This is a genomic window from Streptomyces sp. NPDC001922 (assembly GCF_042891165.1).
Classification (GTDB): domain Bacteria; phylum Actinomycetota; class Actinomycetes; order Streptomycetales; family Streptomycetaceae; genus Streptomyces.
In genome coordinates this window covers 119,793-177,463 of sequence record NZ_JBIASV010000017.1, presented here as the reverse complement: position 1 = coordinate 177,463, position 57,671 = coordinate 119,793, and the positions used below count along the sequence as shown (strand labels likewise).

Genomic DNA, 57,671 nt, shown 5'->3' with positions numbered 1-57,671 from the left:
GCTCCCAGCCCGGCTCCCAGCCCGGCCCCAGCCCGGCTCCAGCCCGGCTCCCAGCCCGGCCCCAGCCCGGCTCCCGGTGCCGGTCAGCCCCCGTCCCGGGGCGGCAGTTCCGGCCGACGCAGGTCCGGTACGCCGGAGTGGTCCGGCGGGATCACCGGCGGATGCTGTTCCAGCAGGTCGAGCGCGACGGCCACGGCGTCGTCCAGCTGCCGGTGCCGGCCCTCGGCCCAGTCCAGCGGGGTGCGTTCCACCTCGATGTCCGGCTCGACGCCGTGGTTCTCCACGCCCCAGCCGTAGCCCTCGAACCAGGCGGCGTTCATCGGCACCGTGATGACCGTGCCGTCGCCGAGCCGGTGCCGGCCCGTCATGCCGACGACGCCGCCCCAGGTGCGCAGGCCCACCACCGGCCCCAGGCCCAGGAGTTTGAAGGCGGCGGTGATCATGTCGCCGTCGGAGGAGGTCATTTCGTCGGCGAGGCCGACGACCGGGCCGCGCGGGGCGTCCGACGGGTACGACACCGGCTGGGCGTCACGCGTCAGGTCCCAGCCCACGATGGTCCGGGTCAGCTTCTCGACCACCAGGTCGCTGATGTTGCCGCCCGCGTTGCCCCGGACGTCCACGATCAGCGCGTCCCGCGCCATCTCCATCCGCAGGTCCCGGTTGAACTGGGCCCAGCCGGAGCCGCCCATGTCGGGGATGTGCAGATAGCCGCACCGGCCGCCGCCGGCCTCCCGGACCACCGCGCGCCGTTTGGCCACCCAGTCCTGGTAGCGCAGCGGCCGTTCGTCGATGAGCGGCACGATCGCCACGCGGCGCGGCGGGCCGGTGCCCCCGGGCGGTTCGAAGGTCAGCTCCACGGTGGTGCCGCCGGCGCCCGCCAGCAGCGGGAACGGGCCGGTCACCGGGTCGACCGGGCGGCCGTCGACATGGGTGAGGACGGCGCCCTCGCGGATGCCGGACCCGGCCAGCGGGGAACGGGCCCGGGAGTCCGACGACTCGCCCGGCAGGATGCGGGACACGGCCCAGCGGCCGTCCCGGGTGTGCGCGAAGTTGGCGCCCAGCAGCCCGATCGGGCGCTGGTAGTGCGGCGGGCCCTCGTTGCGCCGGGCCGGGGCCACGTACGCGTGGGAGGTGCCCAGTTCGCCCAGCACCTCGCGCAGCAGGTCGGCGAACTCGTCGGGCGAGGCGACCCGTTCGACCAGCGGCCGGTACTGGTCCAGCACCCCGTCCCAGTCGACGCCGCACATGTGGCGCTCCCAGTAGTAGGCCCGGACGATCCGGCCCGCCTCGGCGTACGCCTGCCGCCACTCGGCCTCCGGATCGACCTCGTGCATGATGCGCCGCAGGTCGAGATGGACGGTGGAATCGCTGTCGCCGGTCTCGGTCGCCGGGACCGCGCTCAGGTCCCCGTCGTCGTTGACGACCAGCCGGGTGCCGTCGCCGCTGACCGCGAACCAGTCGAGACCGGAGGCCAGTTCGGTGCGCTTGGCCCGGACGACGTCGAAGTGCTCCAGCGTCGGCCGGCCCGTGGTGTCCGCCGGGTGCGCGAAGGTCTCGCCGAGCGCGCCGGAGATCGGCCAGCGCAGCCACACCAGCCCGCCGCCGGCGACCGGGCGCAGCGCCGAGTACTTGGAGGCGGCGACCGGGAACGGGGTGACCCGGCTGGCCAGCCCCTCGGCCTCCACCAGCACCGACCCGTCGCCCCGGGTGTCCACCGGGTCCAGACCGCCCGCCGCGGTCCGGCCCTCCGCCGACAGCGCGAACGGCGAGGGCGTCGCCGACGACAGCGGGACCAGGTAGGGGCGGCAGCCGAGCGGGAAGGAGAGGTCGCCGGTGTGCACGTCGTACACCGGGTCGAAGCCGCGCCAGGAGAGGAACGCCAGATAGCGGCCGTCGCCGGTGAACACCGGTTCCTCGTCCTCGAACCGCCCGTTGGTGACGTCGATGATGTGCCGGTCGGTCAGCCGGGCCAGTTTGATCTGGCGGAGCGAACGGCCGATGCCCGGGTGGGACCAGGTGAGCCAGGCCGAGTCGGGGGAGAAGGCGAGGTCCTTCACCGGTCCGTTGGCCGAGCGGATCACCTCGGTGACCTCGGCCTCCTGCTGCTCGGCGCGGGGGTCGGCGGGCCCGTCGGCGGGTGCGGCCGTCCCGCCTTCGCCGTCCGGTCCGTCGCCGCCTGCCGTCGCCGCGGGCTCGGCGGGCACCCGGAGGACCAGCAGCCGTCCGTCGTGCGTGGCCACCGCCAGCCGCTGCCCGTCGGGGGACGCGACCAGTCCGTGCACCCGGCCGAGCGCTCCGGCGGCCATCCGCTGCGGGGCCCCGGTGGTGCCCGCCCGGGGCAGCGGCGCGATCTCCACCGCGTCCTCGCCCTCGGCGTCGGTGATGTAGGCGACGCGCCCCGTCGCGCCGAGGATCTCCGGCAGCCGGATCCGTACGCCCGGCACGTCGGTGATGGTGCGGGCCGGTCCGTCGCGGTGGGTCAGCCAGTAGAGGCTGCCGCGCACACAGATCGCGCTGGCCCGGCCGGTGTCGTCCACGGAGAGCGAGTCGACGTGGGAGGAGGCCGGGATCTGGTAGCGGCGGCGCCCGGCCCGCGGGCCGCCGAGCCGGACCTCCAGCTTCCGCGGTGCCCCGGCGGGGGAGAAGTCCTCGGCCAGCCAGAGGTCGCCGGCGCACTGGTAGACGACCCGGGAGCCGTCGGTGGACGCGTGGCGGGCGTAGAACCGGTCGTGGTCGGTGTGCCGCCGCAGGTCGGAGCCGTCCGGGAGGCAGGAGTAGAGGTTGCCGATGCCCTCGTGGTCGGAGAGGAAGGCGATCCGGCCGGCCACGAACATCGGGCAGTCCAGATGGCCGTTCAGCTCCGGCAGCAGGCGGCGGCCGTGCAGGAACAGCCGCCCCTTCGCGCCGCCCCGGTACCGCTTCCAGGAAGCGGGCTCGTGCGGGGGCTTGCCGGTGAGCAGCAGGGTGCGGTGCTCGGTGCCCTCCGCCGGAGCGCCCGGGGGCTCGCCGGGGCCGCCCGCCGCGACGTCCGCGACCGCGATGTCGGAGATCGGGCCCCACGGCAGCCGCCCGCCGGGGCCGCCGTCCGTGGACACCTTGTAGCCCCAGGAGTAGTAGGAGAACGGCTGCCCGTGGGAGGCCACCGCGAGGATGTGCCCGTCCGGGGTCCAGCCGCAGACCCGGGTGTCGGTGCTGCCCCAGTAGGTGAGGCGGCGGGCGGGCCCGCCCGCGACCGGGGCGAGATGGATCTCCGGGTCGAGGCTGCGCCAGGTCGTGAAGGCGATCAGGGTGCCGTCGGGGGAGAAGCGGGGATGGCCGACGCGGGTCCGGTCGACGGTGATCCGGTGCGCCCGGCCTGGCGTCGCTCCCGCAGCGGGGAGGGGCGCCACCCACAGGTCGTCCTCGGCCGCGAAGCACAGCAGGCCGTCGTGGAGGTGCGGGAACCGGAGGTACGCGCCGTCGCTCACTGCAGTCCTCTGTTCGCTGCTCCGTCGCTTCCTCCCATGGTTTCGGCGGCACCGGAGCCCGGCAACTCGTGGTCGCCGTCCGGCTCCGGGGCCGGGTCCTGTGGTCTCCGGCGCCGGTTCCGAGTAACGGTGCCCGGCCCCGGCTCCGGCTCCGGCTCCGGCTCCGGCTCCGGGGAATGGTCTCCGGCCCCGGAGCCGGGTACCGCGGACTCCCCATCGAAACGGTTGCGTTTCGATGGGGAGCGGCCTACCCTCCTGGTGTACGAAACAGTTTCGTTCGATGTTCCTTTCTTCGATGGGAGGTCCTGGTGACTTCGGCTTCCGGCGCACCGGCCCGGCGCACCCGGCTCACCCCCGAGCGGGAGAGCGAGCTCTACGCGGCCGTGCTCGACCTGCTCCGGGAGCACGGCTACGACGCCCTGACGATGGACGCCATCGCCGCCCGGACCCGTTCGAGCAAGGCCACGCTCTACCGCCAGTGGAAGGGCAAGCCGGAGCTGGTCGCCACCGCCCTGCGGCACGGCGGGCCGGTCCCGCTGGCGGGCATCGACACCGGGAGCCTCCGGGGTGACCTGGCGGAGATGGTGAACTGCTCCAGCGACACCCAGATCGAGAAGGACACCGCCCTGCTCCGGGGGCTGGCCCACGCCGTCTACCGCAGCCCCGACCTGCACCGGGCCCTGCGCGAGCTGGTCATCGAGCCCGAACTCACCGGGCTGGAGCAGATGCTGGGGCGGGCGGTCGACCGCGGGGAGATCCGGGCCGGCCATCCCGCGCTGGAGTTCGTCCCCCACATGCTCATCGGCGCCTTCGTGGCGCGGCCCCTGATCGACGACCTGCCGATGGACGTCTCCTGTCTGGAGCAGTTCATCGAAGCCGTCGTGCTGCCCGCCCTCGAATCCTGACGCCCTCCGACGCTCCGTCCCGTCCCCCCGGAGCCCTGTCCCGTCCCTGCGACCCGCCGGCCCCTGTCCGTTCGACCGCACTCCGCCTTGCCCGGATCCGACATTCCTGACGCGCCGCTCTCGTCGTCGGGCCGTCCCAGCACGCCCTGTTCGACCCCTCGATCCCACGGGAGCAGTTCCGCCATGGCCACCTTCCTCTACCGACTGGGCCGGTTCTCCTACCGGCGCCGGTGGTTCGTCGCCCTCATATGGGTGGTGCTGCTGACCGCGGTCGGGTTCGGCGCCTCGTCCGCCGGCTCGCCGCCCGCCAACTCCTTCTCCATCCCCGGCACCGAGGCGCAGAAGGCCTTCGACCTGCTCGACGAGCGCTTCCCGGGCATGCACGCCGACGGCGGCACCGCGCGCGTCGTCCTCCGCGCCCCGGACGGCGAGCGGATGACGGACCCGGAGCACAAGGCGGCGGCCGAGAAGGTCGTCCGCGAACTGCGGTCCGGATCGCAGGTGGCCGCGGTCGTGGACCCGTACCGGGCCAAGGCCGTCAGCAAGGACGGGCGGACCGTCTACGCCCAGGTCTCGTACCGGGTCTCCGGCTTCGAGCTGGAGGAGTCCTCGCGGGACGAGCTGAAGGAGGCGGGGCAGCACGGCCGGGACGCGGGCCTGACCGTCGAGATCGGCGGTGACGCCCTCCAGGTGATGCCGGAGAGCGGGGCGTCCGAGGTCATCGGGATCGCGGTGTCCGCCGTGGTCCTGGTCATCACCTTCGGCTCGCTGCTCGCCGCCGGAATGCCGCTGCTCACCGCCCTGATCGGGGTCGGCATCGGGGTGTCCGCGATCACCGCGCTCGGCAGCGCGCTCGATCTGTCGAGCACCACCGCCACGCTGGCCACGATGATCGGCCTCGCGGTCGGCATCGACTACGCGCTCTTCATCGTCTCCCGCCACCGGACCGAACTCGCCGAGGGCCGCGAGCCGGAGGACGCGGTGGGGCGGGCCGTCGGCACCGCGGGCTCCGCCGTCGTCTTCGCGGGCCTCACCGTGGTCATCGCCCTCGCCGGCCTCGCGGTCGTCGACATCCCGCTGCTGACCAAGATGGGCTTCGCCGCCGCGGGCACCGTCCTGATCGCCGTCCTCATCGCGCTCACCATGATCCCGGCGCTGCTGGGCTTCGCGGGCCGCCGCGTGCTGGGCCGCAAGGCCCGCCGGAGCGACGCCCCGCAGCCGGCGGACAAGCCCAACGGCGGGACCCGCTGGGCGCGTTTCGTGCTGCGCCGCCCGGTGACCGTGCTGCTGGCCGGGGTGATCGGCCTGGGCGTGGTCGCCGTCCCCGCGGCCTCCCTGGAGCTGGGGCTGCCCGACGACGGCGCGCAGCCGACGAGCACCACCCAGCGCAGGGCGTACGACCTGCTGGCGGACTCCTTCGGCCCGGGGCTCAACGGCCCGCTGCTGCTGATGGTGGACGCGAAGGACAGCGACGACCCGCAGGCCGCCGTCCGCGCGGTGGCGAAGGACGTCTCCCGGCTCGACGACGTCGCGGCGGTCACCCCGCCCCAGTTCAACAAGCCGGGTGACACGGCGACGCTGACCGTCGTGCCCGACTCCGAGCCGAGCAGCCTCACCACCGAGGACCTGGTCAAGGAGATCCGCGGGAAGACCCGCGACGCCGCCGCCGACGACGGCGCGGACCTCATGGTCACCGGCACCACGGCCATGAACATCGATGTCTCGCAGAAGCTCAACGACGCTCTCGTCCCCTACCTGGGGCTCGTCGTCGGCCTGGCCTTCCTGCTGCTGATCCTGGTCTTCCGGTCCATCCTCGTCCCGCTCAAGGCCGCACTGGGCTTCCTGCTCTCGGTGGTCGCCGCCCTCGGCGCGGTCGTGGCGGTCTTCCAGTGGGGCTGGCTGGGCGACCTGTTCGGGGTCGAGCAGACCGGACCGATCATGAGCATGATGCCGATCTTCATGGTCGGGGTGGTCTTCGGTCTGGCCATGGACTACGAGGTCTTCCTGGTCACCCGGATGCGGGAGGCGTTCGTGCACGGGGAGCGGGCCGGCCAGGCGGTCGTCACCGGCTTCCGGCACGGGGCCCGGGTGGTCACCGCCGCCGCCGTCATCATGATCAGCGTCTTCGCCGGCTTCATCGGCAGCGACGAGTCGATGGTCAAGATGATCGGCTTCGGCCTCGCGGTCGCCGTCGCCTTCGACGCCTTCGTGGTGCGGATGACGATCGTGCCCGCGGTGCTCGCCCTGCTGGGCGGGAAGGCCTGGTGGCTGCCGCGATGGCTGGACCGGGCGCTGCCGCAGGTCGACGTGGAGGGCGAGGGGCTGCGGAAGCACCTCGGGGACGGGCCGGCGGGCACCGCGGACGACGGGGCGGGTGCTCCGGACGATGCGGCTTCGGACGGCGCTGCGGGGGCCTCGGAGGACGTGGCGGGCGCCACGGGTGTCCCGGCGGGCCGTGCGGATGTGCCGGCCCGGGCCGGTGCTCCGGACGGTGCCTCCACCTCGCACGATGTCCCCGCCCCGCACGGTGCCTCCGCCCCGCACGGTGCCTCCGTCCCCGCTCCGCGCGGTGACGAGGAGAGCGATCCGGAGTACAGCCGGACCTGAAAGCTCCGGGGGACGCGACAAAGAGCGGCTCCGTCCCCCGGACCGCGCCGTGTCCCGTGGGGACGGGGAACGGCGCACTTCGGGCCCGGCCGGTGGACTCCCCGAGGAGCCACCGGCCGGGCTCCGTTGCGTTCCGTTCCGCTACGAGACCCCGCGGCCCCAGACCCAAGATCCCCAGACCCCAAGACCCCAAGATCCCGAGACCCCGCGGCCCCGAGACCCCGAGATCCCGAGATCCTGCGGCCCCGAGACCCTGGGCCGGCGGCACCCGCCCACCGGTCCGGCCGCGGTGCCCCGCGGCCGGGCCCGCCCCCAGTACTCCCGCCGCATCCCCGGTCGGCCCGCTCCCAGCCCCGCACTCCCCCTCAGACCGGCGTCCGGACGTACTGTGCCTCCGCCTCCTCCAGGAGTTCCGCCGCCAGGTGGTCCAGCGCCCGGTCCAGCCGGGCCCGGTCCGCCGCGTCGGTGACGTCCCAGTCCTCCAGCCGCTGGTCCAGCCAGTGCCGCCAGGCGGCGGTCAGCCGGTCGATCTCGGCCCGGCCGGCGGTCGTCAGCCGGAGCCCGTCGCCGTCCCGCAGCGCGTAGCCCGCCTCCGCGACCCGCTGGAACACCGGATCCAGCACCTCCGTCGGCATCCGGTGCGCCCCGGCGATCTCGGTCAGCGACGCCCCGCCGCGCACCCGGGCCCGCCAGTGGATCTGGCCGATCGCCCAGGCCTGGTCGGGGGAGAGCGGACTGCCGCAGTCGGCCAGCAGCTCCCGGGTGACCGGCCCGCCGGTCCGGCGCATCACACCGGCCACGGCCCGCGCGAGCTGCTGGTCCGTGTCCGGGCTGTCGGGCGCGGCGAAGCCCTCGCCCAGGTCGGAGGCCTCCGCGCGGGCGCTGTCGCGCAGCGGCACCTCCTTCAGGAACAGCGCCACCGCGAAGCCGACCAGCGACACCGGGACGACCCAGAGGAAGACGTCGTTCACGGTGTCGGCGTACGCGTCGATGAACGGGGCGGCCCGCGCGTCCGGCAGCAGATGGAGCCCCTTCGGGCTGCGTACCAGCCCGTCCGGGACGCCGGGGGAGGCGGCGTGCGCCTCGGCGAGGTTCGGCTCCAGCCGGCTGCTGTAGAGGCTCCCGAAGACGGCGGTGCCGAAGGCGCTGCCCAGGGTGCGGAAGTACGTCACCCCGGAGGTCGCGGCCCCCAGGTCGTGGTACGGCACGGTGTTCTGGACGGCGATCGTGAGCACCTGCATGGTCAGGCCGATCCCCAGCCCGAGCACGAACATGTAGAGCAGCTCCAGCCAGACGCCGGTGCTGCTGCCCATGGTGGACATCAGGAACAGCCCGAGTGCGGTGAGCGCCGAGCCCAGGATCGGGAAGATCTTGTATCTGCCGGTGCGGCTGACCACCTCCCCCGCGAGCAGGGCGGTGGTCAGCAGGCCGATGACCATGGGCAGGGTGCGCACCCCGGAGGCGGTGGCCGTGATGCCGTCGACGAACTGCAGATACGTCGGCAGGTAGGTCAGGGCGCCGAGCATCGCGAAGCCGACGATGAAGCTGAGGATCGAGCAGACCGTGAAGACCGGATTCCGGAAGAGCTCCATCGGGAGCATCGGCTCCCGGGCCCGCAGCTCGACGAAGACGAACCCGGTGAGCAGCAGCACCGAGCCGAAGAGCAGGCCGAGGACCGTCGCGGAGGTCCAGGGGTAGGTGCTCCCGCCCCACTCCAGGCCCAGCACGAGGGCGGACGTGCCGAGCGCCGCCAGCACGATGCCCGCGTAGTCGATCACCGGGCGGGCGGCCGCGCGGATCACCGGGATCGTCCGGGCGGCCATGACGACCATGACGGCGGCGATCGGGATGTTGATGTAGAAGCACCAGCGCCAGGTGGCCTGGTCGGTGAAGACCCCGCCGAGGGTGGGGCCGACCACGGTGGTGATGCCGAAGACGGCGCCGAGCGCGCCCTGGTACTTGCCGCGCTGCCGCAGCGGGATGACGTCGGCGATCAGCGCCATCGCGGTGACCATCAGACCGCCGCCGCCGACGCCCTGGATCGCCCGGCCCCCGATCAGCATCGCCATGCTCTGCGCCGAGCCGGCCAGCAGGGAGCCCACCACGAAGATGCCCGCGCTCACCTGGAAGACGACCTTCCGGCCGAACATGTCGCCGAACTTGCCGACCAGTACGGTCGCGACGGTCTCGGTGAGCAGATAGGCCGTGATCACCCACGCCATGTGCCCGGCGCCGCCCAGCTCCGCCACGATCGTGGGCAGCGCGGTCGAGATGATGAGCTGGTCGAGGGCGGCGAGCATCAGGCCCAGAACGACCGTCGCGAACACCGCGTTGGTGCGGCGCCGGCTCAGCCGGGGCGGGGCGACGGAAGGTCCGGCAGCCGTCAGCATGGCGTCGACCTCCCTCGCGGATCGCCTGCCCCGCGCGCCCCGGATGACTCCTGCGCGGCGTCCTCTCCAGGATTTGGTCAGAACTCCGGCCCCGCCACCTCGGGCGCTTCGTGCGTCCCGGAGGCCCGCGGAGTGCCCCGCCCCGGCCGCACGAGAACCGCTCCAGGGCCGCCGCTAGAACCGCTCCGGACCGCCGCGAGAACCGCTCCAGGGCCGCTGGGGGAACCGTTCCGGAGCCCGCCGGGCCCCGCGGAGCTCCGCCGCGCGGAGCGCCGTCGTCCCGGACCCCCGTGTTCCGCGGTGACTGCGCTCTTGCATATGGTTCGCAGTCGGCGCCTATCATTGAATGTTCACCACAACGCCGGAGCGGAGCCCCGCCCATGCATGTCCCCGACGGATTCATCGACGCACCCGTGTCCGTGGCCACCGGCGTCGTCGCCGCTGCCGCGGTCGCCGTCAGCCTGCGCGGTGCCCGCCGTGAGCTGGACGAGCGCACCGCGCCGCTGGCCGGTCTCGTCGCGGCCTTCATCTTCGCCGTGCAGATGCTGAACTTCCCGGTCGGCGTGGCCACCAGCGGGCACCTGCTCGGCGGCGCGCTCGCCGCGATCCTCGTCGGCCCGTGCACCGGCATCCTCTGTGTCTCCGTGGTGCTGCTGATGCAGGCGGTGCTCTTCGCGGACGGCGGGCTGACCGCGCTCGGCGTCAATATCACCGACATGGCCGTGGTGACCGTGCTGGTCGCCTATTCGCTGTTCCGGCTGCTGGTGAAGGTGCTGCCGCAGAACCGCGGCTCGGTCACCGCGGCCGCGTTCGTGGCGGCCCTGGTCTCCGTACCGGCCGCGGCCGTCGCCTTCACCGGGCTCTACGCCCTCGGCGGCACGAAGGACGTGCCGCTGGGCACGGTGTTCGCCGCCATGGTCGGCGTGCACGCCCTCATCGGCCTCGGCGAGGCGGCGATCACCGCACTGACGGTCGGCGCCGTGCTCGCGGTCCGCCCCGACCTCGTCCACGGCGCCCGCGGTCTGCGGCCCTCGCTGGCCCTGCACACCTCGCCCGTCGCCGCCCCCGCCACTCCGTCCGGCGCCACCGCCATCGGACGCAAGCCCGCGGAGGACGGCCCGGCGCGCTCCGGGGAGGCGAGCGCCTGATGGCACGCACCGCGGATCACGACGAGAACGCCGCAGCACCGCAGGCCACCGCACCGCAGGCCACGCAGGCCACGGCTGAGAAGGCCACCGCACAGCAGGCCGCCGCACCGCAGGAGGACGCCGCCATGGCCACCGGGACCCCGTCCGCACCGGAATCCGGCACGCCCGCGCCGGGGAAGCGCGCCCGGCTCAGCACCCGGCGGCTGTGGATCATCGGTGTCCTGGCCGCGCTGCTGCTCGCGGGCGGTCTCAGCTACTACGCCTCCGCCAGCCCGGACGGCCTGGAGAAGGTCGCCGCCGACCACAAGATGGACACCAAGGTCGAGGTCCACACCTTCGCGAACTCGCCGCTCGCCGACTACCAGACCAAGGACGTCGAGAGCCCCCGGCTCTCCGGCGGCCTGGCCGGGGTGATCGGTGTCGGCGCGACCCTGCTGGTGGGCACCGGCTTCTTCTACGTCATCCGCCGCCGCAGCCCCGACACCGGTCCGGGCGACTCCTCCGCGTCGAGCTGACATGGGAGCGGGGCACGCCCACCGGCTGTACCGGCCCGGCGCATCGCCGGTGCACCGGCTCCCGGCGCAGTGCAAGATCGCGGCGGTGCTCTGCTTCGTGCTCGTCGTGGTCGCCACCCCGCGAGCGGCCGTCTGGGCCTTCGGCTGCTACGCGCTGCTGCTGGCCGCCGTGGCGGCCGCGGCCCGCATCCCGGCCGGAGTGCTGCTGAAACGGCTGCTCATCGAGGTGCCGTTCGTGCTCTTCGCCTTCTTCCTGCCGTTCGTGGCGAGCGGCCCCCGGACCGAGGTGCTCGGCCTCCAGCTCAGCGTCTCCGGCCTCTGGGGCGCCTGGAACATCCTGGCCAAGGGCACCCTCGGCGTCGCCGCCTCCGTGCTGCTCGCCTCCACCACCGAGCTGCGCTCGCTGCTGCTCGGCCTCCAGCGGCTGCGGCTGCCCCCGCTCCTCGTCCAGATCGCCTCGTTCATGATCCGCTACGGGGACGTGATCACCGACGAGATGCGCCGGATGCGGATCGCCCGGGTCTCGCGCGGCTTCGAGGCGACGGGCCCGCGCCACTGGAAGGTGCTCGCCACCTCGGCCGGCGCGCTGTTCATCCGCTCCTACGAGCGGGGTGAGCGGGTGCACCTGGCGATGGTCAGCCGCGGCTACGGGGGCAGCATGCCGGTGATCGACGAGGTGACGGCGTCCCGCGCCCAGTGGGCGTACGCCGCGGCCCTCCCCGCGGCGGCTCTCGTCGTCTGCCTGATGGGATGGACCCTTGTCTGACGACCTGGACCGCTTGTCCGACGACTCGTACCGCCCGACGACTCGGACTGCCCGATGGGATGGACCGCCTGATGGGATGGACCCCGTGACCGCCGCCCCCGCCCCGGACCCCGCTCTCGCCGGCGCCCCCGCGTCGCTCGAGGTCAGCCGCCTCGCCTACGCCTACCCCGACGGCCACCAGGCGCTCTTCGGCGTCGATCTGACCGTGGCCCGCGGCGAGCGGGTCGCGCTGCTGGGCCCCAACGGCGCCGGGAAGACCACCCTGGTGCTGCACCTCAACGGCATCCTCAGCGGCGGCGCGGGCAGCGTGAGCGTCGCCGGGCTGCCGGTGGCGCAGCCGAACCTCGCGGAGATCCGCCGCCGGGTCGGGATCGTCTTCCAGGACCCGGACGACCAGCTGTTCATGCCGACCGTCCGGGAGGACGTCGCGTTCGGACCGGCCGCGGCCGGGCTGCGCGGCCCCGAGTTGGAGGACCGGGTCGTCCGGGCGCTGGAGCGGGTCGGCATGGCGGAGTACGCCGCCCGGCCGCCGCACCACCTCTCGTTCGGGCAGCGGCGCCGGGTCGCGGTCGCCACGGTGCTCGCCATGGAGCCGGAGATCCTGGTCCTCGACGAGCCCTCGTCCAACCTCGACCCCGCCTCCCGCCGGGAGCTCGCCGACATCCTGCGGTCGCTGGACGTCACCGTGCTCATGGTCACCCACGACCTGCCGTACGCCCTGGAGCTCTGCCCGCGCTCGGTGGTGCTCAGCGGAGGTGTGATCGCCGCCGACGGCCGCACCCAGAACCTGCTGTGCGACGCGGAGCTGATGCGCGCCCACCGGCTGGAGCTGCCGTTCGGCTTCGATCCGCGCTCGGTGACGGTGCCCGCCGGCTGACCGTACCCACGGTAGCTACCCCCTAGTAACTTGATGCTCCGCCAGCCCGGTACGTTGAACCCGATGATGTTGAACGCACCTGTTCACCTGGGAGAGCGCAGCATGCTCCAGGACCTCGCGACCGCTGCTCCGGCCCGGTCGGCGACCTCCTCTCCGATCCGGCCGACGGAGATCGTCTACCTGGCGGAGGCCACCGCGCACGGCGGCCGTGACGGCTTTCTCCGCACCCCCGACGGGCAGCTCGACGTCCGGGTCGGCATCCCCCGCGAGCTGGGCGGCGACGGCGTCGGCACCAACCCCGAGCAGCTCTTCGCCGCGGGCTGGAGCGCCTGCTTCCACAGCGCGCTGGCCCTCGTCGGCGAGCGCGCCGGACACGACCTCACCACCGCCTCGGTCAGCGCCAAGGTGGGCCTCGGGCCCACGGAGGCCGACGCGTTCGGCTTCGACGTGGCGCTCCGGGTCTCCCTCCCGCTCCTCGACCAGGCACTGGCCGAGCGCTTCGTGGCCGAGGCCCGCCAGGTCTGCCCGTTCTCCAACGCCACCCGCGGCAACATCGACGTCTCGATCATGTTCTCCTGACGCTCCGCCCCCGGCCCGCTCCGCCGCCCCGGGCCGCCGGACGGGCCCCGCCGTCGGGCCGCCGCGGCGGCCCAGGCACCATGGGGAGGTTGTCGGGTTACGAGTCGTGGCAGGAGTACGCACCAGTGGTGGACGTCCAGGGCATGGTGGTGGACGGCTTCGAGCCGGTCCGGGACGCCTTCGTCCGTAACTTCGGCCTGCGCGGGGAGCGCGGCGCGGCGGTCGCCGTCCACACCCGCGACGGGCAGGCGGTCGACCTGTGGGCGGGCACCGCCGACGCCGACGGACCGGAACCCTGGCAGGAGAACACCGCGCAGATCGTCCGGTCCGCGACGAAGGGCGTCGCCGCCGCCGTACCGCTGATGCTGCATCAGCGCGGCCAGCTCGACCTGGACGCCCCGGTGGGCACCTACTGGCCCGAGTTCAAGGCGAACGGCAAGGAGCGGGTGCTCGTCCGGCATCTGCTCTCGCACCGCGCCGGGCTGCCCGTGCTCGACACCCCGCTCACGCCCGAGCAGGCCACCGACGGCGTCAGCGGGCCCCGGGCGATGGCCGCCCAGGCGCCCGCCTGGGAGCCCGGCACCGCGCACGGCTACCACGCCCAGACCTACAGCTGGCTGCTCGGCGAGCTGGTGCGGCGGATCACCGGACGCACCATCGGACGCTGGATCGCCGACGAGATCGCCGGGCCGCTCGGCCTGGACCTGTGGCTCGGACTGCCCCCGGAGGAGGCCCACCGGGTCGGCCGGATCGCCGACGTCGCGGCCCCCGAGCCGCCCGCCTCGCAGGGGCTGAAGGTCCGCCCCAAGAGCTCGGTCTCCGACGCCTACCGCGACCCCGACTCCCTCACCCGGCGCGCCTTCACCGCCATCGACCCGCTGCCGGACGAGAACGCCCCCGGTTACCGCGCGGCCGAACTCCCCGCCTCGGCCGGGATCGCCACCGCCCGCTCCCTGGCCCGGTTCTACGCCGCGCTGATCGGCCCGGTGCCGAACGGCCGCTGCCTGCTGGCGCCCGCGACGCTCACCCTCGCGCGGACGGAGGAGTCCACCGGACCGGACCGGGTCCTCGTCGTCAACACCCGCTTCGGCCTGGGCTACATGCTGCACGGCCCGGCGTCCCCGCTCCTCGCGCCCGGCTCCTTCGGCCACCCCGGGCGCGGCGGTTCGCTGGCGTTCGCCGACCCGGAGTCCGGCGTCTCCTTCGGCTACGTCACCAACGGCATGCAGCAGAACGTCACCGCGGATCCGCGGGCACAGGCCCTGGTCCGCGCGGTCCGGGACTGCCTGGCGGCACGGCGGGGTTGAGCCGGCCCGCGGCGCCGGGGCAGGTCCGGGGCCGCCGGCGTGCAGCGGTTCCCGGTTCCGGTGTCTGGGCCCGGCGGCGGTGCCTGGGCCGGTGCCGTGCCGTGCGGCGGTGCCGGGTGGCGGAACTCGGCAGCGCACGGCCCGGGATGCCCCGGGCGTGCGGAGCGACGGCCGGGCAGGAGGCGCGACGGCCGGGATGCACCGCGCCGGATCCCGTTGGACGATGGAGGAACACCGTCCATGCCGTCGGTCGTGCGCCGGGTCGGGCAGCCGGCCTCCGTTGCGTACGGGCCGGGCATGGACGCCCGACGCCGAGCCCTGCGGACGACCTGCCGGAGCACGGCCGATCGCGTCGCTGAGCCGTCGATCGTGCGGTTGTCGATCGTGCGGCTGAGGTCGACCGTGCGGCTGAGCCGGGGCGTTCGTGAGCCTGCTTCTCGCCGGTCCGGGCCGCCCGGACCCGTCGCCCGGCAGGGCCCCGCGTCGTACGCGCCGACGGAGGAGGCCACCATGTCCAGCCAGGCCCAGGAACGGCCGGGGCGGGCCGTAGCGGATCTGCCGTTCGAGACCGGCACGCTCGAAATGCTCCCGGACAAGGGCATTTCCTTTCCCGAGCTCCAGGAACTGGAGCTGGAGCCGCGGATCAGCCATATGCTCGGCCTCGGCCAGGACGTCATGCACACGGTGCGGGCGCTGTCGAAGACCATGACGTTCCAGGGGAAGCTGTTCACGGCGGCGCACGCCCCGATCGCCACCCTGGAGAACGTCACGGTGACCGCGACCCAGGCGTCCGACCCGCACACCGGCGTCCCGTTCGTCCACGTCACACTCGACTACTTCGCCACGTCGCACGGCTTCCGCACCGGCCGCGGCGCCCCGGGCGAACCGCTGGGCGCCCCGCAGGGCCTGTCCTTCCGGAACCAGGCCGGCGGCACCGTGTACTCCTGGGGATTCCCGTACGACGACTTCCGCCTGGAGTGCGGATGGGAGCGGCGGCACTGCTTCCACCACTTCTACGACAAGACCTTCGTCGGCTGGTTCGACGTGTGGGAGGGCATCCTCCACGAGGTGCGGGGCGTCTTCTTCCGCTGCTGAGAGGCCCTTTGCGCCGGTCGCCCGCCGACGTCGTGCCGCAATCGGCGCCGAAGCACACCGAAGCACACCGAAGCCCGTCGAACCGCGCCGAACCGGGCCGGGAATCCCGCCCGGGCGGGACCCCTCCGAAACGGCCCGGCCCCGCTTCTCCGTGTCTGCGCGGGGCCGGGCACCGGGGCGCGTCCGCCGGAAGAGCCCGCCGTTCGGATCGTCCCCGCCCTCAACTCGTATGCAGCATCAGCCCGATGCCCACCACCATCAGCGCCGCCGCCGCGATCCGGGGAGTGCCGAAGCGTTCCTTGAAGAACACCGTGCCGATGGCCGCCCCGACGATGATCGACGATTCGCGCAGCGCGGCGATCGGGGCGAGGGCGGCCCGGGTCTGGGCCCACAGGACCAGGCCGTACGCGGCGACCGAGAGCACGCCGCCGCACAGGCCCCGCACCGCGTACGGGCGGAGCTGGGCGGGCAGGGCGCCGCGCCGGGTGGCCAGGGCGACGGCGGGGATGGCCACGCCCTCCAGGATCATCAGCCAGGCGATGTAGCCCACCGGGGTGCCGGACGCCCGGACCCCCATGCCGTCGACGACGGTGTATCCGGCGATGGCCAGGCCGGTGCCGAGGGCGGCCAGGATCGCCGGCCAGTGCGGGCGGGTGCCCGAACCGCGGATGCCCCACAGCGCGAGGCCCACCAGCCCCGCCGACGCGACCACGACGCCCGCCGAGGCCCAGCCGTCCGGCACCTCGCCGACGAAGACCGCCGCGAGGACGGTCACCACCAGAGGAGCCGTGCCCCGGGCGATCGGATACATCTGTCCGAAGTCGCCCAGCCGGAACGACCGCATCAGCAGCGACATATAGGCGACGTGGAGCACGGCCGAGAGGAGCAGATACGGCCAGGCGTCCCGGGCGGGCAGCGGCGCCAAGCACGCCAGCACGGCGCCGCACACCGCGCCGCCGCCGCTCACCAGGGTGAACGCGACCAACTGGTCCTTCATGTGGTGGGCGATGGCGTTCCAGCCGGCGTGGGTGACGGCGGCGAGGAGCACCGCCGCCGCGACGAGAGGCGTCACGCCTCCCGCTCCCGCACGTCGGCGAGCGCGGCGCCCGCGTGGCCGATCAGGGTCTCCGGGTCGAGCGCGAACACCGTGTGCGGGGTGCCGGCCGCGGCCCACACCAGGTCGTGGCGGAGCAGCCCGCGGTCCGCGACGACCCGGGTGCGGGTGCGGTGTCCGAACGGCGGCACCCCGCCGATCGCATAGCCGGTGGTCTCGCGCACGAGCGCCGCGTCCGCCCGCCGGACCTCCGCCGCACCGAGTTCGGCCCGCACGCGCTCCAGGTCCACGCGGGAAGCGCCGTCCATGAGTACCAGCACCGGAACGCCGTCGGCCGCGAACACCAGGGACTTGACGATCTGGTCCAGCGAGCAGCCGACGGCGGCCGCGGCCTCGGCGGCCGTGCGGGTCGCGTCGGGGAAGCGGCGCACCTCGACATCGAGGCCGAGTGCGCGCAGGGCCTCCGCGAAGCGGGGATGGGCTGTGGGCTGGTCCGGAGTGTTGTCGGGTGATGCCATGGCCCCGACGCTAGCGGTAGGTGCATGGGCCACGCGATGGTGATTCCGCGCACGCCGGGGGCCGGTTGCCCCCGGCCCGCCGAACTCCCCGCGCGTTTCCGGGCCGGCCGGATCCGGTTGCCCGGGACCGGGTACGCGGCCCGTCGGCTGCGGCGAGGGTCACATCGGGAGCGACCCGGCGCGGACTCGGTACGGATCGTCGCGGAGACGGGCGGAACGGAGGGCCACGGTCGGGGCACGGGGCGGCCGGCGCGGCGCCCCCGTGGTCCGGGGACTCCGCGCCGGCCGCCTCACCGGTCCGTCACGACCAGCGCTGGAGCTTGCCGCCGGTGTCGATGCCCACGTAGAGGCCGTGCGAGCTGTTCGTCCCCAGGGTGCGCTTGGTGGCCTTGCTGGTGAGGCGCCAGCCGTTGGAGAGCTTCTTCTCGTACCACCTCTGGTTGCTGCTTCCGTTGCAGCCGGCCAGACGGACCCCGCCGTGGGACTGCTCCAGGCACTTGTCGCCGTCGTTCAGGGTGTAGGTGCCGTCGGACTGCTTCTTCTCGTACCAGGTCTGGTAGCCGAAGTCGCACTGGCCCATCGCGACGGAACCGGAGATGTGGTCCAGACACCGGTTGGTGCCCTTGTTCTTCCAGGTGACGGGCACACCGCTCGCCGCCTGTGCCGAGCCCGCGCAGAGCAGCGCGGGAGCGGCGACCGCCGCGGCCGCGATGATGCCGAACAAACGCTTCTTCATAGGATCCCCCTGGTGAATGGCCGCAGGCCGGGGAGGCTTTCGCAAGTCGGCTTCCCTCGGTCCGGCCGGTGACGGGCCTGCGCCGTGCGTGCTGTGTCGGGCGTTCCGCCCCTTCTTTAACGCACCGATGAGGGCGTTAAAGAAGATGATCACGGTAGCGAGCAGGGGTCTTCCACGGCAAACCGGCGCGCGGAAGCCGAAAAACGGCCGTGGGCCGCCCCCTTCCGCGTTCGGCGGAGGAGAGCGGCACACGGCCGCGTCGCACACAGGGATCCGGGTCCGGTTCCGGCGCGGATCGCGCGGGCGGGTCAGCCCCCCGCGCGCAGCAGCTGGGCCACCACCGGTCCGGCCGACGAGCCGCCGTGGCCGCCCTCGGGGACTACCGCCGCCGCGGCCAGGTCGCCCCGGTAAGCGGTGAACCAGCCGTTCGGCTTCTTCTGGCCGTCGACCTCCGCCGAACCCGTCTTGGCGCCGATGTCGCCGCCGAGCCCGGCCATCGCCTCGGCCGCCGTGCCCTGGGTGGCGGTCAGCCGCATCAACTTGCGCAGCTGCTGCGCGGTGTCCGCGGACAGCGGGCGGGCCGCCTCGGCGAGCTTCCGCTTGTCGAGGGACGGGGCGACCAGGTACGGCTGGTGGAACGAGCCGGTGCGCACGGTGGCGGCGACCGACGCCATGGTGAGCGGGTTCATCCGGACCCCGCCCTGGCCGATCAGCGAGGCCGCCTTGGGGGCCGCGGACTGCACCGGGACGGCGCCGTCGAAGGACGGCACGCCGGTCTGCCAGTTCAGGCCGATGCCGAAGACGTCCCGCGCCTCCTTGGTGAGTTCGGAGTCGCTCAGCTTCTCCGCCTGCGTGATGAAGGCGGTGTTGCAGGAGCGGGCGAAGCTCTGCTCGAACGTGCCGTTCTTGATCTCGAACTTCTTGTCGTTCTGGAACTTCCAGCCGCCGTACGGTGCGTACTTCGGGCAGGGGTGCTGCTTGCCCCAGCCGGCCAGCCCCTTGTCGATGAGCATCGCCGAGGAGATGACCTTCATCGTGGAGCCCGGGGCCAGCGAGCCCTGGAGTGCGGTGTTGTAGCCCTGGGCGGGAGAGTTGGCGACGGCCAGGATCTCGCCGGTGCGGGCCTTGCTCAGCACCACGGCCGCCTTGCCGTGCTTGCTGATGGCCTTCTCTGCCCGGGTCTGCAGCGCGGCGTCGAGGGTGGTGCGGAGCGTGCCGGGGGTGCCCTTGGAGAGCACCTTCAGCGTCTTGTCCGGCTGTTCGGCCTTCTTGCCGGCCGCGGAGGTGTCGGGGGAGGTGCCCGCGGTGTCGTCCGCGTCACCCGCCCGCTCGATCCACAGCTCCACCCCGGCCGTGCCGCCGGCCTTGTCGCCGTACCGCTCGCGCAGGCTGGCCAGCACACCGGAGAGCGCCGGGTGGGTCTTCTCGGTCAGCGCGGTGCCGTTGCGGTCGACCGCCTTGATCGGCGGTGCCTCGGCCTCGCCCGTCTTCAGCGAGTCCCCGGCGTGCAGCTCGGGGTGGACCACGGAGGGCTGCCAGTTCACCACGGCCCGCCCGGTCCGCCGCTCGCGCACCACGTCGAGCTCGGAGGAGTACGTCCAGGTGGCCGTCCGGTCACCGTAGGAGATCTGAGCCTCCACGTCGAACGGCACCGTGCTGCCGCGGCGGGCACCCGGGTCCAGCCGGACGTCGGAGATGTGCGCCTCCGTGCGGTAGGCGCGCAGCGCCGTCGCCGCGGCCTCGCGGTCGTCGGTGTACTTCGCCGCCTGCCGCGGGTCGCCGGAGCCCCACGCGGCGAGGAAGCCCCGCGTGGCCTTCCTGACCTCGGACGCGTCCGGCGGGCCGGTCTTCACCGACGGCTTGCCGTCCGCGGCCGTTCCGTCGGCCGGGCCGTCCAGCAGCGCGTACGCGCCGTATCCGGCAGCTCCCAGCACCGCGGCCGTGATGCCGCCGATGACAGCGGCCTTACCGCCACTCCGCATTGGAGAAACCCCCAGAGTGTCTCTCTGTCCTCTTAATCAATCGATTAAGAGCGCGATCGCGGCGCACTCTACGCGATTACACCCACGTGTCCAGCCACATGCGGTTCCGCCAGGCCTCCACCGGCAACGGCTGCCCGGTATAAATCGGGAAGAAGTAGATGAAGTTCCAGACGATCAGCAGGACCAGGACGCCCGCGCCGACCGCCCCCAGCGTCCGCCGCCGCTCGCTCGCCCCCCGCGGCCCCAGCAGCGCCCCGATCATCATCGTCACGGCGAGGCACAGGAACGGCACGAAGACGACCGCGTAGAAGAGGAAGATGGTCCGCTCCTGGTACAGGAACCAGGGCAGCCAGCCCGCGGCGATCCCGCACAGGACCGCGCCGGCCCGCCAGTCCCGCCGGAACGCCCAGCGGTAGAGGACGTAGAGCACCGCGAAGCAGCCGGCCCACCACAGCACCGGGGTGCCGAGCGCCAGCACCTCCCGGGCGCACTTGTCGGCGGCGTCCACCGGGCAGCCCGCCTTGCCGGGCCCGGGGGACTCGTAGAAGTACGAGACCGGGCGGCCGAGGACGAGCCAGCTCCACGGGTTGGACTCGTAGGTGTGCGGCGAGGTCAGCCCGACATGGAAGTTGTAGACCTCGGACTGGTAGTGCCACAGGCTGCGCAGGCTGTCCGGCAGCCAGCTCCACGCCCCGCCCCGGTGCGGGTCGGTCGACGCCCAGTCGCGGAAGTAGCCGCCGCGGGTGGCGAACCAGCCCGCCCAGGACGCGATGTAGGTGACGATCGCCACCGGCACCAGCGAGCAGAACGCGGGCAGCAGGTCGCGCCGGCCCGTCGAGCGGTACGCCCGGCGGGCGCCGGCGGTGCGCCGGGCCGCCACGTCCCACGCCACCGTGAGCAGGCCGAACGCGGCCAGCACATAGAGGCCGTTCCACTTCGTGGCGCAGGCCAGCCCCAGACACAGCCCGGCCGCCAGCCGCCACGGCCGCCACCCGAGCCGCAGCCGGTCTCCCACCTCGTCGGACGGGTGCACCGTCCCGTCCGGGTCCGCCGGGAGCGCCGCCGCCAGCCGGGCCCGGGTGCGGTCCCGGTCCACGAGCAGAGCGCCGAACGCCGCCAGGATCCAGAACATCAGCACCAGGTCCAGCAGCGCCGTGCGGCTCATCACGAAGTGCAGACCGTCCACCGCGAGCAGGCCGCCCGCCAGGCAGCCGAGCGCCGTGGAGCGGAACAGCCGCCGCCCGATGCGGCACAGCATCAGCACGGACAGGGTGCCGAGCAGCGCGACCATGAACCGCCAGCCGAACGGATTCAGCCCGAAGACCGACTCGCCCAGCGCGATCGTCCACTTGCCCACCGGCGGATGGACGACGTACGAGTGCTCGGGGCTGAGCGGGATGCGCTGCGGATCGCCCAGGATCAGGTCGTTGGCGTTCTTCGGCCAGGTGCCCTCGTAGCCGTACTGCAGCAGCGACCAGGCGTCCTTGGCGTAGTACGTCTCGTCGAATATCACCGCATTCGGGCTGCCCAGGTGCCAGAACCGCAGCAGCCCCGCGACCAGCGCGACCAGCAGCGGGCCGCCCCAGCCGGACCAGCGGGCGAGCCGCTCCGTCACGCGCGGGCCGAGGCCCAGCAGCGTCCACAGCACGGTGCCCGGCGGCGCGTACGGCGGCACCAGACGGTCCCGCAGCGGGGTCCGCGGCCGGTCCAGGTGGCCGAAGCGGCGCAGCCGCAGCTGCCAGGCGGTCGGCTTGGGGTGCGGGGCCGTGGCCCCCGGGGGCCGCTCGGCGCGCACCGGCGGCGCTCCTGTCGTACTGGTCACCGCGCCATCGTAGGGAACGCCGCTGTGCGATGACGCCCGCCCGCTCCGGGAGGGGGCGCACAGCCGGCGCGGCGCCGCCGGAGCACGGACACCGGGGCCGCCCGGACCCCTGCGAGGATGGGGGCGTGACTGGAACGCTGGTACTCGCAGGGACCCCCATCGGTGACATCGCGGACGCGCCGCCGCGGCTCGCCGCCGAGCTGGCCGCCGCCGATGTGGTGGCCGCCGAGGACACCCGGCGGCTGCGCCGGCTCACCCAGGCGCTCGGGGTGCAGCCCGCCGGCCGGATCGTGTCGTACTTCGAGGGCAACGAGAGCGCCCGCACCCCCGAGCTGGTCGACGCGCTCACCGGCGGGGCGCGGGTGCTGCTGGTGACCGACGCCGGGATGCCGTCCGTCTCCGACCCGGGCTACCGGCTCGTCGCGGCCGCGGTCGAGCAGGAGATCCCGGTCACCGCGGTCCCCGGGCCGTCGGCCGTGCTCACCGCGCTCGCCCTGTCCGGGCTGCCCGTCGACCGGTTCTGCTTCGAGGGGTTCCTGCCGCGCAAGGCGGGCGAACGCCTCGGCCGGCTCCGCGAGGTCGCCGACGAGCGCCGCACCCTCGTCTACTTCGAGGCCCCGCACCGCCTCGACGACACCCTCGCCGCGATGACCGAGGTGTTCGGCGCGGACCGGCGCGCGGCCGTGTGCCGGGAGCTGACCAAGACCTACGAGGAAGTGCGCCGCGGCCCGCTGAAGGACCTGGCCGCGTGGGCCGCCGAGGGAGTGCGCGGGGAGATCACCGTGGTCGTCGAGGGCGCCCCCGCGCCGGGCCGCCAGGAGCTCGGCCCGGAGGAGCTGGCCCGCCGCGTCGCGGTGCGCGAGGAGGCCGGGGAGCGCCGCAAGGAGGCCATCGCGGCCGTGGCGGTGGACGCGGGCGTACCCAAGAGGGAGGTCTTCGATGCCGTCGTGGCGGCAAAGAACGCGGAGCGAACGGGACCTTCGGAAGGTAAAGGACTAATCTGATAAGCAAAGGCCGCACGATGCGTGGGGCACTTTTCACAAACAAGCCCAAAATCTGAACCAACAGGTGGCAGGGCCTGCTGTGTTCCGGCCGGGCGGGGAGTCCACTGGAGGTGGGACGTCCCGGTCCCGGAGAGCTTGTCCGGTGGACAAGAGGAGCTGGCATGAGTGAGACCGCAGACACCTCGCGCAGTGTTCCCCCCGCACCCCGCAACGGCGGGTCGGAGCCGCCTGTGCACGAGGCCTACTCGTTCGCCTGTATGCGCTGCGGCCACGGCTGGGAGCAGGCGTACGAGATACGCCACCACACCGACGCCCAGGGCCGGTCCGTCGTCACCTACTACACGGACGGCCGCCGGGTGCCGTCCCCGCTGACCACGCCGGTCTGCGGGAACTGCGACGGCCATGTGGTGCGGATCATGCGCTCCGGCCAGATCCCGTCGGCTGCGGCGGCGCTGGGGGAGCAGGGCATCGCCGGCCCGCTGCTCTCGGCGGCCCCGATGCGGCCGCCGGTCGTGACCGAGGCGTCGGCGGAGCCGATCGTTCCGTCCCCGGCGGAGGCAGCCGTTCCGGCCCCGGCCGCCGCGGAGGACCGCGCCGCCGGCGCCGGTGGAACCCACCGCCGCCACTTCGCGGATCTGCTGCACGTCTTCCACCGCAAGTGACCGCGGTGCCACCCGGGGTGAGAAGCGGACGGCCGCCCGCTTCTCGCCCCGAGGGGTCCGCATAGGATCGCCGCCATGGCGGCAACAGCATCGGCATCCGGCGGGAACGGCACGAACGGCAAGCGGGACGACAAGGACGTACCGCCGCCGCTGCCCGAGCCGCTGCGGGTGCCCGTCGCCGACTCGCACACCCATCTCGACATGCAGTCCGGCACCGTCGAGGACGCGGTCGCCCGGGCCGCCTCGGTCGGCGTGACCACGCTGATCCAGGTCGGCTGCGACGTGAAGGGCTCCCGCTGGGCCGCCGAGACCGCCGCCGCCCACGACGGCGTCTGGGCGACCGTGGCGCTACACCCCAACGAGGCTCCCCGGATCGTCCACGGCGACCCCGACGGCTGGTCCCGGCAGGGCGCCCGGGAGGCCGGCGGGGAAGCGGCCCTCGACGCCGCGCTCGCCGAGATCGACGCCCTCGCCGCGCTGCCGCAGGTGCGCGGCGTCGGCGAGACGGGCCTGGACCGCTTCCGCACCGGCCCGGAGGGCATGGCCGCGCAGGAACTGTCGTTCCGCCGCCACATCGACATCGCCAAGCGGCACGGCAAGGCGCTCGTCATCCACGACCGGGAGGCGCACGAGGACGTGCTGCGGGTGCTGGCCGAGGAGGGCGCACCCGACACCGTCGTCTTCCACTGCTACTCCGGTGACGCCGCGATGGCCGAGATCTGCGCCGAGCGCGGCTATCTGATGTCGTTCGCCGGCAACGTCACCTTCAAGAACGCCCAGGACCTGCGGGACGCGCTGGCCGTCGCCCCGCTCGACCTCGTCCTGGTGGAGACCGACGCGCCCTTCCTCACCCCCGCGCCGTACCGCGGACGGCCCAACGCCCCGTACCTGATTCCGGTCACTCTGCGGGCCATGGCGGACGTCAAGGGCGTGGGCGAGGACACCCTGGCCGCGGCCGTGGCAGCCAATACCGCCCGCGCTTTCGGCTACTGACGGCGGCACCCGGACCGCCCCCGGTGCGCCCTCCCCGGCGACACCGCGTAGTCGGTTGACTTTGGAGCGTGACGAAACCTCCGCTACAGTCCCGGCCCGACACTGAAATCCGGGGACACCTCCCCGCGGCAGCCGGGGAGGGAGCCTCGTGAGGAATCCACCGGGCAGCCACCGGGCCGCGCGCGGCGGCCGGCGCGGCCGCACCTCGTCCCCGCAGGTCTACGGGCCGCGGGAAACCTCCGACGGTTCCGCCCCGCCGCCTAAGCCCCCGCCCGCTCCGCCGGTCCCCGGCCCCGCCGGCCCGTCGCCCCGCCGGCCCGTCCCGCATCCCCCGTCCGCCGGCCGCGGCGGGCCGGCCGAGGGGCCGCCGGAGCCGGGGGCCGGCCGGCCCCCGGGGCAGTACCCGCCGGTGAGCCGTCCGGCCGGTGCCGTCCCCGCCGGGGCCGTCGGAGGCCGGGCCGCCGCCCGGCTCGCCGCCCGCCGCAGACGCGCCGCCGAGCGCCCCGAGACGCTGCGGCGGCTGGTGCCGCAAGCCCTCGTCGTCGCTTTCCTCGCGGGCGGCACCGCCGTCTTCGTCGCCCACGACAAGACGGTCGAACTCACCGTCGAGGGCCGGCCCCGCACCCTGCACACCTTCGCGGGCGACGTGCGGGAACTGCTGGCCGACGAGGGGGTGCCGCACGGCCCCCACGACATCGTCGCGCCCGCGCCGGGGGAGGAGCTGACCGCCGGTGACCAGGTCGTCGTCCGCTACGGGCGGCCCGTCACCCTCACCCTCGACGGCCGCAGCCGCCGCGTCTGGACCACCGCCCGCACCGTCGACGGCGCGCTCCAGCAGCTCGGAGTGCGCGCCGAGGGCGCCTACCTCTCCGCCTCCCGTCACTCGGCCATCGCCCGCGAAGGGCTCGCCCTGCACGTCCGCACCGAGCGCACCGTCACCCTCCTCGCCGACGGCCGTGAGCAGACCGTCCGCACCAACGCGGCCACCGTCCGGGAGGCCGTCGCGCAGGCGGGCATCACCCTGCGCGGCGAGGACGTCACCTCCGCGCCGCCGGACAGCTTCCCCCGGGACGGGCAGACGGTCTCGGTGCTGCGCGTCACCCGCGGCACCGAGAAGCGCGAGCAGCCGATCCCCTACCGCCGGGTCGAACGCCCCGACCCGTCCCTCTTCACCGGCACCGAGGTCGTGGAACGGCAGGGCCGGCAGGGCGTCAAACGGGTTCACTACGAGGTGCGCACCGTCAACGGGGCCGACCAGAAGCCGAAGAAACTCCGGACCGAGGTGGTCCGCAGGCCGGTGGACGAAGTGGTGCGGGTCGGCACGGCCGCCCGGCCGGCGCGGGTCGCCGGCGCGGACGGGCTGAACTGGGCGGCCGTGGCGCGCTGCGAGTCGGGCGGGCGCCCCCGGGCGGTGGACCCGTCGGGGACGTACGGCGGGCTGTACCAGTTCGACCTCCGCACCTGGCAGGCGCTGGGCGGCCGGGGCCGCCCCCAGGACGCACCCGCCGAAGAGCAGACATACCGGGCGAAGAAGCTGTATGTGCAACGGGGGGCGAGTCCCTGGCCGCACTGCGGCCGTAAGCTTCACCAGTGAGCACGAGCCCCACCCCCGACGAGTCCGGCCCCCTCCTGGGCCCCGCCGACATCCGCGAACTGGCCGCCGCCCTCGGCGTGCGGCCCACCAAGCAGCGCGGACAGAACTTCGTCATCGACGCCAACACCGTCCGCCGCATCGTCCGCACCGCGGAGGTCCGGCCGGACGACGTGGTCGTCGAGGTCGGGCCGGGGCTCGGTTCCCTGACCCTGGCGCTGCTGGAGACCGCGGACCGGGTGACGGCGGTCGAGATCGACGACGTCCTGGCCGAGGCGCTCCCCGCCACCGTCGCGGCGCGCCTGCCGGAGCGGGCGGACCGCTTCGCCCTGGTGCACTCCGACGCGATGCACGTCGCCGAGCTGCCCGGCCCCCCGCCGACCGCGCTCGTCGCCAACCTGCCCTACAACGTCGCCGTGCCCGTGCTGCTGCACATGCTGGCGACCTTCCCCACCATCGAGCGGACGCTCGTCATGGTGCAGGCGGAGGTCGCCGACCGGCTCGCCGCCACCCCCGGCTCCAAGGTCTACGGGGTGCCCTCGGTCAAGGCCAACTGGTACGCGCACGTGAAGCGGGCCGGCGCCATCGGGCGCAATGTGTTCTGGCCCGCGCCGAACGTCGACTCCGGTCTCGTCTCCCTGGTGCGCCGCGCCGAGCCGCCGAACACCACGGCCACCCGGCAGGAGGTCTTCGCGGTCGTCGACGCGGCGTTCGCCCAGCGGCGCAAGACGCTGCGGGCCGCCCTCGCCGGCTGGGCCGGGTCCGCGGCGGCCGCCGAAGTGGCGCTGGTCGCGGCGGGCGTCTCGCCGCAGGCGCGCGGGGAGATGCTGACCGTCGAGGAGTTCGCCCGCATCGCGGAGTGCAAGGCGGAGATCAAGGGAGCCGGACTGTGAACCGTTCCGTGACCGTGCGGGTGCCCGCCAAGGTCAACGTCCAGCTGGCGGTGGGCGGGCTGCGCCCGGACGGGTTCCACGACCTGGCCAACGTCTTCCTCGCCGTCGGGCTGTACGACGAGGTCACCGCCACCCCGGCAGAGGAACTGCGGATCACCGTGTCCGGGCCGGACGCCGGGCAGGTGCCGCTGGACCGGACGAACCTGGCGGCGCGGGCGGCCGAGTTGCTCGCCGCGCGCCACGGCATCGCGCCGGACGTGCACCTCCACATCGCCAAGGACATCCCGGTCGCCGGAGGCATGGCGGGCGGCAGCGCCGACGGCGCGGGTGCGCTGGTGGCATGCGACGCCCTGTGGGGGACCGGCGCCTCCCGCGACGAACTCCTCGAGATCTGCGCCGAACTGGGCAGCGATGTGCCGTTCAGCCTGGTCGGCGGGGCGGCGCTGGGGCGCGGCCGGGGCGAACTGCTCACCCCGCTCGACGTCGGCGCGACGTTCCACTGGGTCTTCGCCGTCGCCGACGGCGGGCTCTCCACCCCGGCCGTCTACCGGGAGTGCGACCGGCTGCGCGCGACGGAGGGGCACGGCGCGGGCGTCGACCACGTACCGGCCCCGGAACCCTCCCCGGCCCTGCTGGACGCCCTGGCCGAGGGCGACCTCGCGACCCTGGCGTCCGCGCTGACGACCGGGGGCATGCCGACGGCGCCCGGGGGCGGCTCCAGCAACGGCCTCCAGGCCGCGGCGGTCTCGCTGCGGCCCTCCCTCGCCGACACCCTCGCCGCCGGGACGAAGGCCGGGGCGCTGGCCTCCCTCGTCTCCGGATCCGGTCCCACTTGCGCGTTCCTGGCCCGGGACGAGCAGGCGGCCCGGGCGGTCGCGGAGGGGCTGCTGGCGTCGGGCACCTGCCGCACGGCGCGGGTGGCCACGAGCCCCGCGGCGGGAGCGACGCTGTTGTAGGGCTCGGCGTCCGGGGCGGGGCCCGGCGCCGGTGCGGGTGCGTGGCCTGCCCGCGGACTCGCGCCCCGCTCGCGCTGTCGGCTGCACCGTCCGGAGGCGTCCTCTCCCCGAGCACGGGTCCGTTGGGGCCGACGGATCCGGAGGACCGTTTCTCCCCGAGCACGCATTGCCAAGAAGCCGTGCACGCAGTGCTCACGACTTCCCGCCGTGATCCGGGCATCCTGAACGACGTTCACCGCACGGCCGCCCCGCCATGCCCCGGCGGGGCGCGGGGCCGCCGGAGCGGACGGCGCCCGTGCACGGGCGCGGACCGGTGTCCGTCGGGCTACGGGGGGCTCGACGGGCACCGTCCCGGGGCGGGTCCGCCGATGGAACGGATCCGGCGTTCCGTACAGATCTCCGGCGCGCAGTACATTGAGCGGCATGTGCATCGAGCAGGCCTGGCACCGCGACCCCGGCACCGGAAGATGACCGAGCGACCCCCGCACGGTTCGGCCCGCCCCGGCGGGCGGACCGCCCGCACCCGCGCGGCCGTACTGGCCGCTGCCTTCGAGGAGCTCGACGACGGTGGGTTCGGCGCGCTCTCCCTCGACAAGCTCGCCCGGCGCTCCGGGGTCCACGTCTCGACCATCCGGCGGCGCTGGCGCTCCGTCGAGGGGGTCGTCGCCGACCTGCTCGCCCAGCACAGCACCACCATCGCCACCCCCGACACCGGGGACCTCCGCCAGGACCTGCACGAACTGGCCCAGGCGATCGCCGGGTTCCACGCGGCCCCGCGCAACCGCAACCTCATCGAAGCGATCGTCGCGGCCGCCGCCTACGACCCGAGCGTCGCGGAGGTCGTCCACGGCGCCTTCGCCGCCCGTACCGAGACGGTCACGCAGATCGTCAGCCAGGCGGTCGACCGCGGCGAACTCGCCCCGGACACCGACGCCACGGACGTCATCGCCGCGCTGAGCGCACCGTTCTACTACCGGCTGCTGATCAACCGGCGCCCGATCGACGACCGGCTCGCCCGCACCAGCGCCGAGGCCGCCTACACCGCCGCGCTCGCCGGGGTCTTCGGCCCCGGGCCCGGGCCGACGCCCTGACCCGAGCCGGTGTCCTCCCCCGGGCCGGCGCCCTGACCTGGACCGGCCCTGTCCGGCGCCCTGACCCGGACCGGCCCTGCCCGGCGCCCGTCCGTGCCGCCGCGCGCCCGGACCGTCTGGGTACGCGTACTCAGGCCGCCGGGCCCGGATTTGAGTACCACCGCCGTGCCGGCCGGCCGCACCGGACCGCGACGGTGGCTGCATGCACCCCAGCGTCAGCGACCTCGCCGCGGCCACGCCCGCCGCCCGGGACCGGTACATCGACCTGCTGCGGGCCGGATCGCTCGGCACCGTGGTCCTCGGCCACTGGCTGATGGCGGCGGTCTCCGTCGACCCGGACGGCCGCGCCGAGATCGGCAATCTGCTCGCCGTCGTGCCCGCCCTGCAGCCGCTCACCTGGCTGCTCCAGATCATGCCGGTGTTCTTCTTCGTCGGCGGCTTCTCGCACGCCCTCTCCCACCGCTCGCTGCAACGCCGCACCGAGCCCGGCCGGTCGGTGTACGCGGCCTTTCTGCGGGCCCGGCTCCAGCGGCTGCTGCGGCCCACCATGATCTTCGTCGCGGTCTGGGCCGCGGGGGCGCTCGCCGTCCAACTCCTCGGCGGGGACGGCCCGCTGTCCGACGTCGCCGCCCGGCTGGTCGCCCAGCCGCTCTGGTTCATCGGGATCTACCTCGCCATGGTGGCGTTCACGCCGCCGCTGCTGAGGCTCCACGACCGGTACGGCTGGGGCGCGGCGGCCGGCCTCGGCGCCGCCGCCGCGGCCGTCGACGTGGCGCGCTTCGCCTTCGGCGTGCCCTACGTGGAGTTCCTCAACTTCGCCTTCGTCTGGCTCGCCGTCCACCAACTGGGCTTTCTGCGGGCCGACGGCCGGCTCGCCGCGTCCGGGCTGCGGGTGCCCGCCGCCCTGGCCGCGGCCGGACTGACGGGGGCGGTGGCGCTCGTGGCCTTCGGGCCGTATCCGCTGTCCATGGTCGGCATGCCCGGCGAGAAGGTCAGCAACATGGCGCCGCCCACCCTCGCCCTCCTCTGCCACGGCCTGTGGCTCACCGGAGCGGTCGAGTTGCTGCGCGCTCCCGCCGCCCGGCTGCTGGCCCGTCCCCGCGTGTGGCGCGGGGTGATCGCGGCGAACGGTGTCGCGATGACCGCGTTCCTGTGGCACCTCACCGCCATGCTGGGCGTCTACGGGGCGCTGCTCGCCCTCGGCCTGCCGTTCCCCGCGCCCGCCACTTCCGGGTGGTGGGCGCAGGCGCCGCTCCGGCTCGCCGCGGCGGCCGGTGTGACGGCGCTGCTGGTCGCGGCCTTCCGCCGGTTCGAGCGCCCGGCGGCGGCGCGTCCCGATGGCCTGGCGTACGCCACCTCGCCGTCTCCGGACGCGGCGCCCGCGACCTCGCCGCACCCGGCCCCCGCGGCCCCGGCGTCGGCGGCCTCACCGCGGCCGTACCCGGCCCCCGCGCCCACCAGGAGGAACGCCGCCGCGGCTCCCCGCCGTGCCGCCGGCCCCGCCGCCGCCCTCGGCGTCACCCTCTGTCTCTTCGGGGTGCTGGGGCTGTCCATGGTGGGCTTCGGCGGCCTGCTGGAGGGCCGGACGGCGCTGCTGGTGGCCGTGCACGTCTCCGCTCCGGCGGCCGTGGTGATGTGTCTCGCCGGCTGGCTCCTCGTCGAGACCGCGGGCCGCGGCGCGGGCGAGGGACGGCGCGGCCCCGGCCACTGACCGTCCCGTCGGGGCCCCTGCCCCCACGCCCCGGGATCCAGGGGCCCCGCGAGGGGCGTCCCGGGAGCAGCGTCCCGGGGGGCCCGCACCAGGGCGCCCGGGGGCAGGGGCGGCACGGGCCGCCCGGCGCGGCGACTACTCTGGAAGGCCGATCAGCCGCAGCGTCGGCGCAGGCGCAAGATCAGGAGCGGAATGGCCACGAATCTCGTCAATCTGGAAGCCGTCGGCAAGGTGTACGGCACCCGTGCACTCCTCGACGGCATCTCCCTCGGCGTCAGCGAGGGCGACCGGATCGGCGTCGTCGGCCGCAACGGCGACGGCAAGACCACGCTCATCCGGGTGCTCGCCAAGCTGGAGTCCCCGGACACCGGCCGCGTCACCCACTCCGGCGGAACGCGGCTCGGCGTCCTCACCCAGCACGACTCCCTCGACCCGGCCGCCACCGTCCGGCACGAGGTCATCGGCGACATGGCCGACCACGAGTGGGCCGGCGACGCCCGGATCCGCGACATCCTCACCGGCCTCTTCGGCGGCCTGGACCTGCCGGCCTTCCCCGAGGGCCTGGACACCGTCATCGGCCCGCTCTCCGGCGGCGAGCGGCGCCGCATCGCCCTCGCCAAACTGCTCATCGAGGAACAGGACCTGATCGTCCTCGACGAGCCCACCAACCACCTCGACGTCGAGGGCATCTCCTGGCTCGCCCAGCACCTGCGGGCCCGGCGCTCCGCACTGGTGGTCGTCACCCACGACCGCTGGTTCCTGGACCAGGTCTGCACCCGGATGTGGGACGTGCAGCGCGGCGCCGTCCACGAGTACGAGGGCGGCTACTCCGACTACGTCTTCGCCCGCGCCGAACGGGAGCGCATCGCCGCGACCGAGGAGGCCAAGCGGCAGAACCTGATGCGCAAGGAGCTCGCCTGGCTGCGCCGTGGCGCCCCGGCCCGCACCAGCAAGCCGCGCTTCCGGATCGAGGCCGCCAACGAGCTGATCGCGGACGTGCCGCCGCCCCGGGACTCGGCGGAGCTGATGAAGTTCGCCAACTCCCGGCTCGGCAAGACCGTCTTCGACCTGGAGAACGTCACCGTCCAGGCGGGCCCCAAGCTGCTGCTGAAGCACCTCACCTGGCAGCTCGGCCCCGGCGACCGCATCGGGCTGGTCGGGGTGAACGGCGCGGGCAAGACCTCGCTGCTGCGCGCCATGACCGAGGCGGCCCGTACGGCCGGCGAGGCCCAGCCCGCGGCCGGCCGGGTCACCGTCGGCCGCACCGTCAAGCTGGCCCACCTCTCGCAGGAGGTCGCCGAACTCGACCCCACCTGGCGGGTCCTGGAGGCCGTCGAGGCGGTGCGCAGCCGCGTCGACCTCGGCAAGGGCCGGGAGATGTCGGCCTCGCAGCTGTGCGAGAAGTTCGGCTTCGCCAAGGAGAAGCAGTGGACCCCGGTCGGGGACCTGTCGGGCGGTGAGCGGCGGCGGCTGCAGATCCTCCGGCTGCTGATGGACGAGCCGAACGTCCTCTTCCTCGACGAGCCCACCAACGACCTCGACATCGAGACCCTGACCCAGCTGGAGGACCTCCTCGACGGCTGGCCGGGCTCGCTGATCGTCATCTCCCACGACCGCTACTTCATCGAGCGGACCACGGACCGGGTGTTCGCCCTGCTCGGCGACGCGACGCTGCGGATGCTGCCGCGCGGGCTCGACGAGTACCTGGAGCGCCGCCGGGAGGTGGCCGAGGCCGCGGCGCCGGCGCCCGCGGCACCCGCCGCCGAGAAGCCGAAGCCCGCGGGCGACACCCGCGCCGCGAAGAAGGAACTCCAGCGCATCGAGCGCCGTCTGGACCGCATCGGCGACCAGGAGGCCAAGCTCCACGCGCAGATCGCCGAGGACGCCACGGACTTCGAGCGGGTGGCGAAGCTCGACGCCGAGCTGCGGGAACTGGCGTCGGAGCGGGACGAGCTGGAGATGCGCTGGCTGGAAATGGCCGAAGACGTCTGATCTGTCGGGCTCGTTCGCTGTCGTTCCCCGGCTTCCCCTGACCGCCGCGCCGGTCCGGGGGCCGTGCAACGGCAGCGTCACGGGCGGGTCTCAGCTGTCCCATGGCTTCGGGACGCGACCGTGCCCTGTCGGAGCCGGGTGATACAAAGAAGCCCCGCTCGACTGCCGTTTGACCGGCGGGGATGCATGCCCGATTCGCTCCATCCTGGCACGGTCGAAAACCGGCCAGGATCGCGGGGGAGACCGGTCGGGTGGTGTACCCGCGCAAAAGAGGAAAGCTGATGTCACAGCCGCCCCAGCCGCCGAATCCGCCGCAGGGCGGCTTCGGTGCTCCCCAGGATCCCGCCTACGGGTACCCGCAGCAGCCCCCGAGCGGTGGGCCCGGGGACGGCTCCCCGCAGAGCCCCCCGCCGGTGAGCCCCCGGCTGGAGAAGACGCCGCAGAGCCCCGAGCAGCCGCCGGCCCAGCCGCCGCAGAGTGCGCCTCAGAGCCCGGCTCCCCAGACCCCGCCGCCTCCGCAGGGACCGCCCCCCGCGCCTCCGCAGGGACCGCCGCCCCCGGCTCCGCCGCAGGGCGGCGGCTTCGGCGCGCCCGGCCAGCCGGCGTACGGCTACCCGGCCCCACAGCAGAGCGACCAACCCGGTCAGCCCGGTCAGCCGGCCTACGGCTACCCGGCCCCCCAGTCGTACGGACAGCAGCCCCAACAGCCGTACGCGCAGCAGCCCTACGGCCAGCAGCCCTACGGTCAGCAGCCCAACCCCCAGCAGCCGTACGGCCAGCCGCCCCAGCAGCCCTACGGCCAGCAGGCGTACGGCATGTACCCGCCGCAGGCGCAGTTCCAGGGCGGCGGTGTGCCGCCGCAGTCCGGTGGTTCCCGCCGCACGCTGTTCCTCGTGGTCGGCGCGGTCGTCGCCGTGCTGCTGCTGGTCGTCGGTGGGGTGTTCGTGGCCGCCGGCGGTGACGACGACCCCAAGCACGAGGCCGGTACCTCCTCCGGCGGCAGCGGTGGCGACAGCGGCGGTTCGGGCGGCGGCAAGCCCGGACCCGCTGTCGAGGCCGAGCTGCTCGCCAAGCTCCCCCGGCCCGAGGTCGAGGAGCAGGTGACGACCGAGGGCCTCTGGGTCACCGACACGGTCTTCGCCAAGGGCGACGTCGACAAGATCGTCGGCTACGACGTCACCGGCGCCCACCGCAAGTGGCAGATCCCGCTGGCCGGTTCGATCTGCTGGGCGTCGCCGCACATCACCGCGGACGGCAAGGTGGCCGTCCTCTTCCAGGGGGCCAAGGTCACCAAGAAGACGGTGAACCAGGGCTGCACCGAGGTCGGGGTGTTCGACCTGAAGAAGGGCACGAGGGTCTGGCAGAAGTCGGTCAAGGTCGCTGACGAAAAGGTCCGGTTCGACGAGGTGACCATCGGCGGGGGCACGGTCGCCGCCGGCGGCACCGGCGGCGGCGCCGCCTGGAGCCTCGGCGGCAAGCGGCTCTGGCAGCCCAAGGCCGACTCCGACTGCGACGACGACGGCTACGGCGGCGGCACCAGGCTGGTCGCGGTGCGGCGCTGCGGCGACTACAGCAAGCCCAATATGGAGGTCCAGTCGCTCAACCCGGCCACCGGCGCGCCGACCTCGGTCTACAAGCTGCCCAGCGGCATCGAAGACGTCTATGTGGTCTCCACCGATCCGCTGGTCATCGGCGTCGACGCCGGTGACGACACCGGAAGCTCCGTCTCGGACTTCATGGCGATCGACGACAGCGGCAAGGCGGGCAAGCTGCGCAGCAAGATCGGGACGCGGAGCGGGGAGTACGCCCCCCGCTGCAGGAGCTCCGAGGTCGAGGGCTGCCGGTTGGTGGCCGTGACCAAGGACTCCCTGTACCTGCCGACCGGCGAGCACAAGGGGCAGGCCGAGTACGGGCGGACCAACGAGATCGTCGGATTCCGGCTGGACAGCGGCAAGTCCACGGGCAAGGCCCCCGCGGGCGAACAGCGCACCATGCTGCCGCTGCGGACGGACGACGACGGCAACGTCATCGCCTACGTGAAGCCCACCTTCGACAAGGGCGGCCAGGTCGTGAGCATCGACCCGGACTCGTACGACGTGTCGGTGCTGCTGAAGATGCCGAAGTCCGAGGCCCGGACGGAGAGCGCCTACTCGCCCGACAACCAGCCGTTCGTCTACGAGGGCAACCGGCTGTACATGACCCAGAAGTACGCCACCGACCGGGAGCCGCTGCCCGGTCAGAAGGAGTACGCCGGGCTGGTGTTCGGCGCCCCGTAGCCGTCGCCGCGGGTTCTCCGCTCCGGCTTCCCGGCCCCGTCCGTACCCCTGGGTACGGGCGGGGCCGGTCCGGTTCCAGCCCCTATCGGCCCTGAATGGCAGGGATTTCGGCATTCGGTGAGGCTTCTCCCCGGTATCGGGCACGTGGCTCCGGCCGAGCGTGTAGCTTCCGGGGACACGAGGCCCAGGGGCTTCGGGGGATTGGGGGGAGAGCTCATGGGCGTACGGCTCATGGTGGTCGACGACCACCGGCTGCTCGCCGAGGCACTGGCCTCGGCTCTGAAGTTAAGAGGCCACCGGGTGCTGGCCGCGGCGGCGCCGTGTGCGGGGGCGGCCGAGCTGGTGGTCAGCAGGGCCCCGGAGGTGTGCCTGCTGGGGACGGCGGCGCCGGCCGACCCGGGGGCGTTCGATCCGGTGGTCCGGATCAAGCGGGAGCGGCCGCAGGTCGCGGTGGTGGTGCTGGGACCGGTGACCAGCTCGCGGGGGATCGCCGCGGCGTTCGCCGCCGGGGCGTCCGGCTACGTCCGGCACGACGAGCGGATCGAGGGCGTCGAGCGCGCGATGGTCAAGGCCCGCGCCGGGGAGGCGGCCGTCGCCCCGCAGCTGCTCCAGGGCGCCTTCGCCGAGCTCCTCAACCCGGCGGTGCAGCCGGACGACGAGGCGGCGCGGCTGCTGGAGATGCTCACCCCCCGCGAGGTCGAGGTGCTGGTGCGGGTCGCGGAGGGCGAGGACACCCGGCTGATCGCGGCCGGGATGGGCATCGCGTCGAGCACCGCCCGGACCCATGTGCAGCGGGTGCTGATGAAGCTGGGGGTCGGCTCCCGGCTGGAGGCGGCGGCGCTCGCCGCCCGCACCGGGCTGCTGGAGCGGGCCGGCGCACCGGCGGGGCCCCGGCCGGATGAGCAGGGCGGGGCCGCCGGGCGCTCATAGACCCCTTACTCGTGGGCGCTGATCAGACCGCGGGTGCTGAGCACGATGTACACGCCGTTGGCGTCGAGCCCGGCGTCGTGCTCGGTCGCCTCCAGCGTGGCGGCGACACCGTCGTGACCGATGATCTGCGCGCGGTACCCCTGCTCGCCGACCTTCGTGACCTTGGCCGTCCAGCCGCCCGCGATCTTGAAGGTGCCCGGTCCCTGGTGTCCGCCGCCCATCCAGGAATGGACCTGGCCGTCCAGCGTGAGCGTGACGAACATGTCGTTGGCGTCGAGCCCGGCGTCGCCGTCCTTCGTGTCCAGCGTGGCCAGGACCGAACCGCGGGCGACGATCCTGGCGCGGTAGTGCTGGTCGCCGAGCTTGGTGATCTCGGCCTTGCTGATGCCGTCCGCCAGGGGCTGGGTGCGGACCGGGGATGCCGCCTTGCCGCCGTTGGCGGTGGGCGAGCTGCCCGGCTGCTTCGCGGTGCCCGCCTTGGTGCCGACCTCGGCTCCGGCGGAGGAGCCCGTCTCACCGGACTGGGCGGCGGCCGCGCTCGTGTCCGTCCGGCCTGCGGGCTTCGCGCCGGCGTTGTCCGAGCCGGAGCAGGCGGTCAGGGTCAGGCCGGCGGCCGCGACCAGGGCCGCGGCGGCAACGCGCAGGGTGCGGCGACGAGCGGTGCGGGCAGTGGTGTCGAAGCTCATTTCGGGTCCCCCCAGGACAGTCGGTCTTGTGTCTCCTCGGTACGTCACCACTCTGCTCGGGGCCGCTGTCGGGAGGCTGCCGCTCCGCTAACACCCGGCTAACACGCCGATGAGCAGGGGAAGGACGCCAAGGGGAAGCCGAAGTACCAGGTGCGGCCGTCCAGTTGGGAGGCGGCCGGAACCCACGACACCCCCTGGCATCCGGGCCCGGCCGCACCGGACCGCTCCGCTACGGCGTCTCCTGCTCCGTTGCCTCCGGCAGCGGCGGCGGAGGCACCGCGGGCCGCAGCTTCAGCCAGAGCAGGAACGCCAGCCCCAGGGCGAGCATCGACAGGCCCGTCCAGAGGTTGATGTTGATGTCCTGGGCCTTCTTCAGGTCCGCTTCGGAGGCGGTGATGCCGGCGACGGTGACGATGACGCCGTAGACGACGAACAGCCCGCCGATGATGCGCCGCACGTCGAAGAGCCGGGCCGCGGTCGCGGACTCCTGCTCGAGCTCCTCGACCTGCTGCTGGTACTCGTACTCGCTCATGGTGTGTTACCTCGGCCTCAGATGGAGAACGGGACGTAGCAGAGGGCGGCGAGGATGATCGCGCCCCAGCCCAGCAGGGCGGGCTTCCGGTACCAGGCCTCGTCTCCCGCCGCCGGGGGCTCGGCCATACCGGGCGAGGTGGTGCCGTACACCAGGCCGGCCAGCGACTCGACCGGCTTGGGCTTCGTGAACAGGGACACCCCGACCATCACCACGCCGCCCACCACGAACGCCACGATCGCGGAGACGAAGTTGGCCCCCTGGTCGCTGGGGATGTCGATGACACCCTCCTTGTAGAGCCAGAAGTAGTTGACCATCGCGGCGACGGTGCCGGTGAGCAGCCCCCAGAACCCGGCCGCGGCGGTGGCCCGCTTCCAGAACATGCCGATGATGAAGACGCAGAACAGCGGCACGTTGAAGAACGAGAACAGCGTCTGCAGATAGTTCATGATGTTGCTGAACGAGGAGGCGATGAACGCGGTGCCCATGCCGCCGAGCACACCGGCCGCCGTCACCACGCGCCCGGTCGCCAGGTAGTACCGGTCCTCCCGGCCCCGCACGACGTACGCGGCCCAGATGTCGTTGGTGAACACCGTGTTGAACGACGAGACGTTGGCCGCCATGCCGGCCATGAAGGCGGCCAGCAGACCGGTCACGGCGATGCCCAGCACACCGTTCGGCAGCAGGTCGCGCATGAGCACCGGGATCGCGTCGTTGTACTCCAGCCCGCTGCCCTCCTTGCCCAGGTCCGGCTCCATGACCAGGGCGATCAGCCCGGGCAGGACCACGACCAGCGGAATGAATATCTTGGGGAACGCGGCGATGAGCGGGGTGCGCTTCGCGGCGGAGAGGTTCTTGGCGGAGAGCGCGCGCTGCACCTCGGCGAAGTTGGTCGTCCAGTAGCCGAAGCTCAGGCAGAAGCCGAGACCGAGCACGATGGTGAGCCAGTTGGCGCCCAGCGGGTTGGAGGAGCCGATGCCGGTGCCCTCCCAGGCGCTGATGAAGTGGTCCCCGTGCGCGCCGGTGAGCTTGTCGGTGAGCCCGTCCCAGCCGCCGACCCGCTTGAGGCCGACGACGGTGAGCGGGATGAGCGCGGCGAGGATCACGAAGAACTGCAGCACTTCGTTGTAGATGGCGGAGGAGAGCCCGCCGAGGGTGATGTAGGCCAGGACGAAGAAGCCGGCCACGACGATCGCCACCCACTGCGGCCAGCCGATCAGCGCCTCGATCACGATCGCCATCGCGTACAGGTTGACGCCCGCGACCAGCACGGACGCCACGGAGAAGATGACCGAGCTGAGCAGGTACGAGGACGGTCCGAAGCGGTGCAGCAGGAACTCCGGGACGGACCGCACCTTCGAGCCGTAGTAGAAGGGCATCATCACCAGGCCGAGGAAGACCATCGCCGGGATGGCGCCGACCCAGTACCAGTGCACGGTGTACGCGCCGTACTGGGCGCCGTTCGCCGCCATGCCCAGGATCTCCAGGGCGCCGAGGTTGGCGGCGACGAACGCGAGGCCGGTGACCCAGGCGGGGAGGGACCGCCCGGAGAGGAAGAAGTCGAGGCTCGTCCGCACGCTCCTCCGGGCGGCGAATCCGACGCCGAGCACGACGGCGAAGTAGATGCCGAGGATGGTGTAGTCGAGCGCGTTGGTGGGGAGCCGGAGCCCTGCGGCCAGATGGTCCATGGATCACTCTCTTCGGGAGGACGGGGACGCCCGTCGGCCGCGGCCCGCAGGCCGGGACCGGAACGAACAGAAACGTACGCCCATGTGGTCCGAACGTGAATGGTTCTGGTGGGGCCTGTTGTTCGTCCGTGATGATCGCGCGCCCTATGCGGGGCTTTGCCCGGGGTGGCCTCACGGCATTGGTCCGGCTGTTGGCTTGTGATTAACTGTGTTTGTTTATGTTTGCAAGATGTGGCCGAGGGGGCCTCGGATGAAGAAGACGGCGACCCGGCTCGCGGACGGCCGTGAGCTCATCTACTACGACCTCCACGACGACGCGGTGCGCGACACCCCCGACCGCAGGCCGCTCCCCGAGGTCGCCACCGCCTCGGAGGTCCGCCTCGACCCGCTCCTCGGCGACCGGGTGGTCATCGCCTCGCACCGGCAGACCCGCACCTACCACCCCCCGGCCGACGCCTGCCCGCTCTGCCCGTCCCGCCCGGGCCGGGACAGCGAGATCCCCGCCGACGACTACGACGTCGCCGTCTTCGAGAACCGCTTCCCCTCCCTGGCCGGCGACTCCGGCCGCTGCGAGGTCGTCTGCTTCACCTCCGACCACCGCGCCTCGTTCGCCGACCTCACCGAGGAGCGGGCCGGTCTCGTCCTCGACGCCTGGACCGACCGCACCGCCGCCCTGTCCCGGCTGCCCGCCGTCGAGCAGGTCTTCTGCTTCGAGAACCGCGGCGCGGAGATCGGGGTCACCCTCGGCCACCCGCACGGCCAGATCTACGCCTACCCCTTCACCACGCCCCGCACCGAGCTGATGCTGCGCTCCCTCGCCGCGCACCGGGAGCGCACCGGCCGGAACCTCTTCGACGACGTCGTGGCGGACGAACGCGCCGACGGCCGGCGGATCGTGCTGGAGGGGGAGCACTGGACGGCGTTCGTGCCCCGGGCCGCCCACTGGCCGTACGAGGTGCACCTCTACCCCCGGCGCCGGGTGCCGGACCTGCCGGCGCTGGACGACGCCGCGCGCACAGAGTTTCCACAGCTCTATCTGGAACTGTTGCGGCGCTTCGACCGGATCTTCGGCGCGGGCGAACCGCCGACCCCGTACATCTCGGCCTGGCACCAGGCGCCGTTCGGCGGCTGGGAGGGCCGGGGCGCGGACCGCGCGGACTTCGCACTCCACCTCGAGCTTTTCACCATTCGCCGCACTTCCGGCAAGCTGAAGTTTCTCGCGGGTTCCGAATCCGGCATGAATGTGTTCATCAACGATGTGCCGCCGGAGGCCGCGGCCGAGCGACTGCGAGAGGTAGCGAACCAGTGAGCAACGGGCAGCAGGGCGAGCAGCCGGAACGGCGGAAGAAGTACCTGGTCACCGGGGGCGCCGGCTATGTCGGCAGCGTCGTCGCGGCGCATCTTCTGGAGGCGGGCCACCAGGTCACCGTGCTGGACGACCTGTCCACCGGCCACCGCGCGGCGGTTCCGGCGGACGCCGAGTTCGTCGAGGGACGCGTCCAGGACCTGACCGCTCCGGACGGCGCGGCCCGGCTCGACGCCTCCTACGACGGCGTCCTGCACTTCGCGGCCTTCTCACAGGTCGGGGAGTCCGTGGTGAACCCCGAGAAGTACTGGCGGAACAACGTCGGCGGCACCACCGAGCTGATCGCCGCGATGCGGGAGGCCGGGGTCCGCACCCTCGTCTTCTCCTCCACGGCCGCCACCTACGGCGAGCCCGACACCACCCCCATCCGCGAGGACGCCGTCACCGCGCCGACCAACCCCTACGGCGCCTCCAAGCTCGCCGTCGACCACATGATCGGCGGCGAGTGCGCAGCACACGGCCTGGCGGCCGTCTCGCTGCGCTACTTCAACGTCGCCGGTGCGTACGGCGAGTACGGCGAGCGGCACGACCCCGAGTCGCACCTGATCCCGCTCGTCCTCCAGGTCGCCCAGGGCCGGCGCGAGGCCATCTCCGTCTTCGGCGACGACTACCCGACCGCCGACGGGACCTGCGTCCGCGACTACATCCACGTCGCGGACCTCGCCGAGGCCCACCTCCTCGCGCTGGACGCCGCCCGCCCGGGCGAGCACCTGATCTGCAACCTCGGCAACGGCAACGGCTTCTCCGTCCGCGAGGTCGTCGAGACCGTCCGCCGCGTCACCGGCCACCCGATCCCCGAGGTCGTCGCCCCCCGCCGCGGCGGGGACCCGGCCGTCCTCGTCGCCTCCGCCGACCGGGCCCGCGCCCTCCTCGGCTGGCAGCCGGGCCGCGCCGACCTCGCGGGCATCGTCGCCGACGCGTGGACCTTCGCGCAGAAGCGGGAGAACGAAGCGTGACCGACCCGCTCGCCGCCGCGTTCCGGGAGCTGTACGGCGCCGCGCCCGAGGGGGTGTGGGCCGCTCCCGGGCGGGTGAACCTCATCGGTGAGTACACCGACTTCAACGACGGGTTCGTGCTGCCGCTCGCGCTGCCGCGCACGGCCGTCGCCGCCGTCTCCCGGCGCACCGACGGGCTGCTGCGGCTGCACTCGGCCGACGTGCCGGGCGGCGTCGTGGAACTCCGCGCCGACGAGCTCACGCCCGGCGGGCGCAAGGACTGGGCCGGCTACCCGGCCGGCGTGGTGTGGGCGCTGCGCGACGCGGGCCACCCGGTCACCGGCCTGGACCTGCACCTCGAATCCACGGTGCCGACCGGCGCCGGGCTGTCCTCCTCCGCGGCTCTCGAGGTCGTCACCGCCGTCGCCTGCAACGACCTGTTCGAGCTGGGGCTGAAGACCTGGCAGCTGGCCCGGCTCTGCCAGCGCGCGGAGAACGTCTTCGTCGGCGTGCCCGTCGGGATCATGGACCAGACGGCCGCCGCCTGCTGCACCGCGGGCCACGCCCTCTACCTCGACACCCGCGACCTCTCCCAGCGGCAGGTCCCCTTCGATCTCGCCGCCGAGGGCCTGCGGCTGCTGGTCGTCGACACCCGGGTGCAGCACGAACTCGGCGACGGGGCGTATGCCCAGCGGCGCGAGGGCTGTGAAGAGGGGGCGCGTGCGCTGGGCGTGCACGCTCTCCGGGACGTTGTACCGGAGCACCTGGGCGAGGCCCTGGGGCAACTGCACGACCCCACCGTGCGCCGCTACGTCCGTCATGTGGTCACCGAGAACGCGCGCGTCCAGCAGGTCATCGCCCTGCTGGACGCGGGGGACACCCGTTCCATCGGGCCGGTGCTCACCGCCGGACACGCCTCGCTGCGCGACGACTTCGAGGTCTCCTGCGCCGAACTGGACCTGGTCGTCGAGGCGGCGAACGCGGCGGGCGCACTGGGCGCCCGGATGACCGGCGGCGGCTTCGGCGGTTCGGCGGTCGTCCTGGTCACGGAGGCGGACGCGGACGCCGTCGCCGCGGCGGTCACCGAAGCCTTCGCCGCCGCGGGTCTGCGGGCCCCGCGGATCTTCCCGGCCGTGCCCTCGGCGGGCGCCCGCCGCCTGGCCTGACGCCGCCCGGCCTGACGCCGGGCCGGCCGGGGCGCGCGGCCGGCCCGCCGAACCGTTCCCGGCGCCGCTGAGCAGGGCGTTCCGCCCGGGCGGGGTGCCGGGTGCGCCCTGCCGGGCCGCCGCTCGGGACCCCGTGTGCACGACGAGGAGGCAGGCCGCGCCCCGCGCCGTCGGCGGGTGTGCCCGGGGCGGTGGGGGCACCGGGGGGAGAGGCCCGTATCCGTCGTGCCCGGCCGTTCCGGGGCCGGCGTCCGGCGGGCGCCGGCCAGCGGCGGCCCGGGCCGGGCATCCGGCTCACCCTGGGCGGCCAGCGCAAACAGTTTTCCCAATCGCCTTCCCTCACACCGGTGCCGCCGTACTCTGATGCTCAGCACCGGTGGGGGCCGGTGCTGTTCAGGGGGCGAGACAGTCGGTACGGCGCCCGGGGCGGGGCAGTCACAGCACGGCGGCGGCCGTGCGACCCATGTGGTTCTCCGCCGCGTGCGCCGTACCCACTTTGCCCGTCACCCCGAGACATGGGGGGCTTTATGTCACGGATCCGGGTCCTGGTGGTGGACGACCACCGCATCTTCGCCGAGTCGCTCGCCGCGGCCCTGGCGGCCGAACCGGATGTGGAGGTGTCGGCGGCCGGCAGCGGTCCCGCCGCGCTGCGCTGTCTGGACCGCGCGGCCACGGAGGGGCGCCGGTTCGACGTCCTGCTGGTCGACGCCGACCTGGGCGCCGTCCCGCCCCCGGACGGCCGGGGAGCCTTCGGCGCGGTGCCCGAGGCCGTCGGCGAGGGCGCGGTGGACGGGATATCGCTGGTCGCCGGGGTCCGTTCGGGCCAGCCGGGGGTGCGCACCGTGGTCATCGCCGAGCGCGACGACCCGCGCCGCGCCGCCGCGGCCCTCCAGGCCGGTGCCTCCGGCTGGGTCGCCAAGGACTGCTCGCTGTCCCGGCTGCTCTCCGTCATCCGCGGGGTGCTGCGGGAGGAGACGCATCTGCCGCCGGCCCTGCTCACCGGTGTGCTGCGGGAGTTGACCGCGGCCCGCAAGCACCGGACGGAGAGCGAGCGGCTGGTGGAGTCGCTGACCCCGCGGGAGCGCGAGGTGCTGCGCTGCATGGTCGCCGGGCTGGGCCGGAAGGCCGTGGCCGAGCGCCTCTTCCTCTCCCCGCACACGGTCCGCACCCATATGCAGAACGTGCTGGGCAAGCTCGGGGTGCACTCCACCCTCGCGGCGGTGGCACTGGCCCGCCGGGCCGGCGTGGGCCCCGTCGACCTAGCCGGGGACGTTGTCGAACGGGGCGGTCAACTGGCGTAGCAGTCCGGCCAGTTCGCCCTGCTCGCCGCGGGACAGCCGGGCGAGGATGGCCCGTTCCTGGTCGAGCAGCCCGGCCAGGGAGCGGTCGGCGCGGTCCTGCCCCTCCGCGGTCAGCCGGACCAGCACGCCGCGCCGGTCGCTGGGGTCGGGCAGCCGCTCGACCAGGCCCTTCTTGGCCAGCCGGTCGATGCGGTTGGTCATGGTGCCGGAGGTGACCAGGGTCTGGGTGAGCAGCTGCCCCGGCGAGAGCTGGTACGGGTTCCCGGCCCGGCGCAGTGCGGTGAGGACATCGAACTCCCAGGGCTCCAGGCCGTGCTCGGCGAACGCCAGCCGACGGGCCCGGTCGAGGTGCCGCGCGAGCCGGCTGACCCGGCTCAGCACCTCCAGGGGTTCCACGTCGAGATCAGGGCGCTCCCGGCGCCACGCCGCGACCAGCCGATCGACCTCGTCCTCCATGGCGATCAGTGTAGTAGGTCTGTCGACGTGAAGTCTCTTGACGTCAAGAGATATTCTGGTCAACGTATGGGCATCGTCGGCGCGTGAAGCGACTCCGCTTCCGGCCCGTCCGCTCAGCAAGGGGGCAACACCTGTGCCAGAACCCATATGGGACCCGGATCAATACCTCCGCCACTCCGGCCATCGGACCCGCCCGTTCCACGACCTGCTCCACCGCATACCCGAGCTGCCGTCCGGCAATCGTCCGGCCCGCATCGCCGACCTCGGCTGCGGCCCCGGCAACGTCACCACCCTGCTCGCCGACCGCTGGCCCGACGCCCGCATCACCGGCCTCGACAACTCCGCCGACATGCTCGCCCAGGCCGCCCGGTACGCCGGCCCCACCCCGGGCGGCGGCAGCCTCGACTTCCGGTCCGCCGACGCCGCCCGCTGGGTCCCCGAGGAGCCGTACGACCTGATCGTCTCCAACGCCGCCCTCCAGTGGGTCCCCCGGCACACCGAGTCCTTCCCCGCCTGGGCCGACGCCCTCACGCCCGGCGGCGTCCTCGCCTTCCAGGTCCCCGGCAACTTCGTCTCTCCCAGCCACGCGCTGCTCGGCGAACTCTGCGACACCCCTCAGTGGCGGGACCGGCTCGGCAGCCACGGACGGCGCTTCGTCCACGTCCTCGAACCCTGGGAGTACCTGACCCGGCTCACCGACCTCGGCTTCGACGCCGACGCCTGGGAGACCACCTACATCCAGCTGCTCCAGGGCGAGGACCCCGTCCTGGACTGGGTGAAGGGCACCGCCCTGCGGCCGGTGCTGACCGTTCTCGCCGACGACGGGCCGGCCCGCGAGGAATTCCTCGGCCAGTACCGCGACCTGCTCCGCAAGGCCTACCCGCCCGGCCCGCACGGCACGGTCTTCCCCTTCCGGCGGATCTTCGCCGTCGCCCGGAGGCTCACCTGATGATCAGCGCCATCGGTCATGTCCGCCCGGCCGCGCCGTCCGGAGCCGAGGGCCTCCTCCGCGCCGTCCGCGCCAGGGCAATCGGTACGACCGGGATCCCGGAACCGCCGGTGCTCGCCGCCCGCGGCGGTTACCGGTCCGCCGCCGGCGCGGTGCGGCCGTTACGGAAAGCCGGAAAGGCGCGGCCCGGAATATAGAGCCGCCCGCGCCCCGGCTTCCGGTACCGCCTCAGTTCCGCCGGTGACCGACGAGCCGGGGCTTCGGCTCCAGGCCGTCCAGACCGTGCCAGGCCAGATTCACCAGGTGCGCCGCCACCTCGGCCTTCTTCGGCTTCCGCACATCCAGCCACCACTGGCCGGTCAGCGCCACCATGCCGACCAGCGCCTGCGCGTACAGCGGCGCCAGTTTCGGCTCGAAGCCCCGGGCCTTGAACTCCAGCCCCAGGATGTCCTCCACCTGCGTGGCGATATCGCTGATCAGGGAGGCGAAGGTGCCCGTGGACTGGGCGACCGGGGAATCCCGCACCAGAATGCGGAAGCCGTCCGTGTAGGTCTCGATGTAGTCCAGCAGCGCGAACGCCGCCTGCTCCAGCAGCTCCCGGGGATGGCCCGCGGTCAGCGCCCCGGTCACCATGTCCAGCAGCTGCCGCATCTCGCGGTCCACGACGACGGCGTACAGCCCCTCCTTGCCGCCGAAGTGCTCGTAGACCACCGGCTTGGACACCCCGGCCTTCGCCGCGATCTCCTCCACCGACGTGCCCTCGAAGCCCTTCTCGGCGAAGAGCGTGCGGCCGATGTCCAGCAGCTGCTCCCGGCGTTCCTTGCCGGTCATCCGCACCCGGCGGGCGCGGCGGCCTCCGGAGGCGGAGGCCCGGTCCTTCTCACTGCTGCTGTCGATCGCCACGCCGTCAATCATGCCGCCTTCGCGTCCTCGGCCTTGCCCGGGTCGGCCTTGCGGCGGGAGTCGATGCGCTCGGCGGTCGGCCAGCGGACGTCGTACGCCCAGCCCAGCTTCTCGCACCAGCGGATGATCCGGGCGCTGGAGTCGATCTGTCCGCGCATCACGCCGTGCCGGGCGGAGGTCGGGTCCGCGTGGTGCAGGTTGTGCCACGACTCACCGCACGACAGCGCCGCCAGCCACCAGACGTTGCCCGACTTGTCCCGGGACTTGAACGGCCGCTTGCCGACCGCGTGGCAGATCGAGTTGATCGACCACGTCACGTGGTGCAGCAGCGCGACCCGCACCAGCGAGCCCCAGAAGAACGCGGTGAGCGCGCCCTGCCAGGACCACGTCACCAGGCCGCCCACCAGCGGCGGCAGCGCCAGCGACAGCACCGTCCAGTAGACGAACTGGCGGGAGATCCGGCGGATCACCGGGTCCTTGACCAGGTCCGGGGCGTACTTCTGCTGCGGCGTCTGCTCTTCGTCGAACATCCATGCGATGTGGGCCCACCACAGGCCCTTCATCAGTGCGGGCACCGTCTCGCCGAACCGCCACGGCGAATGCGGGTCGCCCTCGGCGTCGGAGAACTTGTGGTGCTTGCGGTGGTCGGCCACCCAGCGCACCAGCGGCCCCTCGACCGCCATCGACCCGGCGATCGCCAGCGCGATCCGCAGCGGGCGCTTCGCCTTGAAGGAGCCGTGGGTGAAATACCGGTGGAAACCGATCGTGATCCCGTGGCACCCCAGGTAGTACATGAACACCATCAGGCCCAGGTCCAGCCAGCTCACCCCCCAGCCCCAGGCCAGCGGCACCGCGGCGACGAGCGCCACAAACGGAACCGTGATGAACAGGAGCAGAGCGAGCTGCTCGATCGATCTCTTGCTGTCCCCGCCGAGCGTGGCGAGGTCGGTGTCGGCGGACGTCGGGGCGTCGTCGATCACATCGGGGCTTGTGGTCATGCGGGCGTCCCTCGTCGGGCTGGAAGCTCGGGCTATGGAAACGGAATCTGGCTACGGAACCGTAACCTACGGCTTCGTAAGTATGGCAGGGCTCGATGAACGGGCAAGAGGGCTGTGAAACGGCGTGGCAGCGGCCACCTATCCTGGTGACCGTCGGACAGCGCGGTCCGCACCCCGCCAGACGTGCTCATCCCCTGCAAGGAGCCGCACCTGTGAGCAGTGCCGACATCACCCCCGAGACCAGCGACAACGCCGCGCTGCGAGCCGATATCCGCCGCCTGGGAGACCTGCTCGGGGAAACCCTCGTGCGCCAGGAGGGCCCCGCACTCCTCGATCTCGTCGAACGTGTGCGTGCCCTCACCCGTACGGACGGTGAGGCCGCCGCACAGCTGCTCGGGGAGACCGACCTGGAGACCGCCGGCAAGCTCGTACGGGCGTTCTCCACCTACTTCCACCTCGCGAACGTGACCGAGCAGGTCCACCGCGGCAAGGAGCTCCGCGCCCGCCGCGCCGCCGAGGGCGGCCTCCTCGCCCGCACCGCCGACCGGCTCAAGGACGCCGACCCCGAGCACCTGCGGGCCACCGTGGCGCATCTCACCGTGCGCCCCGTCTTCACCGCACACCCCACCGAGGCCGCCCGCCGCAGCGTCCTCAACAAGCTCCGCCGGATCGCCGCCCTGCTGGAGGAGCCCGCGGACAGCGGCGACCGCCGCCGCGCCGACCTCCGCCTCGCCGAGAACATCGACCTCGTCTGGCAGACCGACGAACTCCGCGTCGCCCGCCCCGAGCCCGCCGACGAGGCCCGCAACGCCATCTACTACCTCGACGAGCTGCACGCCGGAGCCGTCGGCGACGTCCTCGAGGACCTCGCCGCCGAGCTCGACCGGGTCGGCGTCGAGCTGCCGTCCGGCACCCGCCCCCTCACCTTCGGCACCTGGATCGGCGGCGACCGCGACGGCAACCCCAACGTCACCCCCGCCGTCACCCGCGAGGTGCTGATCCTCCAGCACGAGCACGGCATCTCCGACGCCCTGGAACTCGTCGACCAGCTCCGCGGCCTGCTCTCCAACTCCATCCGCTACACCGGCGCCACCGAGGAACTCACCACCTCGCTCCGCACCGACCTGGAGCTGCTCCCCGAGATCAGCCCCCGCTACAAGCGCCTCAACTCCGAGGAGCCCTACCGGCTCAAGGTCACCTGCATCCGGCAGAAGCTCCTCAACACCCGCGAACGGCTCGCCAAGGGCACCCCCCACGAGCCCGGCCGCGACTACCTGGGCACCGCCGAACTCCTCGACGACCTCACCCTCGTCCAGGAATCCCTGCGCGCCCACCGCGGCGGGCTGTTCGCCGACGGCCGCATGGACCGCACCATCCGCACCCTGGCCGCCTTCGGGCTCCAGCTCGCCACCATGGACGTCCGCGAACACGCCGACGCCCACCACCACGCCCTCGGCCAGCTCTTCGACCGGCTCGGCGAGGAGTCCTGGCGGTACGCCGACATGCCGCGCGACTACCGGCGCAAGCTCCTCGCCAAGGAACTCCGCTCCCGCCGCCCGCTCGCCCCGCAGCACGCCCCGCTCGACGCCGGCGGCGCCAAGACCCTCGGCGTGTTCACCACCATCGGCGAAGCCCTCGAACAGTTCGGCCCCGAGGTCGTCGAGTCCTACATCATCTCCATGTGCCAGGGCGCCGACGACGTCTTCGCCGCCGCCGTCCTCGCCCGCGAGGCCGGACTCGTCGACCTCCACGCCGGCTGGGCCAGGATCGGCATCGTCCCGCTGCTGGAGACCACCGACGAGCTCAAGGAGGCCGACCGCATCCTCGACGAGATGCTCGCCGACCCCTCCTACCGGCGGCTCGTCGCCCTCCGCGGCGACGTCCAGGAAGTGATGCTCGGCTACTCCGACTCCTCCAAGTTCGGCGGCATCACCACCTCCCAGTGGGAGATCCACCGCGCCCAGCGCCGGCTCCGCGACGTCGCCCACCGCTACGGCGTGCGGCTGCGCCTCTTCCACGGCCGCGGCGGCACCGTCGGCCGCGGCGGCGGCCCCTCCCACGACGCGATCCTCGCCCAGCCGTGGGGCACCCTCGACGGCGAGATCAAGGTCACCGAGCAGGGCGAGGTCATCTCCGACAAGTACCTCGTGCCGTCCCTGGCCCGGGAGAACCTGGAACTCACCGTCGCCGCCACCCTCCAGGCCTCCGCGCTGCACACCGCGCCCCGCCAGTCCGACGAGGCGCTGACCCGCTGGGACGCGGCCATGGACACCGTCTCCGACGCCGCCCACAGCGCCTACCGCCGGCTCGTCGAGGACCCGGACCTGCCCGCGTACTTCTTCGCCTCCACCCCCGTCGACCAGCTCGCCGACCTGCACCTGGGCTCCCGGCCCTCCCGGCGCCCCGACAGCGGCGCCGGACTCGACGGACTGCGGGCCATCCCGTGGGTGTTCGGCTGGACCCAGTCCCGGCAGATCGTCCCCGGCTGGTTCGGCGTCGGATCGGGCCTCAAGGCCGCACGCGAAGCCGGCCTGGACACCGTCATCGACGAGATGCACCAGCACTGGCACTTCTTCCGCAACTTCCTGTCCAACGTCGAAATGACGCTGGCCAAGACCGATCTGCGGATCGCGGAGCACTACGTCGACACCCTCGTCCCCGACGACCTCAAGCACGTCTTCGACGTCATCCGGGCCGAGCACGAGCTCACCGTCAAGGAAGTCCTCCGCATCACCGGCGGCACGGAACTCCTCGACTCCCAGCCCGAGCTCCAGCAGACCTTCCGGGTCCGCGACGCCTACCTCGACCCGATCTCCTACCTCCAGGTCTCGCTGCTGCACCGGCAGCGCGCCGAGACCGAGCGCGGCGAGGAGCCCGACCCGCTGCTCTCCCGCGCCCTGCTGCTCACCGTCAACGGTGTGGCGGCCGGCCTCCGCAACACCGGCTGACGCGCCTCCGAGCGGAAAGCATCAGGGGCCGGCCCGTGCGGGCCGGCCCCTGATGCGTGCTGGGAGCGATGCGCGGTCGGTGACGCGTGGCCGGACTGGCCGGCCCTCAGGGAGCGCGTGCAGCGATACGCGCTCCGGATGCGTGCTCTGGGATGCGGGTTCAGGACTGTGTGCTCTGGGATGCGCTCCGGGCTGTGTGCTCCGGGCTGTGTGCATCTGGGATGCGCGCTCCGGGCTGTGTGCTTTCGGGACAGGCGCTCAGGGCTGTGTGCCCAGGGCTGTGTGCCCGGGGATGTCCGCTCAGAGCACCGCGAATGACACGCCCATCAGCGCCACACCCGCGATTCCGAGCCCCCACGCCGTCCGGCGCATCCGCAAGCCACCCGCCACCACCACGGCCGCCAGCATCAGTGCGCCCGCCAGCGGCACCCAGGCGTGCAGCACCCCGCCCCAGCCGGTCCGCACCACCTCGTCCGTCCCCGGCTTCACCGCGACGAGCAGCCGCTCGCCCTCCCGGTGCGTGACCGCCTCGTCGACCGACACCTTCCGCCGGTCCCGCCCGCCGGTCCCCGTCGCCACGAACGGGCCCGTGCACGACTTCTCACCGCACCGGGCCACCGTCATCGTGCCCAGCTCCCGGCCCTTCGTCAGCATCGAGTACTGCGCCGTCCCCCACGACGTCCAGACCCCTGCCACCAGAATGACCAGGGCGACCGCCGCCATCAGCAGATTCCTACCGAGCAGCAGCAGCCCGAAGGCGCTTTCACCCGCCCGTCTCACCCGGCTGCGCTTCGTCGAGGATCTGACCATGGCGGCGATCCTTGGCCATAGCTGAACGCTGGGTCAACCTCAGGTCGGCACCTTGGGCGGGGCTGTCCCCTTAAGAGTTGTACGTACCCTGAGCCCGCTCCAGACCGTCCAGCATCAGACCCTCCACCGCGTCCGCCGCCCGGTCCACGAAGTACCCCAGCTCCTTGCGTTCCGCCCCGGAGAAGTCCTTCAGCACGAACGACGCCACGTCCATCCGGCCCGGCGGACGCCCGATCCCGAACCGCACCCGGTGATAGTCCGGACCCTGCGCCTTCGTGATCGACTTCAGACCGTTGTGGCCGTTGTCCCCGCCGCCCAGCTTCAGCCGCAGCGCCCCGTAGTCGATGTCCAGCTCGTCGTGGACCGCCACGACATGGGCGAGCGGGACCTTGTAGAAGTCCCGCAGCGCCGACACCGGGCCGCCCGACAGGTTCATGAACGACATCGGCTTCGCCACGATCACCCGGCGGCTCGACGGCCCCGGCGGACCGAACCGCCCCTCCACCACCTGCGCACGCGACTTGTGCGCCTTGAACCGGCCGCCGATCCGCTCCGCCAGCAGATCCGCCACCATGAAGCCCACATTGTGACGGTTCGCCGCGTACTCCGGCCCCGGATTGCCCAGACCCACCACGAGCCAGGGGCTGTCCACGTCGCTCATCTACGTCTCTCCTGCTGCGGATCGAACCGTCCCGTACCGGCCGGATCGTACGGTGCCCCGCGCCCGGCCGCCCTGCACGACAGCCGCCCCGCTCCAGCGGAGCGGGGCGGCTGCCGACACCTCGGAAGAATCCGGGACGATCAGGCCTCGGCGGCCTCTTCGCCCTCCTCGGCCTCCTCGCCCGCCGGCTCCTCGGCCTGCGCGGCCAGGACCTGGAGGACCACCGCGTCCTCCTCGACGGCCAGGGAGGTGCCCTTCGGCAGGGTGATGTCCTTGGCGTGGATCGAGGCACCGGCCTCCAGGCCCTCCACGGAGACGGTCACGCCCTCCGGGATGTGGGTCGCCTCGGTCTCGACCGGCAGCGCGTTCAGCACGTGCTCGAGCAGGTTGCCGCCCGGCGCCAGGTCGCCCTCGACGTGGATCGGCACCTCGACGGTGACCTTCTCGCCCTTCCGCACGACCAGCAGGTCGACGTGGACCAGGAAGCCGCGGATGGCCTCGCGCTGCACGGCCTTCGGGATCACGAGCTGGGACTTGCCGTCGACCTGCAGGTTGATCAGGACGTTCGGGGTCTTCAGGGCCATCATCAGGTCGTGCGCCGGGATCAGCACGTGCGACGGCTCGGCGCCGTGACCGTAGATGACACCCGGGACCTTGCCGACGACGCGGTTGCGGCGGGACGCACCCTTGCCGAACTCCGTACGGGCCTCAGCGGAAATCTTGTACTCAGCCATGACTGCGCTCCTCGCAGGTGGTGCTTCCGGGGGAAGCATGGATCCGACGGCCGTCACCCGGCCCACGACAGACCTGCTACGAAGAGCGCGTCGATAACGGACCACCACTCATGTGAGCGGTGTCCCTCGCCGAGCAACCCGCTGATTCTACCCGGCCGCCCGGCCGCCCCCCAAACCGATCACCCGGCGCCATCACCGCGGGACCCCGCACACACGGAAGCCCCCGGTGTCCGGAGTTCTGAACTCCGGACACCGGGGGCTTCCCGCAAGGCTCGACGCCCACCGGCAGCCGCGCTCGGCGACAGCCGCAGCCGGCACCGTCAGGCAACCGGCACCATCAGACAGGCGGCACCGTCAGCACCGGCACCGTCAGGCCTGCTCCTCGAACAGGCTCGTCACCGAACCGTCCTCGAACACCTCACGCACCGCACGCGCGATCGTCGGCGCCATCGACAGCACCGTGATCTTGTCCAGCTCCAGCTCACCCGGCGTCGGCAGGGTGTTCGTGAAGACGAACTCGCTCACCTTCGAATTCTTCAGCCGGTCCGCCGCCGGACCCGACAGCACACCGTGCGTCGCCGTCACGATGACGTCCTCCGCACCGTTCGCGAACAGCGCGTCCGCCGCGGCGCAGATCGTGCCACCGGTGTCGATCATGTCGTCGACCAGGACGCACACCCGGCCCTCCACATCACCGACGACCTCGTGCACCGTCACCTGGTTCGCGACGTCCTTGTCCCGCCGCTTGTGCACGATCGCCAGCGGCGCGCCCAGCCGGTCGCACCACCGGTCCGCCACCCGCACCCGGCCCGCGTCCGGCGACACCACGGTCAGCTTCGACCGGTCCACCTTCGCGCCCACGTAGTCCGCCAGGACCGGCAGCGCGAAGAGGTGGTCCACCGGGCCGTCGAAGAAGCCCTGGATCTGGTCGGTGTGCAGGTCGACCGTGAGAACCCGGTCCGCACCAGCCGTCTTCAGCAGGTCCGCCACCAGACGCGCCGAAATCGGCTCACGGCCACGGTGCTTCTTGTCCTGACGGGCATAACCGAAGAACGGAAGGATCACCGTGATGCTCCGAGCGGAAGCCCGCTTCAGAGCGTCAATCATGATCAACTGCTCCATGATCCACTTATTGATGGGAGCCGTGTGGCTCTGCATCAGGAAGCAGTCCGCGCCTCGCGCCGACTCCTGGAAGCGGACATAGATCTCACCGTTGGCGAAGTCGAAAACCTTCGTCGGGACCAGGCCGACACCCAGCTGGTGCGCGACCTCCTCGGCCAGCTCGGGGTGGGCGCGGCCGGAGAAGAGCATCAACTTCTTCTCGCCGGTCGTCTTGATCCCGGTCACAGCAACAGTCTCCTTGCCAGCAGAAAAATGGAGGGGACACTTTTCGTGTGGTTATCACGGTACGCCCCGCACGGCGCACCCGTTGACGGTCACTGCCCGCCGTCGGTCTCCTTGCGAGCAGCCGAAGCGGCCTGCGCGGCGGCACTGCCAGGGCGCTTACGAGCCACCCAACCCTCGATATTGCGCTGCTGGCCGCGCGCGACCGCCAGCGCACCCGGGGGCACATCCTTGGTGATCACCGAGCCGGCAGCGGTGTAAGCACCGTCCCCGACCGTGACCGGAGCCACAAACATATTGTCCGAGCCCGTCCTGCAGTGCGAGCCCACCGTCGTGTGGTGCTTGTGCTCTCCGTCATAATTCACGAACACACTCGCCGCACCGATATTGGTGTACTCACCGATCGTGGCGTCACCGACATAGGAGAGATGCGGCACCTTCGCGCCCTCCCCGATCTCGGCATTCTTCATCTCCACATAGGTGCCGGCCTTCGCCTTCCGGCCCAGCCGTGTCCCCGGCCGCAGATACGCATACGGCCCCACGTTCGCCTCCGCACCGACGCGCGCACCGTCCGCCACCGTATTGATCACCCGGGCGCCCTCGCCGACCACCGTGTCCGTCAGCGTGCACCCCGGCCCCACCTCGGCACCCGCGGCCAGATGCGTCGCACCGTGCAACTGCGTCCCCGGATGCACCACCACGTCCGGCTCGAACGTCACCGACACATCCACCCAGGTCGACGCCGGATCCACCACCGTCACACCACTCAGCATCGCCCCGCGCAACAGCCGCTCGTTCAGCAGTCGGCGCGCCTCCGAGAGCTGCACCCGGTTGTTGATCCCCAGAATCTCCCGGTGATCCGCCGCCACCGCGGCCCCCACCCGGTGCCCCGCCTCCCGCAGAATGCCGAGCACATCCGTGAGGTACTCCTCACCCTGGCTGTTGTCCGTACGGACCTTCCCCAGCGCATCCGACAGCAGCGCGCCGTCGAACGCGAACACCCCCGAATTGATCTCGGTGATCGCCCGCTGCGCCTCGGTGGCGTCCTTGTGCTCGACGATCGCGGTGACCGCGCCGTCCGCGGGGTCCCGCACGATGCGGCCGTAGCCGGTGGAGTCGGGGACCTCGGCGGTGAGCACGGTCACGGCGTTGCCGTCGGCGGAGTGGACGTCGGAGAGCCGCTGGAGCGTCTCCCCGGTCAGCAGCGGAGTGTCGCCGCAGACGACGACCACGGTGCCGCCGGCCGGCGCCGCGTCACCGCCCCCGGCCAGCTCCTCCAGGCCCATGCGGACCGCGTGGCCGGTGCCGTTCTGCTCGTGCTGCACGGCGGTACGGGCGGCGGGGTCGATCTCGGCGAGATGGGCGGAGACCTGCTCACGGGCGTGGCCGACGACCACGACGAGGTGCTCCGGGTCGAGCTCACGGGACGCGGCGACGACGTGGCCGACGAGGGAGCGACCGCAGAGGGAGTGCAGGACCTTGGGGGTCGCCGACTTCATGCGGGTGCCCTCACCCGCTGCAAGGACGACGACGGCTGCCGGGCGGTTGGCGCTCACGGGTGTGCCCTTCGGCTTCGGGTGGTGGACACCCGCAGGATACCGGGGTGATTCGGACCGGAAACGCGGGCGGGTCCCGACCGGAAACGGTCAGGACCCGAAGAAGGGGAAGGCGAGCTCCGCTGCCAGGACTCGAACCCGGACTTACTGGACCAAAACCAGCAGTGCTGCCGATTACACCACAGCGGATAGCAAACTTGGCCAGCCCGGACAAGCGTCCGGACCGGTTGCCTAGATCGTCGATCCGGCCCCCACCACTATGCCGTACCACCAGCCCTCGATGCGACGGTAAAGGTCGGCGCCGTCCCGGACGGAGACCGTCAGGCAACCGCGATAGGCGGGCCCGGTGTTCGTCCGCACGGTGCGCGGATTGTGCCGCTTGAGCGTCGTCGCCCCGAGTGCCGTGACGTCGGTGCCGGCCGGCTCCGCCCAGAAGTGCTCGGCCGCGGGCACGTCGGCCGACTCGTGGATCGTCACGTGGAAGGTCAGTCGCTCGCGGTCCACCCCGAGGAGCCGCAGCCAGGCCAGATAGACGCGGATCATGTCGGGGTCGCTGTTGATGAACCGGACGCGCTCGCTCGGCCGGGCGGGCTTGGACTTCGTCCCCTCCGACCAGTACAGACCCACCCCGACCAGGAACAGCTCCCGGTCGGTGAGCCGGCCGACCTGCCGTGCGGCCGCGAGTTTCGTCTGCTGCCGGGTGATGTCCCGCTGCCGCCGGTGGGGTACCCAGCGGGCCTCGGCCATCAGGCGGGCGTGCTCGCTGCGGCGGTCGGGTTTCGGGAGGTCCCGGACCCAGAGCGAGACCGAGCTCTTCGAGACGCCCAGCCGGGTCGCGATCGCGTCGTACGTCTCTCCTGCCCGACGGAGTTCCCGGGCGCGTTCCCGTAATTCGGTTTTGGCTTGAACCATATGGTCAGCCTGCCGGTGCATTCCCCCGTCATGTATCGAAAATCTGCCTGATTCATTGTTTCGTGTGGAAATCATGGATATCACGGGCGTTCACCGGGGTTGTCCCTGCCGACGGGGACCCGGAATTCACCGGCATCCGCCCGTACGCTGGTGCGTATGACCACAACGGGGGTAGTCACGGAGAGCGGTGCCCAGGCGCCGGGAGGGCCGTGGTGGTGGGCCAGACGGCGGAGCATGGTGCTCGACATCGTGCTCGCCGTCGTCGCTGCCGTGGAGTGCGTGTTCGAGGGGATGGCCTTCGCACACGAGGTACGGATTCCGGTCACGCTCGGGGTGCTGCTGGGGCTGGTGTCCGGGGCCTCGCTGGTGCTGCGGCGGCGGTGGCCGGTCGCGGTGGTGCTGGTCTCGATCGCGGTGATCCCGGCGGAGATGGGTTTTCTGCTCGGCATCGTCGCGCTGTACACGCTGGCCGCCTCGGAGGTGCCGCGCCGGGTGACGGTCGCGGTGGCGGGGATGTCGCTGGCGGGCACGCTGCTGATCACGTTCCTCCGTTTCCACCAGGACGTGCAGCAGGAGGGCTATGCGCCGCCGGTCTGGGTGACGGTGCTGGTCTCGGTGCTGATGGCGCTGGGGCTGACCGCACCGCCGCTGCTGCTCGGGCTGTACGTCGGGGCGCGCCGCCGGCTGGTGGAGAGTCTGCGGGAGCGTGCGGACGGACTGGAGCGGGAGTTGTCGCTGCTGGCGGAGCGGGCCGAGGAGCGGGCCGAGTGGGCGCGGAGCGAGGAGCGGACGCGGATCGCCCGGGAGATGCACGACGTGGTGGCGCACCGGGTCTCGTTGATGGTGGTGCATGCGGCGGCGTTGCAGGCGGTGGCGTTGAAGGATCCGGAGCGGGCGTCGCGGAACGCGGCTCTGGTGGGGGACATGGGGCGGCAGGCGCTGACGGAGCTGCGGGAGATGCTGGGGGTGTTGCGGACGGGTGAGGGGTCGGTGTCCGTGGCGGGCCCGGAGGGGGCTGTCGCGGGTGTGCCGGGTGCCGCTGCGGGTGCGGGTGCCGGTGGTGCGGCGGCCGGTGGCGGGGTGTCGGAGGGCGCGGCGGGTGCGGCGGGTGCGGCGGGTGCGGTGCGGCCGGTGGTGGCCGAGGGGGCTGCGGCCGGGGTGCCGGAGGGTGTGCCGAAGGGTGTGACGAAGGGTGTGTCGCCGGGTGTGTCGCCGGGGGTGCCGGCGGGGGACGGTCCGCAGTTGAGCGAGTTGGGGACGCTGGTGGGGGAGTCGCGGGCGGCGGGGATGGTCGTGGAACTGTCGGTGGAGGGGGAGGAGCGGTCGTACGCGCCGCAGGTGGAGCAGACGGCGTACCGGGTGGTGCAGGAGGCGCTGACGAATGTGCACAAGCATGCGGCGGGGGCGCGGGCGCGGGTGAGGCTGGCGCGTCGGGAGGCCGAGGTGGCGGTGCTGGTGGAGAACGGGCCTGCTGCCGAGGGGGGTTCGGATGCGCGGCTGCCGAGCGGGGGCAATGGTCTGGTGGGGATGCGGGAGCGGGTGCGGGCGCTGGGCGGGGGGTTCGTGTCGGGGCCGACGGAGGCGGGGGGGTTCCGGGTTTCGGCGGTGTTGCCGGATCGGGGGGCGGGTGCGGGTGCGAGTGCGGGGGGTGGTGCGCCGCGTACGGCGTGAGGTTCGGTGCGGTGCCGTGCGGATGCCGGATGCCGGATGCCGGATGCCGGATGCCGGGCGTCGTTTGTCGGGTGCGGGTGCGGGTGTGTGGTGGGTTTCGGGGGTGGGGGGGGGGGGGGGGGGGGGGGGGGGGGGGGGGTTTTTTTTTTTGGGGGGGGGGGCCCACAAAAACACACAAGCCGGCACCC

General features: G+C 72.9%; 44 protein-coding genes, 1 tRNA gene and 1 pseudogene. 26 read left to right on the top strand and 20 right to left on the bottom strand.

Translation table 11 applies throughout. The annotated features are described in order from the left end of the window. Positions 1–83 precede the first annotated feature (83 nt). Positions 84–3,467: a S41 family peptidase gene (locus ACFYYR_RS28710; RefSeq protein WP_388859736.1), complete on the bottom strand. Its 3,384-nt coding sequence runs from the start codon at positions 3,465–3,467 to the stop codon at positions 84–86. Positions 3,468–3,775: 308 nt separating this feature from the next. Between ACFYYR_RS28710 and ACFYYR_RS28705 the strand changes: the two genes are divergently transcribed. Beyond that, complete coding sequence (locus ACFYYR_RS28705) at positions 3,776–4,372, top strand: TetR/AcrR family transcriptional regulator (RefSeq protein WP_388859733.1); 597 nt, start codon at positions 3,776–3,778, stop codon at positions 4,370–4,372. 183 nt (positions 4,373–4,555) lie between these two features. Continuing rightward, positions 4,556–6,979, top strand: a complete 2,424-nt coding sequence (locus ACFYYR_RS28700) for an MMPL family transporter (RefSeq protein WP_388859730.1) — start codon at positions 4,556–4,558, stop codon at positions 6,977–6,979. 365 nt (positions 6,980–7,344) lie between these two features. On the opposite strand, the gene ACFYYR_RS28695 is transcribed toward ACFYYR_RS28700, so the two are convergent. Beyond that, positions 7,345–9,369: a DHA2 family efflux MFS transporter permease subunit gene (locus tag ACFYYR_RS28695; RefSeq protein WP_388859727.1), complete on the bottom strand. Its 2,025-nt coding sequence runs from the start codon at positions 9,367–9,369 to the stop codon at positions 7,345–7,347. 380 nt (positions 9,370–9,749) lie between these two features. On the opposite strand from ACFYYR_RS28695, the pseudogene ACFYYR_RS28690 reads away from it, so the two are divergent. From ACFYYR_RS28690 to ACFYYR_RS28665, 6 genes and pseudogenes are all read left to right on the top strand, one after another. Next, a pseudogene (locus ACFYYR_RS28690) lies at positions 9,750–11,032 on the top strand (energy-coupling factor ABC transporter permease). Position 11,033: 1 nt separating this feature from the next. After that, positions 11,034–11,798 (top strand): cobalt ECF transporter T component CbiQ, encoded by a 765-nt coding sequence (gene cbiQ, locus ACFYYR_RS28685; protein ID WP_388859724.1) that lies wholly within the window; start codon positions 11,034–11,036, stop codon positions 11,796–11,798. Between the two features lie 76 nt (positions 11,799–11,874). Further along, on the top strand, positions 11,875–12,675 hold the full coding sequence (locus ACFYYR_RS28680) for an energy-coupling factor ABC transporter ATP-binding protein (RefSeq protein WP_388859721.1): 801 nt from the start codon (positions 11,875–11,877) through the stop codon (positions 12,673–12,675). Between the two features lie 102 nt (positions 12,676–12,777). Next, on the top strand, positions 12,778–13,254 hold the full coding sequence (locus ACFYYR_RS28675; protein WP_388859864.1) for an organic hydroperoxide resistance protein: 477 nt from the start codon (positions 12,778–12,780) through the stop codon (positions 13,252–13,254). 143 nt (positions 13,255–13,397) lie between these two features. Beyond that, a complete protein-coding gene (locus ACFYYR_RS28670; RefSeq protein WP_388859861.1) occupies positions 13,398–14,561 on the top strand; it encodes a serine hydrolase domain-containing protein in 1,164 nt (387 codons plus the stop codon). A 510-nt stretch (positions 14,562–15,071) separates the two neighbouring features. Further along, the gene (locus tag ACFYYR_RS28665; RefSeq protein ID WP_388859718.1) at positions 15,072–15,656 is read left to right on the top strand and encodes a hypothetical protein; all 585 of its coding nucleotides are present in this window, start codon (positions 15,072–15,074) and stop codon (positions 15,654–15,656) included. Between the two features lie 220 nt (positions 15,657–15,876). Here ACFYYR_RS28665 and ACFYYR_RS28660 read toward each other — a convergent pair whose 3' ends face one another. From ACFYYR_RS28660 to ACFYYR_RS28640, 5 genes are all read right to left on the bottom strand, one after another. Continuing rightward, entirely contained in the window at positions 15,877–16,728 is an 852-nt protein-coding gene (locus ACFYYR_RS28660) for an EamA family transporter (protein ID WP_388859715.1), read from the bottom strand. Beyond that, entirely contained in the window at positions 16,725–17,228 is a 504-nt protein-coding gene (locus ACFYYR_RS28655) for a YbaK/EbsC family protein (protein ID WP_388859712.1), read from the bottom strand. Before ACFYYR_RS28655 ends, ACFYYR_RS28660 begins: the two co-directional genes overlap by 4 nt. A gap of 301 nt (positions 17,229–17,529) precedes the next feature. Continuing rightward, complete coding sequence (locus ACFYYR_RS28650; RefSeq protein WP_388859709.1) at positions 17,530–17,964, bottom strand: hypothetical protein; 435 nt, start codon at positions 17,962–17,964, stop codon at positions 17,530–17,532. 308 nt (positions 17,965–18,272) lie between these two features. Beyond that, positions 18,273–19,946, bottom strand: coding sequence for a penicillin-binding transpeptidase domain-containing protein (locus tag ACFYYR_RS28645; RefSeq protein WP_388859707.1), 1,674 nt, complete (start codon positions 19,944–19,946; stop codon positions 18,273–18,275). A gap of 76 nt (positions 19,947–20,022) precedes the next feature. After that, a complete protein-coding gene (locus ACFYYR_RS28640; protein ID WP_388859704.1) occupies positions 20,023–21,768 on the bottom strand; it encodes a dolichyl-phosphate-mannose--protein mannosyltransferase in 1,746 nt (581 codons plus the stop codon). A gap of 125 nt (positions 21,769–21,893) precedes the next feature. Here ACFYYR_RS28640 and rsmI point away from each other — a divergent pair, with 125 nt between their 5' ends. The 11 genes from rsmI to ACFYYR_RS28585 all read left to right on the top strand — a co-directional run bounded on the left by rsmI (position 21,894) and on the right by ACFYYR_RS28585 (position 35,867). Next, positions 21,894–22,772: a 16S rRNA (cytidine(1402)-2'-O)-methyltransferase gene (gene rsmI, locus ACFYYR_RS28635; protein ID WP_388859701.1), complete on the top strand. Its 879-nt coding sequence runs from the start codon at positions 21,894–21,896 to the stop codon at positions 22,770–22,772. A gap of 161 nt (positions 22,773–22,933) precedes the next feature. Further along, positions 22,934–23,434, top strand: coding sequence for a hypothetical protein (locus tag ACFYYR_RS28630; RefSeq protein ID WP_388859698.1), 501 nt, complete (start codon positions 22,934–22,936; stop codon positions 23,432–23,434). A 75-nt stretch (positions 23,435–23,509) separates the two neighbouring features. Continuing rightward, a complete protein-coding gene (locus tag ACFYYR_RS28625) occupies positions 23,510–24,427 on the top strand; it encodes a TatD family hydrolase (protein ID WP_388859695.1) in 918 nt (305 codons plus the stop codon). A 148-nt stretch (positions 24,428–24,575) separates the two neighbouring features. Beyond that, positions 24,576–26,021 (top strand): ubiquitin-like domain-containing protein, encoded by a 1,446-nt coding sequence (locus ACFYYR_RS28620; protein WP_388859692.1) that lies wholly within the window; start codon positions 24,576–24,578, stop codon positions 26,019–26,021. After that, entirely contained in the window at positions 26,018–26,911 is an 894-nt protein-coding gene (gene rsmA / locus ACFYYR_RS28615; RefSeq protein WP_388859689.1) for a 16S rRNA (adenine(1518)-N(6)/adenine(1519)-N(6))-dimethyltransferase RsmA, read from the top strand. Before ACFYYR_RS28620 ends, rsmA begins: the two co-directional genes overlap by 4 nt. Then, the gene (locus ACFYYR_RS28610) at positions 26,908–27,867 is read left to right on the top strand and encodes a 4-(cytidine 5'-diphospho)-2-C-methyl-D-erythritol kinase (protein ID WP_388859687.1); all 960 of its coding nucleotides are present in this window, start codon (positions 26,908–26,910) and stop codon (positions 27,865–27,867) included. The genes rsmA and ACFYYR_RS28610 overlap by 4 nt, the downstream gene beginning before the upstream one ends. A gap of 467 nt (positions 27,868–28,334) precedes the next feature. Next, positions 28,335–28,958, top strand: a complete 624-nt coding sequence (locus ACFYYR_RS28605) for a TetR/AcrR family transcriptional regulator C-terminal ligand-binding domain-containing protein (RefSeq protein WP_388859684.1) — start codon at positions 28,335–28,337, stop codon at positions 28,956–28,958. Between the two features lie 202 nt (positions 28,959–29,160). Continuing rightward, a complete protein-coding gene (locus tag ACFYYR_RS28600; protein ID WP_388859681.1) occupies positions 29,161–30,669 on the top strand; it encodes an acyltransferase family protein in 1,509 nt (502 codons plus the stop codon). A gap of 192 nt (positions 30,670–30,861) precedes the next feature. Continuing rightward, a complete protein-coding gene (locus tag ACFYYR_RS28595) occupies positions 30,862–32,661 on the top strand; it encodes an ABC-F family ATP-binding cassette domain-containing protein (RefSeq protein WP_388859678.1) in 1,800 nt (599 codons plus the stop codon). A 281-nt stretch (positions 32,662–32,942) separates the two neighbouring features. Further along, positions 32,943–34,937, top strand: coding sequence for a hypothetical protein (locus ACFYYR_RS28590; protein ID WP_388859675.1), 1,995 nt, complete (start codon positions 32,943–32,945; stop codon positions 34,935–34,937). Positions 34,938–35,153: 216 nt separating this feature from the next. Continuing rightward, positions 35,154–35,867, top strand: coding sequence for a LuxR C-terminal-related transcriptional regulator (locus tag ACFYYR_RS28585; RefSeq protein WP_388859672.1), 714 nt, complete (start codon positions 35,154–35,156; stop codon positions 35,865–35,867). A gap of 5 nt (positions 35,868–35,872) precedes the next feature. Here the strand turns inward: ACFYYR_RS28585 and ACFYYR_RS28580 are convergent, their stop codons facing one another. The 3 genes from ACFYYR_RS28580 to ACFYYR_RS28570 form a co-directional block, all read right to left on the bottom strand. Next, complete coding sequence (locus ACFYYR_RS28580) at positions 35,873–36,553, bottom strand: hypothetical protein (protein WP_388859669.1); 681 nt, start codon at positions 36,551–36,553, stop codon at positions 35,873–35,875. A gap of 229 nt (positions 36,554–36,782) precedes the next feature. Further along, entirely contained in the window at positions 36,783–37,085 is a 303-nt protein-coding gene (locus tag ACFYYR_RS28575) for a hypothetical protein (RefSeq protein ID WP_388859666.1), read from the bottom strand. A gap of 17 nt (positions 37,086–37,102) precedes the next feature. Then, positions 37,103–38,773 carry a sodium:solute symporter family protein gene (locus tag ACFYYR_RS28570; RefSeq protein WP_388859662.1) on the bottom strand — a complete coding sequence of 557 codons (1,671 nt, stop codon included), beginning with the start codon at positions 38,771–38,773 and terminating at the stop codon, positions 37,103–37,105. Between the two features lie 250 nt (positions 38,774–39,023). Here ACFYYR_RS28570 and galT point away from each other — a divergent pair, with 250 nt between their 5' ends. The 4 genes from galT (at position 39,024) to ACFYYR_RS28550 (ending at position 43,541) form a co-directional block, all read left to right on the top strand. Beyond that, positions 39,024–40,082 (top strand): galactose-1-phosphate uridylyltransferase, encoded by a 1,059-nt coding sequence (gene galT, locus ACFYYR_RS28565; RefSeq protein ID WP_388859659.1) that lies wholly within the window; start codon positions 39,024–39,026, stop codon positions 40,080–40,082. Continuing rightward, the gene (gene galE / locus ACFYYR_RS28560) at positions 40,079–41,095 is read left to right on the top strand and encodes a UDP-glucose 4-epimerase GalE (protein ID WP_388859656.1); all 1,017 of its coding nucleotides are present in this window, start codon (positions 40,079–40,081) and stop codon (positions 41,093–41,095) included. The genes galT and galE overlap by 4 nt, the downstream gene beginning before the upstream one ends. Continuing rightward, positions 41,092–42,240: a galactokinase gene (galK, locus tag ACFYYR_RS28555; RefSeq protein ID WP_388859653.1), complete on the top strand. Its 1,149-nt coding sequence runs from the start codon at positions 41,092–41,094 to the stop codon at positions 42,238–42,240. Before galE ends, galK begins: the two co-directional genes overlap by 4 nt. A 527-nt stretch (positions 42,241–42,767) precedes the next feature. Beyond that, positions 42,768–43,541, top strand: coding sequence for a LuxR C-terminal-related transcriptional regulator (locus ACFYYR_RS28550; protein WP_388859650.1), 774 nt, complete (start codon positions 42,768–42,770; stop codon positions 43,539–43,541). On the opposite strand, the gene ACFYYR_RS28545 is transcribed toward ACFYYR_RS28550, so the two are convergent. Next, the gene (locus ACFYYR_RS28545; RefSeq protein WP_388859647.1) at positions 43,500–43,997 is read right to left on the bottom strand and encodes a MarR family winged helix-turn-helix transcriptional regulator; all 498 of its coding nucleotides are present in this window, start codon (positions 43,995–43,997) and stop codon (positions 43,500–43,502) included. The genes ACFYYR_RS28550 and ACFYYR_RS28545 overlap by 42 nt on opposite strands. A gap of 133 nt (positions 43,998–44,130) precedes the next feature. Between ACFYYR_RS28545 and ACFYYR_RS28540 the strand changes: the two genes are divergently transcribed. Further along, positions 44,131–44,946, top strand: coding sequence for a trans-aconitate 2-methyltransferase (locus ACFYYR_RS28540; protein WP_388859644.1), 816 nt, complete (start codon positions 44,131–44,133; stop codon positions 44,944–44,946). A gap of 228 nt (positions 44,947–45,174) precedes the next feature. Here the strand turns inward: ACFYYR_RS28540 and ACFYYR_RS28535 are convergent, their stop codons facing one another. Continuing rightward, the gene (locus ACFYYR_RS28535) at positions 45,175–45,861 is read right to left on the bottom strand and encodes a TetR/AcrR family transcriptional regulator (RefSeq protein ID WP_351506054.1); all 687 of its coding nucleotides are present in this window, start codon (positions 45,859–45,861) and stop codon (positions 45,175–45,177) included. Further along, on the bottom strand, positions 45,858–46,847 hold the full coding sequence (locus tag ACFYYR_RS28530) for an acyl-CoA desaturase (RefSeq protein WP_388859640.1): 990 nt from the start codon (positions 46,845–46,847) through the stop codon (positions 45,858–45,860). The genes ACFYYR_RS28535 and ACFYYR_RS28530 overlap by 4 nt, the downstream gene beginning before the upstream one ends. A 212-nt stretch (positions 46,848–47,059) precedes the next feature. On the opposite strand from ACFYYR_RS28530, the gene ppc reads away from it, so the two are divergent. Beyond that, on the top strand, positions 47,060–49,795 hold the full coding sequence (gene ppc, locus ACFYYR_RS28525) for a phosphoenolpyruvate carboxylase (protein ID WP_388859637.1): 2,736 nt from the start codon (positions 47,060–47,062) through the stop codon (positions 49,793–49,795). A 300-nt stretch (positions 49,796–50,095) separates the two neighbouring features. Here the strand turns inward: ppc and ACFYYR_RS28520 are convergent, their stop codons facing one another. The 7 genes from ACFYYR_RS28520 to ACFYYR_RS28490 form a co-directional block, all read right to left on the bottom strand. After that, entirely contained in the window at positions 50,096–50,605 is a 510-nt protein-coding gene (locus tag ACFYYR_RS28520) for a hypothetical protein (RefSeq protein ID WP_388859634.1), read from the bottom strand. A gap of 70 nt (positions 50,606–50,675) precedes the next feature. Then, positions 50,676–51,266: an aminoacyl-tRNA hydrolase gene (gene pth / locus ACFYYR_RS28515; protein ID WP_388859631.1), complete on the bottom strand. Its 591-nt coding sequence runs from the start codon at positions 51,264–51,266 to the stop codon at positions 50,676–50,678. A 140-nt stretch (positions 51,267–51,406) separates the two neighbouring features. Then, a complete protein-coding gene (locus ACFYYR_RS28510) occupies positions 51,407–52,000 on the bottom strand; it encodes a 50S ribosomal protein L25/general stress protein Ctc (RefSeq protein WP_388859628.1) in 594 nt (197 codons plus the stop codon). A 369-nt stretch (positions 52,001–52,369) separates the two neighbouring features. Then, a complete protein-coding gene (locus ACFYYR_RS28505; RefSeq protein ID WP_388859625.1) occupies positions 52,370–53,347 on the bottom strand; it encodes a ribose-phosphate diphosphokinase in 978 nt (325 codons plus the stop codon). A gap of 89 nt (positions 53,348–53,436) precedes the next feature. Next, positions 53,437–54,900, bottom strand: a complete 1,464-nt coding sequence (glmU, locus tag ACFYYR_RS28500; RefSeq protein WP_388859622.1) for a bifunctional UDP-N-acetylglucosamine diphosphorylase/glucosamine-1-phosphate N-acetyltransferase GlmU — start codon at positions 54,898–54,900, stop codon at positions 53,437–53,439. Between the two features lie 117 nt (positions 54,901–55,017). Continuing rightward, a tRNA-Gln gene (locus ACFYYR_RS28495) sits at positions 55,018–55,089 on the bottom strand. Positions 55,090–55,131: 42 nt separating this feature from the next. Beyond that, the gene (locus tag ACFYYR_RS28490) at positions 55,132–55,812 is read right to left on the bottom strand and encodes a hypothetical protein (RefSeq protein WP_388859619.1); all 681 of its coding nucleotides are present in this window, start codon (positions 55,810–55,812) and stop codon (positions 55,132–55,134) included. Between the two features lie 156 nt (positions 55,813–55,968). On the opposite strand from ACFYYR_RS28490, the gene ACFYYR_RS28485 reads away from it, so the two are divergent. Beyond that, positions 55,969–57,483, top strand: coding sequence for a sensor histidine kinase (locus ACFYYR_RS28485; RefSeq protein WP_388859616.1), 1,515 nt, complete (start codon positions 55,969–55,971; stop codon positions 57,481–57,483). Positions 57,484–57,671 lie beyond the last annotated feature (188 nt).

Excerpts from the sequence above, each read along its gene's own strand:
- ACFYYR_RS28700 (WP_388859730.1), top strand. The coding sequence starts at position 4,556 with ATGGCCACCTTCCTCTACCGACTGGGCCGGTTCTCCTACCGGCGCCGG.
- ACFYYR_RS28695 (WP_388859727.1), bottom strand. The coding sequence starts at position 9,369 with ATGCTGACGGCTGCCGGACCTTCCGTCGCCCCGCCCCGGCTGAGCCGG.
- cbiQ (WP_388859724.1), top strand. The coding sequence starts at position 11,034 with ATGGGAGCGGGGCACGCCCACCGGCTGTACCGGCCCGGCGCATCGCCG.
- ACFYYR_RS28680 (WP_388859721.1), top strand. The coding sequence starts at position 11,875 with ATGGACCCCGTGACCGCCGCCCCCGCCCCGGACCCCGCTCTCGCCGGC.
- ACFYYR_RS28675 (WP_388859864.1), top strand. The coding sequence starts at position 12,778 with ATGCTCCAGGACCTCGCGACCGCTGCTCCGGCCCGGTCGGCGACCTCC.
- ACFYYR_RS28670 (WP_388859861.1), top strand. The coding sequence starts at position 13,398 with ATGGTGGTGGACGGCTTCGAGCCGGTCCGGGACGCCTTCGTCCGTAAC.
- ACFYYR_RS28665 (WP_388859718.1), top strand. The coding sequence starts at position 15,072 with ATGTCCAGCCAGGCCCAGGAACGGCCGGGGCGGGCCGTAGCGGATCTG.
- ACFYYR_RS28655 (WP_388859712.1), bottom strand. The coding sequence starts at position 17,228 with ATGGCATCACCCGACAACACTCCGGACCAGCCCACAGCCCATCCCCGC.
- ACFYYR_RS28650 (WP_388859709.1), bottom strand. The coding sequence starts at position 17,964 with ATGAAGAAGCGTTTGTTCGGCATCATCGCGGCCGCGGCGGTCGCCGCT.
- ACFYYR_RS28645 (WP_388859707.1), bottom strand. The coding sequence starts at position 19,946 with ATGCGGAGTGGCGGTAAGGCCGCTGTCATCGGCGGCATCACGGCCGCG.
- ACFYYR_RS28630 (WP_388859698.1), top strand. The coding sequence starts at position 22,934 with ATGAGTGAGACCGCAGACACCTCGCGCAGTGTTCCCCCCGCACCCCGC.
- ACFYYR_RS28625 (WP_388859695.1), top strand. The coding sequence starts at position 23,510 with ATGGCGGCAACAGCATCGGCATCCGGCGGGAACGGCACGAACGGCAAG.
- ACFYYR_RS28605 (WP_388859684.1), top strand. The coding sequence starts at position 28,335 with ATGACCGAGCGACCCCCGCACGGTTCGGCCCGCCCCGGCGGGCGGACC.
- ACFYYR_RS28600 (WP_388859681.1), top strand. The coding sequence starts at position 29,161 with ATGCACCCCAGCGTCAGCGACCTCGCCGCGGCCACGCCCGCCGCCCGG.
- ACFYYR_RS28595 (WP_388859678.1), top strand. The coding sequence starts at position 30,862 with ATGGCCACGAATCTCGTCAATCTGGAAGCCGTCGGCAAGGTGTACGGC.
- ACFYYR_RS28590 (WP_388859675.1), top strand. The coding sequence starts at position 32,943 with ATGTCACAGCCGCCCCAGCCGCCGAATCCGCCGCAGGGCGGCTTCGGT.
- ACFYYR_RS28585 (WP_388859672.1), top strand. The coding sequence starts at position 35,154 with ATGGGCGTACGGCTCATGGTGGTCGACGACCACCGGCTGCTCGCCGAG.
- ACFYYR_RS28580 (WP_388859669.1), bottom strand. The coding sequence starts at position 36,553 with ATGAGCTTCGACACCACTGCCCGCACCGCTCGTCGCCGCACCCTGCGC.
- ACFYYR_RS28575 (WP_388859666.1), bottom strand. The coding sequence starts at position 37,085 with ATGAGCGAGTACGAGTACCAGCAGCAGGTCGAGGAGCTCGAGCAGGAG.
- ACFYYR_RS28570 (WP_388859662.1), bottom strand. The coding sequence starts at position 38,773 with ATGGACCATCTGGCCGCAGGGCTCCGGCTCCCCACCAACGCGCTCGAC.
- galT (WP_388859659.1), top strand. The coding sequence starts at position 39,024 with ATGAAGAAGACGGCGACCCGGCTCGCGGACGGCCGTGAGCTCATCTAC.
- ACFYYR_RS28550 (WP_388859650.1), top strand. The coding sequence starts at position 42,768 with ATGTCACGGATCCGGGTCCTGGTGGTGGACGACCACCGCATCTTCGCC.
- ACFYYR_RS28545 (WP_388859647.1), bottom strand. The coding sequence starts at position 43,997 with ATGGAGGACGAGGTCGATCGGCTGGTCGCGGCGTGGCGCCGGGAGCGC.
- ACFYYR_RS28535 (WP_351506054.1), bottom strand. The coding sequence starts at position 45,861 with ATGATTGACGGCGTGGCGATCGACAGCAGCAGTGAGAAGGACCGGGCC.
- ACFYYR_RS28530 (WP_388859640.1), bottom strand. The coding sequence starts at position 46,847 with ATGACCACAAGCCCCGATGTGATCGACGACGCCCCGACGTCCGCCGAC.
- ACFYYR_RS28520 (WP_388859634.1), bottom strand. The coding sequence starts at position 50,605 with ATGGTCAGATCCTCGACGAAGCGCAGCCGGGTGAGACGGGCGGGTGAA.
- pth (WP_388859631.1), bottom strand. The coding sequence starts at position 51,266 with ATGAGCGACGTGGACAGCCCCTGGCTCGTGGTGGGTCTGGGCAATCCG.
- ACFYYR_RS28510 (WP_388859628.1), bottom strand. The coding sequence starts at position 52,000 with ATGGCTGAGTACAAGATTTCCGCTGAGGCCCGTACGGAGTTCGGCAAG.
- ACFYYR_RS28490 (WP_388859619.1), bottom strand. The coding sequence starts at position 55,812 with ATGGTTCAAGCCAAAACCGAATTACGGGAACGCGCCCGGGAACTCCGT.
- ACFYYR_RS28485 (WP_388859616.1), top strand. The coding sequence starts at position 55,969 with ATGACCACAACGGGGGTAGTCACGGAGAGCGGTGCCCAGGCGCCGGGA.